Annotated in this window: 41 protein-coding genes; 27 read left to right on the top strand and 14 right to left on the bottom strand. The window is 33.9% G+C overall.

Annotation, left to right across the window (positions count from 1 at the left end; genetic code table 11):
* Window positions 1-24 precede the first annotated feature (24 nt).
* From GTZ96_RS09805 to rsfS, 11 genes are all read right to left on the bottom strand, one after another.
* Complete coding sequence (locus GTZ96_RS09805) at window positions 25-774, bottom strand: shikimate dehydrogenase family protein (RefSeq protein WP_161643598.1); 750 nt, start codon at window positions 772-774, stop codon at window positions 25-27.
* A gap of 2 nt (window positions 775-776) precedes the next feature.
* Entirely contained in the window at window positions 777-2,171 is a 1,395-nt protein-coding gene (locus tag GTZ96_RS09800; RefSeq protein WP_161643596.1) for a tetratricopeptide repeat protein, read from the bottom strand.
* A gap of 126 nt (window positions 2,172-2,297) precedes the next feature.
* Window positions 2,298-3,491, bottom strand: coding sequence for an aspartate aminotransferase family protein (locus GTZ96_RS09795; protein ID WP_161643594.1), 1,194 nt, complete (start codon window positions 3,489-3,491; stop codon window positions 2,298-2,300).
* A 147-nt stretch (window positions 3,492-3,638) separates the two neighbouring features.
* Entirely contained in the window at window positions 3,639-5,267 is a 1,629-nt protein-coding gene (locus tag GTZ96_RS09790; RefSeq protein ID WP_161643592.1) for an OstA-like protein, read from the bottom strand.
* Window positions 5,268-5,444: 177 nt separating this feature from the next.
* On the bottom strand, window positions 5,445-6,221 hold the full coding sequence (locus GTZ96_RS09785; RefSeq protein ID WP_161643590.1) for a superoxide dismutase: 777 nt from the start codon (window positions 6,219-6,221) through the stop codon (window positions 5,445-5,447).
* 17 nt (window positions 6,222-6,238) lie between these two features.
* The gene (locus GTZ96_RS09780) at window positions 6,239-6,499 is read right to left on the bottom strand and encodes an acyl-CoA-binding protein (protein ID WP_161643588.1); all 261 of its coding nucleotides are present in this window, start codon (window positions 6,497-6,499) and stop codon (window positions 6,239-6,241) included.
* Between the two features lie 6 nt (window positions 6,500-6,505).
* The gene (locus tag GTZ96_RS09775) at window positions 6,506-7,156 is read right to left on the bottom strand and encodes a phosphatidylserine decarboxylase family protein (protein ID WP_161643586.1); all 651 of its coding nucleotides are present in this window, start codon (window positions 7,154-7,156) and stop codon (window positions 6,506-6,508) included.
* Entirely contained in the window at window positions 7,146-8,036 is an 891-nt protein-coding gene (locus GTZ96_RS09770; RefSeq protein ID WP_161643584.1) for a phosphatidate cytidylyltransferase, read from the bottom strand. Before GTZ96_RS09770 ends, GTZ96_RS09775 begins: the two co-directional genes overlap by 11 nt.
* Window position 8,037: 1 nt before the next feature.
* Complete coding sequence (locus GTZ96_RS09765) at window positions 8,038-8,640, bottom strand: lactate utilization protein B/C (RefSeq protein ID WP_161643582.1); 603 nt, start codon at window positions 8,638-8,640, stop codon at window positions 8,038-8,040.
* A 110-nt stretch (window positions 8,641-8,750) separates the two neighbouring features.
* Entirely contained in the window at window positions 8,751-10,676 is a 1,926-nt protein-coding gene (gene ftsH, locus GTZ96_RS09760) for an ATP-dependent zinc metalloprotease FtsH (RefSeq protein ID WP_161643580.1), read from the bottom strand.
* A gap of 16 nt (window positions 10,677-10,692) precedes the next feature.
* Window positions 10,693-11,064, bottom strand: coding sequence for a ribosome silencing factor (gene rsfS / locus GTZ96_RS09755; RefSeq protein ID WP_071185350.1), 372 nt, complete (start codon window positions 11,062-11,064; stop codon window positions 10,693-10,695).
* 96 nt (window positions 11,065-11,160) lie between these two features.
* Here rsfS and GTZ96_RS09750 point away from each other — a divergent pair, with 96 nt between their 5' ends.
* From GTZ96_RS09750 to GTZ96_RS09640, 24 genes are all read left to right on the top strand, one after another.
* Window positions 11,161-11,889 carry a biotin--[acetyl-CoA-carboxylase] ligase gene (locus tag GTZ96_RS09750; RefSeq protein WP_161643578.1) on the top strand — a complete coding sequence of 243 codons (729 nt, stop codon included), beginning with the start codon at window positions 11,161-11,163 and terminating at the stop codon, window positions 11,887-11,889.
* Between the two features lie 395 nt (window positions 11,890-12,284).
* Complete coding sequence (locus GTZ96_RS09745; RefSeq protein WP_161643576.1) at window positions 12,285-13,970, top strand: sodium/sugar symporter; 1,686 nt, start codon at window positions 12,285-12,287, stop codon at window positions 13,968-13,970.
* Between the two features lie 192 nt (window positions 13,971-14,162).
* Window positions 14,163-18,224: a hybrid sensor histidine kinase/response regulator transcription factor gene (locus GTZ96_RS09740; protein ID WP_235972943.1), complete on the top strand. Its 4,062-nt coding sequence runs from the start codon at window positions 14,163-14,165 to the stop codon at window positions 18,222-18,224.
* 530 nt (window positions 18,225-18,754) lie between these two features.
* Window positions 18,755-20,152, top strand: a complete 1,398-nt coding sequence (locus GTZ96_RS09735; RefSeq protein WP_161643574.1) for a hypothetical protein — start codon at window positions 18,755-18,757, stop codon at window positions 20,150-20,152.
* Between the two features lie 43 nt (window positions 20,153-20,195).
* A complete protein-coding gene (locus GTZ96_RS09730) occupies window positions 20,196-23,228 on the top strand; it encodes a SusC/RagA family TonB-linked outer membrane protein (protein ID WP_161643572.1) in 3,033 nt (1,010 codons plus the stop codon).
* Between the two features lie 12 nt (window positions 23,229-23,240).
* Window positions 23,241-24,848, top strand: coding sequence for a RagB/SusD family nutrient uptake outer membrane protein (locus GTZ96_RS09725; RefSeq protein ID WP_161643570.1), 1,608 nt, complete (start codon window positions 23,241-23,243; stop codon window positions 24,846-24,848).
* 1 nt (window position 24,849) lies between these two features.
* The gene (locus GTZ96_RS09720) at window positions 24,850-26,493 is read left to right on the top strand and encodes a glycoside hydrolase (protein WP_161643568.1); all 1,644 of its coding nucleotides are present in this window, start codon (window positions 24,850-24,852) and stop codon (window positions 26,491-26,493) included.
* Window positions 26,494-26,663: 170 nt separating this feature from the next.
* The gene (locus tag GTZ96_RS09715) at window positions 26,664-29,099 is read left to right on the top strand and encodes a sugar-binding domain-containing protein (protein ID WP_161643566.1); all 2,436 of its coding nucleotides are present in this window, start codon (window positions 26,664-26,666) and stop codon (window positions 29,097-29,099) included.
* A gap of 148 nt (window positions 29,100-29,247) precedes the next feature.
* Complete coding sequence (locus tag GTZ96_RS09710; protein WP_161643564.1) at window positions 29,248-30,615, top strand: glycoside hydrolase family 27 protein; 1,368 nt, start codon at window positions 29,248-29,250, stop codon at window positions 30,613-30,615.
* Entirely contained in the window at window positions 30,615-32,558 is a 1,944-nt protein-coding gene (locus GTZ96_RS09705; protein ID WP_161643562.1) for a family 43 glycosylhydrolase, read from the top strand. The genes GTZ96_RS09710 and GTZ96_RS09705 overlap by 1 nt, the downstream gene beginning before the upstream one ends.
* 174 nt (window positions 32,559-32,732) lie before the next feature.
* On the top strand, window positions 32,733-34,769 hold the full coding sequence (locus tag GTZ96_RS09700; protein WP_161643560.1) for a DUF2264 domain-containing protein: 2,037 nt from the start codon (window positions 32,733-32,735) through the stop codon (window positions 34,767-34,769).
* Between the two features lie 120 nt (window positions 34,770-34,889).
* Complete coding sequence (locus GTZ96_RS09695; RefSeq protein ID WP_161643557.1) at window positions 34,890-35,921, top strand: winged helix-turn-helix domain-containing protein; 1,032 nt, start codon at window positions 34,890-34,892, stop codon at window positions 35,919-35,921.
* Window positions 35,912-36,319 (top strand): TonB-dependent receptor, encoded by a 408-nt coding sequence (locus GTZ96_RS09690; RefSeq protein ID WP_317168896.1) that lies wholly within the window; start codon window positions 35,912-35,914, stop codon window positions 36,317-36,319. Before GTZ96_RS09695 ends, GTZ96_RS09690 begins: the two co-directional genes overlap by 10 nt.
* Window positions 36,320-36,498: 179 nt before the next feature.
* Entirely contained in the window at window positions 36,499-38,142 is a 1,644-nt protein-coding gene (locus GTZ96_RS09685; RefSeq protein WP_161643553.1) for a carboxylesterase/lipase family protein, read from the top strand.
* Window positions 38,143-38,368: 226 nt separating this feature from the next.
* Window positions 38,369-39,277 (top strand): alpha-L-rhamnosidase N-terminal domain-containing protein, encoded by a 909-nt coding sequence (locus tag GTZ96_RS18240; RefSeq protein WP_207720174.1) that lies wholly within the window; start codon window positions 38,369-38,371, stop codon window positions 39,275-39,277.
* Window positions 39,278-39,286: 9 nt separating this feature from the next.
* On the top strand, window positions 39,287-41,056 hold the full coding sequence (locus GTZ96_RS09680) for a family 78 glycoside hydrolase catalytic domain (RefSeq protein WP_207720173.1): 1,770 nt from the start codon (window positions 39,287-39,289) through the stop codon (window positions 41,054-41,056).
* 212 nt (window positions 41,057-41,268) lie between these two features.
* Window positions 41,269-42,318 carry an L-rhamnose/proton symporter RhaT gene (gene rhaT / locus GTZ96_RS09675; protein WP_161643551.1) on the top strand — a complete coding sequence of 350 codons (1,050 nt, stop codon included), beginning with the start codon at window positions 41,269-41,271 and terminating at the stop codon, window positions 42,316-42,318.
* A 33-nt stretch (window positions 42,319-42,351) separates the two neighbouring features.
* The gene (locus GTZ96_RS09670; protein ID WP_161643549.1) at window positions 42,352-44,487 is read left to right on the top strand and encodes a bifunctional aldolase/short-chain dehydrogenase; all 2,136 of its coding nucleotides are present in this window, start codon (window positions 42,352-42,354) and stop codon (window positions 44,485-44,487) included.
* Window positions 44,488-44,669: 182 nt separating this feature from the next.
* Window positions 44,670-44,984 carry an L-rhamnose mutarotase gene (rhaM, locus tag GTZ96_RS09665; RefSeq protein ID WP_161643547.1) on the top strand — a complete coding sequence of 105 codons (315 nt, stop codon included), beginning with the start codon at window positions 44,670-44,672 and terminating at the stop codon, window positions 44,982-44,984.
* A 15-nt stretch (window positions 44,985-44,999) separates the two neighbouring features.
* Window positions 45,000-46,274 (top strand): TIM barrel protein, encoded by a 1,275-nt coding sequence (locus GTZ96_RS09660; protein WP_161643545.1) that lies wholly within the window; start codon window positions 45,000-45,002, stop codon window positions 46,272-46,274.
* Window positions 46,275-46,287: 13 nt separating this feature from the next.
* Complete coding sequence (locus tag GTZ96_RS09655; RefSeq protein WP_161643543.1) at window positions 46,288-47,640, top strand: FGGY-family carbohydrate kinase; 1,353 nt, start codon at window positions 46,288-46,290, stop codon at window positions 47,638-47,640.
* A gap of 87 nt (window positions 47,641-47,727) precedes the next feature.
* A complete protein-coding gene (locus tag GTZ96_RS09650) occupies window positions 47,728-48,462 on the top strand; it encodes a (Fe-S)-binding protein (protein ID WP_161643540.1) in 735 nt (244 codons plus the stop codon).
* Window positions 48,463-48,553: 91 nt separating this feature from the next.
* Window positions 48,554-49,945, top strand: a complete 1,392-nt coding sequence (locus GTZ96_RS09645; RefSeq protein ID WP_161643538.1) for a lactate utilization protein B — start codon at window positions 48,554-48,556, stop codon at window positions 49,943-49,945.
* Window positions 49,945-50,532 carry a LutC/YkgG family protein gene (locus GTZ96_RS09640; RefSeq protein ID WP_161643536.1) on the top strand — a complete coding sequence of 196 codons (588 nt, stop codon included), beginning with the start codon at window positions 49,945-49,947 and terminating at the stop codon, window positions 50,530-50,532. The genes GTZ96_RS09645 and GTZ96_RS09640 overlap by 1 nt, the downstream gene beginning before the upstream one ends.
* 232 nt (window positions 50,533-50,764) lie before the next feature.
* Here GTZ96_RS09640 and msrB read toward each other — a convergent pair whose 3' ends face one another.
* Together msrB and GTZ96_RS09630 are read right to left on the bottom strand one after the other, a co-directional pair.
* Window positions 50,765-51,211, bottom strand: coding sequence for a peptide-methionine (R)-S-oxide reductase MsrB (gene msrB / locus GTZ96_RS09635; RefSeq protein WP_161643534.1), 447 nt, complete (start codon window positions 51,209-51,211; stop codon window positions 50,765-50,767).
* A 7-nt stretch (window positions 51,212-51,218) separates the two neighbouring features.
* Window positions 51,219-51,668 (bottom strand): META domain-containing protein, encoded by a 450-nt coding sequence (locus GTZ96_RS09630; RefSeq protein ID WP_161643532.1) that lies wholly within the window; start codon window positions 51,666-51,668, stop codon window positions 51,219-51,221.
* Between the two features lie 206 nt (window positions 51,669-51,874).
* On the opposite strand from GTZ96_RS09630, the gene GTZ96_RS09625 reads away from it, so the two are divergent.
* On the top strand, window positions 51,875-52,345 hold the full coding sequence (locus GTZ96_RS09625) for an OsmC family protein (protein WP_161643530.1): 471 nt from the start codon (window positions 51,875-51,877) through the stop codon (window positions 52,343-52,345).
* A 518-nt stretch (window positions 52,346-52,863) separates the two neighbouring features.
* On the opposite strand, the gene GTZ96_RS09620 is transcribed toward GTZ96_RS09625, so the two are convergent.
* Window positions 52,864-54,762, bottom strand: a complete 1,899-nt coding sequence (locus tag GTZ96_RS09620; protein WP_161643528.1) for a hypothetical protein — start codon at window positions 54,760-54,762, stop codon at window positions 52,864-52,866.
* 671 nt (window positions 54,763-55,433) lie between these two features.
* Between GTZ96_RS09620 and GTZ96_RS09615 the strand changes: the two genes are divergently transcribed.
* Window positions 55,434-57,059, top strand: a complete 1,626-nt coding sequence (locus GTZ96_RS09615) for an O-antigen ligase family protein (protein WP_181033169.1) — start codon at window positions 55,434-55,436, stop codon at window positions 57,057-57,059.
* A gap of 229 nt (window positions 57,060-57,288) precedes the next feature.
* Window positions 57,289-57,543 carry a hypothetical protein gene (locus tag GTZ96_RS09610; protein WP_161643524.1) on the top strand — a complete coding sequence of 85 codons (255 nt, stop codon included), beginning with the start codon at window positions 57,289-57,291 and terminating at the stop codon, window positions 57,541-57,543.
* Window positions 57,544-57,671 lie beyond the last annotated feature (128 nt).

Below are 57,671 nucleotides of genomic sequence, written 5' to 3'. Positions count from 1 at the left end.
ATAAATAACTTATGATAGGATTTGTTATTTATTCCAAATTTCCCAAGCCTTTTCTGCTTGAAAAATAAGCATATCCAAACCGTTTTTTGTTTGAGCACCTTGTGCTGCAGCGTTTTTTAAGAATTGCGTTTCGGCAGGGTTGTAAATCAAATCGTAAGCAATGTGTTGCTCTGTAAACAATTCATACGGGATATCGGGACAAGCTTCTATATTGGGACTTGTTCCTATAGGAGTTGAATTGATAATGATTTGGTATTCCTGAAATGTTTCGGCATTGATTTGGCTGTAATCAATGGCTTTTTCAGACGCATTTCTGGAAACAAAAGTATAATCGATACCTAATTCTTCCAGTGCAAATGCAACTCCTTTTGAAGCGCCACCTGTTCCCAGGATTAATGCTTTTTTATGATGTGCTTGCAATAAAGGTCTTAAGGATTTTAAAAATCCAAAATAATCGGTGTTGTAGCCTTTTAGTTTGCCTTTTTTAGTGATTTTAATGGTGTTTACCGCGCCAATTTTTTTTGCTTTCTTGGATAATTTATCTAAAAAAGGAATTACTTCTTGTTTGTATGGAATAGTAACATTTAAACCTTTTAAATGCTCGGTATTTTTAATGATTTCAGGAAATACATTGATTTCTTGAATGTCAAAATTCTCGTAAGTGTAACCTTGGTATTTTTCTTTTTCGAATTTAGTTGTAAAATGTCCTTTGGAAAAGGAATAACTGATATTGCGCCCCAGTAGCCCGAAGCGCTTTTTAGAATTTTGGGTCATTATTATTTTTTATGTTTTTCGATATAATTTTGTACCATTTTTTTTGTCCAAACTACAGGAAATAAGTCTTCGATCAAGATGTAGTTGTCAAAATTCAATCGAAGTGCATTGCTTAAATGAAATTTTGCTTTTCTATTGTCTTGAATCATGAAATAAAGACCAGCTAAACGGTATTCAATTTCGTTTTCTTCAGGGAAATAATCCGCTGCTTGTAATAAGGTGTGAATGGCACTTTCAAATTCGCCTAAAAATTGTAAAATATCAACCCAGAATAACCAAGTATCCAGTTCGGTATCACCAAATTCGACCGCTTTTCTATAACCAAATTCAGCTTCTTCAAAAAAGCTCATTTGTTTATTGATTGAAGCATATCTTTTCCAGTACAAACGATTTTGATTGTCTATTGCTAAAGCTTTGTTTACGTAAAATAAGGCTTTTTGAAAGTTTTGTTCACGCAAATAGAAATCGGTAATGGCAATCCATCCTTTGTCTAAAAGTGGATCTTCGTGTACGGTTTCATTGTAAAATTTGAGTGCTAAAATTTTGTTACCTAATTTTTCATGACATTTACCTATTCGAAGCAAGGCATACGAAGTCGCATCGTCTAATTCGATGGTTCTATTATAGCTTTCAATAGCTTCGTCATATTTGCCTAAACGTTCCAGGGCTTTGGCTTTTTCCATAAAAGCACCTAAAAATTCATCATCTATAAGTGTAGCATAATCAAAAGCGCGAATGGCTTTTTCATAATCTTTTAAACCGTAATGCAATCTTCCTTTTTGGTGCCAGGCAATTTCGCTATATGGATTTTTCTCAATATAGTTGTCTAAGTAGGTGATGGCTTCTTCGTTTTGGTCTAAAAACTCAAAGCAATACACTACATTGTACAAGGCCGATTGGTCTTCGATATCTTCTTCTAAGCATTTGATGAAACTTTCTTTAGCCAGTTCCAGATTATCCATGAATAAGTATTCCATTCCTATTAAATTATACACATCGGCATAATCATCGGTATATTGTAAAGCAATTTTTAGTAATTCAACGGCTTTTTCATGTTGGTCTCTTTTAGAGTAGATGTTTGCCTTTTGAATATAAATTTCTTCATTATTGGGTTCGATGGCATACAGCTCGTTGAGCAATTTCTCAGCTATATCCAATTTATCATCATAAACGAGCATTTCAACTTGAACGAGTTTTAAGCCTGTAGACTTAGGGTGTTGGTCTAATGCTAATTTAAGCGCTTTTTTTGCTAAAGCGGCCTTACCTGTATCGAGATAATGAAGTATAATTTCTTCAAATTCTTCAGAGTCAAAAAAGAGCACTTTGTTGGTTTTCAACATAGACTCAAATTTGGATAGAGATAAGTTATAATCTTCTTCTTCGTTGCTTAGTTGCATACTTTCTATTTTTTAGAATTTGGCCTACCTTAAAGTTAGGCATCCTTGGGTCGTTTTGGAAGAAAAAAATGAATTATTGTGAACAATTTAATTAACAAAGGAACTAAGCTAATTTCAGTTTTGTATTTATTTTTTTTGTGAAGCCAATACTTCATCCATTACTGTTAGCATTATTGTGCAACCTTCACGTATTTCTTCGTTAGAAATGGTTAAAGGCGGTGTGATTCTGATGGCGCATCCTTCAAAGAGTAGCCAAAATAATATGAGTCCTTTGTCTTGACATTTTAAAATAACTTCATTCGTGATGGAGGCATCTGCAGTCATAGCAGCAAGCATCAATCCTTTTCCTCTAACTTCCTGTATCAAAGGGTGTACCAAAAGTGATCTGAATAGCTTTTCTTTTTCTAAAGCTTCCTGCATCAGGTTGGTTTCAGTTATTTCTTTCAAAGTAGCTAAGCAGGCTGCCGCAATGACAGGATGTCCGCCAAAGGTCGTGATATGACCTAGTTTAGGATTTTCAGTCAATAAGTCCATCATAGCCGATGAAGCGGTGAAAGCACCTACAGGCATTCCGCCTCCCATGCCTTTTCCCATCGCAACAATATCGGGAACTACATCATAATTTTGGAAACCAAATAGAGTTCCAGTTCTTCCAAATCCAGGTTGGATTTCGTCGAGAATCATCATCGCGCCAACTTCAGTACAGCGGGCACGTACTTTTTTTAAGTAATCATTTTGCGGTTCTATAAATCCTGCGCCACCTTGTATGGTTTCGAGTAAAATTCCAGCGGTTTTAGTAGTTATTTTTTCTAAATCGGCTTCGTTATTAAAAGTAATGAATTCTACATCAGGAATCAATGGGCGAAAAGCTTGTTTGCGTTCTTCAAACCCCATTACACTCATAGAACCCATGGTATTTCCGTGGTAGGCATTATGGCAAGAAATCAATTGGCTTCTACCAGTAACTCTACGAGCTAGTTTTAGAGAACCTTCAATAGCCTCGGTTCCTGAATTAACTAAATAAGTTTTGTCTAAAGGAGCGGGCAGGAGTGAAGCCATTAGTTTGCAATATTCTACTGCAGGACTTTGCGAATATTCACCATACACCATCACGTGCGAATATTTGTCTAATTGGTCTTTAATAGCCTGATTTACTCTTGGGTGTTGGTGTCCTAAAGTACAAGCCGAAACACCTGCAACAAAATCCAAGTATTTTTTATTATTAATGTCGTAGATATAAGAACCTACGGCATGCGAAACTTCCATTCCTAATGGATAAGGTGAAGTTTGTGCTTGGTATTTTATAAAATCGTTATTCACGTTTTTTTTACCGCAAAGTTCGCGGAGTTTTTTATTTAATTGTTACTATTTTGAAAGCTTTTTCAAGAAGAATCATCTTTTTACCGCAAAGTTCACGGAGTTTTTATATGTATCGATTGAAGCTGAATACTAAAAACTGACCACTGATTACTTTATCTTCTTCTTATCGTAATCCAAAGTCTCTTTCCTGATTTTCATAGGAACATTTTCCTTAGCTTCTTCTTTTTTGCCTTCGTCAATCATCTTGTCATTGAACTCATTATCTTCTTTGCTAAAGATTTCGTCTTTTGATTTTATTCTTTCGTCTCCACGCCATTTGAAACCTTTAAATTTTCGATCGTGTTCGTCCAGTTCTTCTTCGGGGAAAATGGTACCATCCACTTGTTTGAAAAAAGTAATGGTTTCAATAGTATTTTTGTCGAAAAGGATATTGATTTTACTGCTCACATTTTTATTGATACCAATGAGTTCTTTAGCATCATTTCGCATATAATAAATTACTTCGGCATTTTTTATAACGTCAACATCATGGAGTTTTCCATCTTCGAATTTGCCAAAAAGATTCAATCCTTTTATTTGGTTATAGCCCGTTCCTAAGGTGTCTTTGGAGATGATGAAGGTGTTATTGAGGACTTTGAGGGAATCGAGTTTTTTTGTTGCACTATTACCAATGAGGTGCATAATATCGCCTGTAATTTGGCTTTCGCCATTCCATAATATTGGATTTCCTATAAGCTTAGTTAGTGCTGTTTTGGTGCTGGAATGTATCGAATCGCATTTGCCACTCATGTCGGTTTTGTAAAAGCGAACGTTGTTGAAAGCTCTAATAATTCGATCGCCTTCTTTTCCGGTAAGCATTAGTTTTTTTCCATGGATGTAAACCGAATCGTTTTCGACAAAATTCACAGCTACGGCTCTTTTAGTAACATACATCGAATCTTTTTTCTGGAATATTTCGGCATAATGTCCTTTTATGATTCCTCTATTGATGGAGTCGGTAATTTTTACATTTCGAGTAGCCGAGGCAAATTCTTGATTTCGATCGTAATACAAACTGTCTCCTTCTATCAAGCGGTTGTCATATTTAATATATGATTTTCGAAGAAAATGGGATAGGTTTTTCTTGGTATCATAGAAACCTTTTTCGGTATAGATGTAGTTGTTTTTACTGGTAATGGTGGATGGTCCAAAAAGATAGGAATGTCCCGAATTGCTGTAATAATCTAAATGATTGGATTTAATAACATATTTTGGATTAGTAATCGTTACTTCGGTAAGGAACTGGAATTTTTTTTCGGCAACATAATATTTCCCCGATTTACTAACTAAGGTGTTTTCTTTGTTGATGATTGTTCCTTTGTTGTTGTAAAAAACTTCTTGAGTATTTCGGTCAAAACTGATGGTGTCAGTTGATAAAGTTGCATCGGGTGAACTCATCACGGCATCTCCAGTGGCGAATGCTTTCTTTACATTTCCGTTGTATTCAGCGTATTTACTGTTTAAATACAGGGTATCTCCTTGTACCAGTTGGACGTTTCCAAAAGCTTTAATGTAGTTTTCTTTTTGAAAGTAATAGGCTTTATTACAAGATAGCACCACTCCGTCATGATTTACTACCACATTTCCGGTTAGTAAAAAAGCATCGGGCATTTCAGCTTGATTTACATCAGCGAAATCAGAATGTTCAACAATTATTTTTTTAGGTGTTTGTGCGTTTACTTTTATTGAAGTAAGTAAAAACAAACCAAAACAGATGAAAAATAGCGATTTATTCAAGGGTGTATATTTTTGTCAAATTTATGAAAAAGGAAACAATCCCAATAAATATTACTATTTATTTATGATTTTGAAACACTATATTTTTCGGTTGTTGGCTTTTGGTTTTCAAACAAAAAAGCTGACGAATACTATGGAGTAGTACATCAGCTTTTTTAGGTGTTTCAAAAAAGAATGTTAGTATTTCTTTATGAATGTATTTTGGTAATTCTCGTCCACTTTTGCCCAATTGATAACATTAAAGAAAGATTCGATATAGGTTGCGCGACGGTATTGGTGTCCTAAATAATAAGCGTGTTCCCATAAATCTAAAGCTAAAATAGGAGTTCCCGGTACAGCAGCATTTCGCATCAAAGGATTGTCCTGGTTTTGAGAACTGGTAATTTTTAGTTTTCCTGCTCTGTCAACAATTAACCAAACCCAAGCTGAACCAAACTGTTTGTTTGCTTCTTCTTTAAATGCATTTTTAAAATCGCTAAAAGAACCAAAGTCTCTGTCGATTGCTCCTGCAATGCTATCTTTAGGAGCTCCGCCGGCATTAGGCCCCATAGATTTCCAATAAAGAGAATGGTTGTAATAACCTCCTGCATTGTTTCTAAGTTCGGTATCGTTGATATCCAGTTTAGCTAAGATATTTTCGATTGACATATTCTCGTATTCCGTTCCAGCTATCGCTGCGTTTAGATTATTGGTATACGTCAGGTAGTGTTTAGAATAGTGTGCTTCTAGGTTTAGTGCTGAAATAGCAGGTGCCAGAGCGTCATAAGAATAAGGTAATTTCTCTAATAAAAATGAACCTGGTTCAGCCTTTACATCATCAGGGAATCCAAGGGTCACTTTTTCTTCAGCCGTAGGAAGAGGTACTTCGACAACTTCAGTTAGTTTTTTATTGTTACATGAAACTAAAAAACTCAATAAGAATAGACTTGTGATGGTATAAAAAAGTTTTTTCATTGGGATACTATTGTGTTTCAAAGAGAATTGATGATTTCGATATAATTTTCTTTGGCTTCCTCAGCTGTGATATGACTTATTTGCATCCACGCATTGATTTTAAAGGCATCTCTTAAGTGAAATTTAGAGGTTTGTCTTATTTCCATTGTGCCAATTGTAGCCTGTTTGTAATAGGCATAAAGACGCAACTGAACATCTTGAGGTAAAGATGCTTGAGTCATTTTAGAGGCTTTTCTAACCGCTTCTTTAAACCTAGTATCTAAATCTTTTTCAATCATTTATTATTATTTTGTTGCAATAATAGTTTTTCCTCCAATAGCTTTTTGGTTAAGAACCACATTTATTGGAGTTCCTAAAGGTAAAAATAAATCTACTCTAGAACCAAATTTAATAAATCCGGCATCAGTGCCTTGAACCACTTGCATTCCTTCTTCTGCGTAATTTACAATTCGGCGCGCTAATGCTCCGGCAATTTGACGGTATAAGACAGCGCCAAAAGTATTGTTTTCTATTACAACAGTTGTTCTTTCATTTTCTTCACTAGCTTTTGGATGCCAGGCTACTAAAAACTTACCAGGATGGTATTTGCTGAATTTAATAATTCCGCTCATTGCATATCTAGTAACATGTACGTTTATTGGAGACATAAAGATAGAAACCTGTAAACGTTTGTCTTTAAAATATTCTCCTTCATACACTTCTTCGATAACTACAACTTTTCCATCAACGGGAGCTAGAATTTGATTTTCGTTGATAATTACAGTTCTTTTAGGGTTTCTAAAGAATTGTAAGATGATAATCAAAATCAAAAAGGCAAAGATTTGAACCGACATCTTTAGCCAATTGATATCGATAAATTTGTCAGCAAGTAAAAGTACAGCAACTGTAAAAATTATACCTAATGAAATTGATGGGGCTCCTTCTTTATGAAACATAATTTAAAATTTGATAAAATAAAAATATAATTGGTGCTACAAATATAACACTATCTAGTCTATCTAGTACACCTCCGTGTCCAGGCATGATACTTCCGCTGTCTTTTACTCCGGCAATTCGTTTGAATTTGGATTCAATTAAATCACCTATAGTTCCAAATATACCAACAATAGTAGCGATTGAGGTCCATATTAGTATGGATTGTTCGCTAAACTCAGGTTTGGCTTTGATGTAATATTTTGATATTAAATAACCCGCTAAAACGGCAAAAAGTATTCCGCCTACAAAGCCTTCGATGGTTTTTTTAGGTGATATGCGTTCGTAAAGTTTGTTTTTTCCTATTGATTTTCCAACGATATAAGCAAAAGTATCGTTAGTCCAAATTAACAGAAATAACCCAATTATAATTTTAGGGTTGTAGTCTTTTATTCCAAAAGAAATTTTGGTGATAAATATAAAAGGTAATATGATGTAACCAAATAAATAAAGGTATTTTGATGATGTACTTATCTTTTGAATATTATCATAAAATAGAAAAAGAATGCATTTTATGGATACAACCAGGGTTGTTGCCAGTAAAACAATATTCAGTTGTTCAATGTTGATAGTAATTTCAACATTAGTATCAAAAATTTGATTGATAGTTTCGGTAGTAATTTTATTGTAATGACTGATTAATGTTATTGTGCAATACAATAAAGTACCAGCAATTAACGGTAGTGCTTTGCTTACATGGGTTAAATTGCAGAATTCATATATAGCAATGACTAAAAATAAGCCAAAGAGTATAAAAAAACTTTCGGTTGAAAATAAAATAGAAGCTAATAATAATACAATATAAACGGCTCCTGATATTGATCTTTTTAGAGTTTCATTCATTTTAAAGATCTTCTAAAAGCAATAAATAAAGATTTTTAGCAGAACTGCCGTATTGGGTAAAGTCTTCTTCTTTTGCTTTTTCAAAATATTTAATAGCTGTAATATTGGTAGGGTAATCTCTTTCGTATTTCTTTTTTATAGCACTAAGGCCATCACTTTTCATAGCAAGGATTTGGCTTGTAGTTGCTAAAATTACAATGTTAGTAGGTAATTCGTTTGGTTTGTGTTGTTTGATTTGTTTAGATGAAAAAAGAATAGAACCTTCTTCAGCAATCAAATTTTCACAGCTGGACAATAAAAACTTAGGGTTCGCAGGTTTGTTATAAGTAAGTTTGTTTTCGTCTAATAATCCAAACAAATTAGTGTCGTAGCACAATACTTCACTTTCAAACCAGTCGTTTTCTTCTAGGATATTTTCAAATTGGTCTTTTACTTCCTTAGCATTTTCACAGTATAAAAATTTACCTCCATTTTTTTTAAAATTGTAGATAAATCGTTCGTCAACAGATATATTATTATCAGGAAAGAAATTATTGTTTTTATTTTCTTTTTCCTCATCTGATGCCGAAATACTAGATCCGAAAATTTTTCTAAAGAGACTCATATTTTGTAAGGTACTTGATATATTGTTTGTAACCGTCCAAAGATAAAAAAATCTTAATTCAAAACGCTGTTTTGAATTAAGATTTTAAATAATTTATCTCAAGTATCTAATTACGAGACTACTTCTTCCAGATTTTTATCAAAGCTTCTTTTTCCGAAAATTGTTTCTAAATCGTCTTTGAAAATCACTTCTTTTTCGATAAGAATATCAGCAAGCTGATTTAATTTGTCTTTGTTGTCTTCTAAGATTTTGATCGCTCTATCGTATTGGCTTTCGATAAGTGCTGATATTTCGGTATCTATGATTTTTGCAGTTTCATCAGAATAAGGTTTTGAAAAACTGTATTCGCTTTGTCCAGATGAATCATAATAAGTGACATTTCCTATTTTGTCATTCAAACCATAGATCGTAACCATTGCACGAGCTTGCTTAGTTACTTTTTCTAAATCGCTCAAAGCACCCGTTGAAATTCGGTTAAAAGTTACTTTTTCGGCAGCACGACCACCCATAGTAGCGCACATTTCATCCAGCATTTGGTCTGTACGTACAATTTGGCGTTCTTCAGGCAGGTACCAGGCAGCACCTAAACTTTGTCCACGAGGAACTATAGTTACCTTAATTAATGGGGCAGCGTGTTCAAGCATCCAGCTCACTGTAGCATGACCTGCTTCGTGAATTGCGATTGCTTTTTTCTCTTCTGCAGTAATTATTTTGTTTTTCTTTTCTAAACCACCAACGATTCTATCAACAGCATCAAGGAAATCTTGTTTGTCAACAGCAGTTTTGTTATTACGAGCAGCAATTAAGGCAGCTTCATTACATACATTGGCAATATCAGCACCAGAGAAACCTGGAGTTTGTTTAGCTAAAAAGTCTAAATCTAAACCTTCTACTTTTTTCAAAGGAGCAAGGTGTACTTTGAAAATTTCAGCACGTTCGCGAATGTCTGGTAAGTCTACAAATATTTGTCTGTCAAAACGTCCGGCACGCATTAAAGCTTTATCTAAAACATCGGCTCTGTTTGTTGCTGCCAAAACGATTACATTAGTATTTGTTCCAAAACCATCCATTTCGGTTAGTAGTTGGTTCAAAGTATTTTCACGTTCGTCGTTTCCGCCTGACATATTATTTTTTCCTCTAGCTCTACCTACAGCGTCAATTTCGTCAATGAAAATGATTGCTGGAGATTTTTCTTTGGCTTGTTTGAATAAGTCACGTACTCTTGAAGCACCAACTCCAACAAACATTTCAACGAAATCAGAACCTGATAATGAGAAAAATGGAACTTGAGCTTCACCAGCTACTGCTTTTGCTAATAAGGTTTTTCCTGTTCCCGGAGGTCCTACAAGTAAAGCTCCTTTAGGGATTTTACCACCTAAATTGGTGTACTTTTCAGGGTTTTTTAAGAATTCTACAATTTCTTGTATTTCTTCTTTAGCTCCTTCAAGTCCTGCTACATCTTTAAAAGTAGTTTTAACATCGTTTTTTTCGTCAAAAAGTCTCGCTTTTGATTTTCCAATGTTAAAGATTTGTCCGCCACCACCAGCGCCACCACCTGACATTTTACGCATGATAAAAATCCATACTCCAATGATGATGATTACAGGAAGTAAGCTAATAAGGATGTCAGACCAGTTGCTTTTAGCTAAAAAATCAAAATCTTTTAGTTTGCCTTCAGCAACTGCTTTTTCTAATTTGGTTTGAAAAATTTGATCATTACCAATTTCAAAAGTATATTGAGGTCCTTTGTTAGGACGATCAAAAATATCCTTAGCAACTCTTTGGTGCTCTTTTTCTTTTAAAGCTTCTGGTTTTAAAAAAACTTCAGCTTCTGATTTGTTGTAAACAATTACTTTTTCAATTTGTCCTTTTTCTAAATAAATGTTGAATTTAGAAGAAGTTAATTGAGATGGTTCCTGTAAGCTCGAACTGCCAGTTACAAAGCTAATAAATAAGAAAATAAGTAATATGGTAGTATACACTAACCAAGGGCTTATCCTGAATTTATTAGGATTAGGATTGTTATCTTTTGCCATTGTTTTCTATCTTTCTTTAGTATTTGTTTGCAATTGTAGTGATTTTCGCATCACCCCACAAACTTTCGATATTATAATATTCTCTAATTTGTTTTTGGAAAACGTGAACTACAATATTAACATAGTCCATAAGTACCCATTCAGCATTGTCAGTTCCCTCAACATGCCAAGGTTTGTCTTTGATTTCTTTAGAAACAATTTTTTGAATGGAGTTAACAATTGCGTTAACTTGGGTATTTGAATTTCCGTTGCAGATAACAAAATAGTCGCAAACTGCGGTATCAATTTCTCTAAGATCGAGAATATCTATGTCATTTCCTTTTACTTCTTCTATTCCTTTGATAATGTTTGCCAATAGGTCATCATTATTTACAGTCTTTTTTGCCATGAATTATTTTTATAATAAGTGTGTAAAGTTACCATTTTTTGTGATTATTTTTGAACCTTAACATAATATTAAATAATGTTTCAAAAATAATTGCTAATGAAACTAATCAAACTCGATGCCATAGATTCTACAAATGATTTTCTTAAAGGCTTGTCGGCAACTGAGGAGTTAGAAAATTACACTGTTGTTACTGCTGAAAATCAAACTAAAGGGCGCGGTCAGATGGGAGCTGTTTGGAATTCTGAAAAGTCTAAGAATCTAATAATGAGTGTTTTTGTTAGGGATTTGTTAGTAGGTGTAGAGGATATTTACAAATTGAATATTGCAACTGCTTTAGCATTGATTCAGGTATTAAAAACTTTTGATATTCAGAATTTAAGGATTAAATGGCCTAACGACATTATGTCAGACAATTTAAAAATTGCTGGCATTCTTATTGAAAATAGTTTTAAAAGTAATGACACCATTTCTTCTGTCATCGGCATTGGATTGAATGTGAATCAAACAAACTTTGAAAATTTACCTAAAGCTTCCTCGATGGCAGTTATTGCTAATTCCAGTTTTGATAAAGAAGAACTGGTTGTCTTAATTGTGGAACGATTAAAAATTAATTTGGAACTTGTTAATTCGAATCCTCAGTATTTATGGAAGGAATACACTGAAGTCTTGTTTAAGAAAGGTGTTCCAATACCTTTTAAAAAAGAAACCGAAAAAGCTTTTATGGGAATTATCCAAGGAGTTTCGGCAGCAGGAAAGCTGATTGTTCTTTTAGAAGATGATAGTATAATTGAGTATGGCCTTAAAGAAATTCAAATGCTTTATTAAGGCTTGATTTTAGTTTTTTCAAGCAATTTTAAGCTGTTTTTTCTGTTTTTTCAGCTTAATTGTGAAAAAATAAACAACAAACAAAAAGGTTTAATTGGTTGTTTTATAGTTTGTTATGTTGTTTTGTGTTTATAAATGTTAAATTTACATTTAAAAAAATGATGTAAATAAGTATTTTTATTTTACTTTTGGATTTCGTTTTTCGTAAAAAAAGTATTGAAATATAATTGATGTACTATTTTATAATAGGATTTTTAACGAAATTCTGAAGTGATAAATCTTAGTTGTGTATTATTCTCAATAATCAAAGAACAATCGATTACATTGATTTAAAACAAAAAGCTGTATTTAAAAACTAAAAACTATAATTTAATTAACTAAAAACCCATTTTCTTATGAGCTCAAGTCTCGAATTTGCAGATTATGCAGTATTTATCGTCTACTTTTTAGTAGTCTCAATCTACGGATATATTATCTATCGCAAGCGCGAAAAAAACGAACACGACGCCAAAGCGTATTTCTTGGCAGAAGGAACATTAACATGGTGGGCTATTGGAGCTTCGTTAATTGCTTCAAACATTTCAGCTGAGCAGTTTATTGGAATGAGTGGTGAAGGGTTCTTTTTAGGAATTGCTGTTGCTGCTTATGAGTGGGTTGCTGCAATTGCGCTGATTATAGTGGCAGTTTGGTTTATTCCTGTTTATTTGAAAAACAAGATTTACACCATGCCTCAATTCTTAAAAACACGTTACAACGAATCAACGGCATTAATCATGGCTGTTTTCTGGTTGTTTTTGTATGTTTTTGTAAACTTAACTTCTATTTTATACTTAGGAGCGGTTGCTATTAATGGATTAGCAGGAGGAGAATACCTTCATGTTATTATGTTAGGATTGGCAATTTTTGCTTTAATTATCTCTCTTGGAGGTATGAAAGTGGTGGCTTATACTGATGTTATTCAGGTTGCTGTGTTGATTATTGGAGGTTTAGTAACTTCTTATATTGCTTTAACAACAGTGGGACAATATTTTGGTTTTGGACAAGATGCTATTGCTGGTTTCAAAGTAATAATGGAAAGAGCACCAGAGCATTTCAAAATGATTATTCCTAGGCCAACGGCTTCTTCTTCTCAATTAGAGATTGATAAATATCTTACTTTTCCAGGGATTCTTTCTTATTTAGCGGGTATCTGGATTATCAACTTAAACTATTGGGGATGTAACCAATACATCACTCAAAGAGCTTTGGGAGCTGATTTACAAACGGCTCGTACAGGGATTTTGTTTGCAGGTATGTTGAAATTATTAATGCCTGTAATTGTAATGTTACCTGGTATTGCTGCTTATGTTTTATACGAAGGAGGACATTTACCTCAATTAGTTGGTGGAAAAGATGGCGCTTATTCAGCTATGTTGACTTTCTTGCCAACAGGATTAAAAGGATTGTCAGTTGCAGCTTTGACTGCTGCTATTGTGGCTTCGTTAGCAGGTAAAGTAAACAGTATTTCTACAATTTATACTTTAGACGTTCATAAAAAATACATTCAAAAAGAGGCTTCAGACAGACATCAGGTAAATATTGGTAGATATGCCGTTTTTGCAGCTATGGTTCTTGCAGTATTGTTTACTTGGAATGATGTATTAGGAATTGGTGGAGTAGGAGGATTTACTTATATCCAAAAATACACTGGATTTATTAGTCCAGGAGTTTTTGCTATGTTCTTCTTAGGTATGTTCTGGAAAAGAACTACAGGAACAGCTGCTATTGTGGGTGTAATTGCAGGTTTCTTATTGTCGGTTTTATTTAATGAATTTGCACCAGCAATGTTTGGAAACGAAACTTTCTTATACACGGCTTGGCCAAATGGTAAAGGTGGTTTCGAAATTCCGTTCCACATTTGTATGGGATTATCATTCTTATTTACAATGCTACTTATGATTGGAATCAGTTTTGCTGGACCAAAAGTAAATCCTAAAGCATTTGAATTGGATACTGAAATGTTTAAGGTAAAACCACAAACTACAGTATTAATTATTATAACATTATTAATTATTGCTGCTTTGTACGTGAAGTTCTGGTAGTATATTTAATAAATTATATTTATAAAAAAGTGCGAAATAATTTTATTATTTCGCACTTTTTTTATAATCTAAAACCGTTTTTGAATAAAAATTGATGTTTAAAAAAAACGAGGAATTTATGAGATTAACTAATTTTATTATATCTTGTGCTGTTCAATCAAAATCAATCAAGCTAACATTAAATCGATAATTTTGAAGTATTTAGCACTATTACTAACACTGATTTTTTGTCCTTTTCTAGGTTTTTCACAAGAGTACTCGGTGAAATTTCTTGATATTTCAGATGGATTATCAAATAATTCGATTACTACGATTTATCAGGATAAGGATGGCTATATGTGGTTTGGAACTTACGACGGTTTGAATCGTTATGATGGATATACATTTAAGGTTTTTCGAAATGAAATCAATAACGAAAAATCATTATCAAACAATACTGTTTATTCCTTAGAAGGAGATTCAAAAAGACATATTTGGGTAGGAGGAAACAAAGGAGCAAGTGTTTATGATAAGTCAAAAGCTTTATTTTATACTGTTCAGTATAAAGAAAAAGAGAATAGTACTGCTGTAGTTTTAAAAAATGTAGTACATCAAATAAAAGCTGTATCTAATGAATTGGTTTTATTGGCTACGCAAAATTCAGGATTAGTAGCATTTGAAGGAGATTCGTTTGTAGGGAAAACGGTTCCGATAACTAAATTAAAGAAAGCATTTAGCTATGATGCTTTAGCGATTCAAAAGGATAAAAAAGGGAGTTCTTGCTGGGTATATGTTAGGGATTTAGGTATTTGTAATTACAATTATCTTTCGAAGAAAATGAAATTGATTACTCCTTTACTCATGGAAGTAAAGTGCATGGATAGTGATAGCAATGGAAATCTTTGGATAGGTACAGATGAAGGACTTTTTCTATTTAATACTTCCACTTTTGCAATTTCAAAAAATTATTTTTCTAATAAATGTATTGTTACCAATATTCTTAGAGATAAGAAAAATCAACTTTGGTTAGCTACCGATGGTTGTGGTCTTTATACTTTGGATAAGATTACTAAAATGACCGTTCCTTATCGTCAGAATAATGCGCAGCAAATTATAAAAAGTAGTTCGGTTTGGAGTGTTTATGAAGATTATTTTGGAAATATTTGGTTTGGAACGCTTCGTGGCGGAATCAGTATGATTAGTTCTACTCCTAAGTATTTTAAAAATATTAAATACAATGCTAAAGACAACAATTTGGCTCAAAATTTTATTTTATCCAGTTGTGAGGATGAAAAACAAAATTTATGGATTGGAACAGATGGGGCTGGATTGCGTTATTGGAATAGAAAACAAGACACTTATACTGTTTATAATAACAATCCTAACTCGGCAAACTATATTAGCAGTAATTTTATAACTAATGTCATTCGTGACAGTAATAATGAAATATGGCTGTCCACATGGGCTGGAGGAGTCAATCGGATTAATCCTAAAACAAATGCGATAAGTCATTATTCTTGTTATAATCCGTTTACAAAACAAGTAGAGAAAAATATTTGGTTGGTTTTCGAGGATGCTCAAAAAAATATTTGGGCAAGTGCCACTAATGAGGGCTGTTTGTATCTTTTTGATCGCAGTAAAAATTCGTTTTTACTTTATGACAGAAGAATCAATAATTTGCAATGTTTAACTCAAACCAGCGATGGAAAGCTTTGGGGAGGAAATTATACTTCGATTGTATGGATAGATAAAGCGAATAAAAAACTGGGTAAAGTCAATATTGGTTATCCCGTGCGATGCATACATGAAGATAGAAATAAACAACTTTGGGTAGCTACACAAGAAGGCGGATTGTTGCTGTTCAATAGAAAAACCAACACTTTCAAAAGGTTTACTACTGCTGATGGTTTATCTTCCAATACCATTTTAAGAATATTAGAAGATAAAAAGGGGAATTTGTGGATGAGTACCTATAATGGTTTGAGTAGATTAGATATCAAGACTAAAACCTTTAGGATTTTTTCTAAAAATGATGGTTTACAAAGCAATCAGTTTAGTTTCAATGCCGGTTTGAAATTAGCAACGGGTGAGTTTTTATTTGGAGGAATCAATGGTTTTAATTTGTTTTATCCCGAATCAATAAAAGAAGTTGTTTCGAATACTAAAATTCTTCTTTCTGATTTAAGTGTAAATAATGAGCCAATTGCAACTAAACCTGATTTAATTTCGGAGTGGACTGAAGAAAATCAAATTAAAGAAATACGATTGCCTTATGATCAAACTACTTTGTCTATAGAGTTTGTTGCTTTAGATTATTCGGGTGCTGATAAAATTAATTATGCTTATTTCTTAGACGGTTGGGACGATCAATGGAGTAATGTTGGACAAAACAGAAAAGTTAATTATCCCCATCTTTCTGAAGGAACTTATGTTTTTAAAGTAAAAACGTCCAATTTTCAAGATGAATTAAGTAAAGCAGAGACTTTGATTCGAATAATAGTTTTACCACCATGGTATAGAACCTGGTGGGCTTATCTTTTGTATTTGATTATTGGTGGAGCCATTATTTACAATTATGTAAGATACAGTAAATACCAGGAACGTTTAAAGTATAAAGTTAAAATAGCAGAATTAGAAAGAGAAAAAGAGAAAGAAATTGCCGAAAAACAATCGTCGATGTTTACTTATATTTCTCATGAATTCCGTACACCTCTTGCACTCATTATCAATCCTTTGAAAAAAGTAATTAAAAAAGAGGATGTTCAAAATGATCCTTCAAAGGGCGATTTACAAATTGCTTATAGAAATGCAAGACGACTTTTAAGTCTTGTAGACCAATTGTTGCTTTTCCGTAAGGCCGAAAACGACGCAGATGTATTGAGACTGTCAGAAATAAATATGAATCATTTATGTCAGGAGGTGTATCAATGTTTTGTGACACAGGCCAAGGATAAAAAAATAGACTATACTATCGAAATTCCTCAACAATCTGTTTCGATAATTGGTGATTATGAAAAGATTGAAATTTCATTGTTTAACCTAGTTTCAAATGCTTTCAAATATACTGCTGATGGAGGAAATATTGTTGTTAAACTAACAGAAACGGAAAAAGAAGTGTCAGTAGCTATTTCTGATACTGGATCAGGTATTGCCCAGCAAAATATTGAAGCTATTTTTGAAAAATTCAAGCAATTAGATTCGAAGGTTTCTGTGAGTACCGGTTTTGGTATTGGACTTTATATCGTGAAGTATTTTGTAGATAAACACAAAGGAACTGTTGCCTGTGTGAGCGAAATAGGGAAAGGAAGTTGCTTTACATTGACTTTCTTGAAAGGTCAGGAACATTTTGATGATTTGCCTATTAGTTCGAATGTTCCAAAAATGAGTGAATTAGTAGAAGAACTTTTAGTTGATGATTTAGAACAAAATGAAGCTGTAAATGCGAATGAATTTGAGGAAGAACTCAATAAAAAAATACTTACGGATAAAAAATCAGTTTTGATAATTGATGATAATACTGAAATTCGGAATTATTTAATTCAGTTGTTTTCCAAAACTCATTTGGTTTACAGTGCAGTAAACGGTCATGAAGGATTAAAATTAACTAAAAAGCATATGCCGGATATTGTGATTTCTGATATTGCAATGGAAGTGATGGACGGATTGGAGTTGTGCAAAAGAATAAAAGAAAGTGAAGATTTATCTCATATTCCGGTAATATTATTGACGGCTACAAATAATCCGGAAACCCATTTGAAAGGAATAACAGACGGAGCTGATGATTATATCACTAAACCATTTGATGATGACTTACTTATAGCAAGAGTAAATACTTTATTGAAAAACAGAGGGAATTTAAGGAAGTATTTTCTGGATAGTATCACCTTAAAGGAAAATGACCAAAAGGTGCCAGCAGAATATCAAGAATTTTTAAAAAAATGTATTGATATTATAGAAGCAAATATGGGGAATAGAGATTTTGCAATTAAAAATTTCGCTACCGAAATGGGAATGAGTCACCGTACTTTGTACACCAAAATAAAGATAATTTCAGGGGAGACTTTGAATGCTTTTATTCGATCTATTCGCTTAAGAAGAGCAGCCCTATTATTGCTTACTGAAGATATGAATATTACTCAGGCTAGTGCTGAAGTAGGATTTGAGGATCAAAAATATTTTAGACAACAATTTGTAAAATTATTTGGTATCACTCCTTCTATGTATGTTAAGAAATATAAAGATTCATTTAATAAAGATCTGAATATTATCAAATAGTTATTATTTAATCAAAGCAAGGATTTTTATCACGTTTACTTTCGCTTTTTGAATTAAAATATGCTACTAATGTTGTAATCCTAATCGTATTAATAATATGGTTAGGATTTTTTGTTGATTTGAAGAAATATCGCTTTTAATTTTAGCATAAGATAAATAAAGAGCTATTTTTTTGTTAAATAGTTTTTTTTGACGAATATGTCCTTATTGTTTTCCAATTTACCCTGCTTTTTTTTCCATTTCTCCCCCTTTAATCATTAGTATTTAGTTATTTCTTTGCTTTTCTGGTAGCTTTCTATTTAGAATTTAACGATTCTATTAAGTTAAATTATCATAAAAACAAACAAACTAATACACACTAATTATTAACCAAACACACTAAAATTAAGCTTATGAAAAGTATAGGAACACAATGAAAAATTACATTATTAAGACAAAAACAAGAAATACAAATTACAATTAAAAACCAAAACAAGTTGTTTAAAAAATCAGAAGATTAATTAAAAAACAACTTTAAAAACTAAAGCTATATGAATAAACTCTCGTTTTTATTTTTGCTTACATTTTTTACTATCCTTTTTACAGGATGTCAGGAAAATGAAGCCGATTTTCCTTCTTCGGATAATCCTACAGTTGTCGTTTCAACAAATGAAATATATGGAGCTCCAAACAGAAAGTTTGAGATTAAAGCCACTTTGGCAGATGATTTAGGTTTAAAGAATGTAAGAATTCAAATTCCTGAATTAAATTTAGATAAAGTAATCAATTTTGCAACAGATCCTTTATTAACTTCTTATGATTTGAGTTATTTTTTTGAAGTTCCTGCTAATAGAGGTGCTTCTGAGGGGTTTGTTATCAAATTAACTATTACTGATGTTTCAGGTAATGCTATAGATCAGAATATTAACTTACGTTTGGATGGCGAATTTAACGCTCCAGCAATAAGTATGATTACGCCTAAAGAAGGAGCCGTAATCTTATTGTCTTCCAGTAATAAATTGCCAGTAAATTTTGTAGTTAATGACGATTCAGGGATTGATTATATTCAGGTTAAATGTGCAGCCTTAGGTATCAACGAAATGGTTCAATTAACAGGAGCTCCTCAATCGTATACTTTCAACAAGACTTATACTTTACCAGTAACTGCTGCTCAATATGTTTTAACCATTACCGCAAAAGATAAATTTGCAATTCCGAATATGGGAACATTAAATATCAATATTGTTGCAACTAATGAATATCCAGCAATTTATTTATGTGACCAACCAAAGGGAACTAATTTAACAACAGATGCTGTAGGAGTACCTATGTATTTCCATGAAAAAGTGGGACAAGACTTTGAATTTAAATATTATGCTGATACTGATAATAAACAAATTTATTTCTTAGGTCAAGAAGCTGATTTTGCACCACATTGTTTTGGATTGAATGCCTCAGGAAATTTAATTGATGATGTTACATCTTCAGCTATTGTTTTACCTACAAAAGGATATTATAAAATAAAAGTAAATCCAAGTACATTAGTTTATACTGTGACTAAATACACTCCATCTAGTAAAGTTTGGGCTGATGTAGCAAACGGTTTATGGCATGATAATGAAGCGCTGAGAAAACCTTTTGTAAGTATCGCTGGTGGAGGAATTCAAGGAGCTAATTGGGATACTTGGAATGCTTGGATTCAAACAGGATTACATTTAGCCAATAATCCAAACAATCCATATCAATTAGTAGGTGAATATACACTTACAGGTACCATGGAAGGAACTTTTACAGGTCAATGGTGGAGTCCATCTTGGAGATTAATAAAAAATGGTATTGCTACTATGTCACCAGGTGCAAACGGAAATGCTAAATATCCAGCTGCTCCGGGTGTTTATAAAGTGATTCTGGATACAGAATTAGAAAGGGCATTTATCACTAAAAAATAGTTTGTTATAGCTGATATAACATTAATTAATAAATTATCTTGATATGAAATATAAATTTATAGGGTTACTAATTGCTATTTTATGTAGCTCGGCAGCCTTTGCACAAATTACAGTAAAAGGAACTGTTAAAGACAAAACGGCTATACCAATTCCAGGTGTAAATGTTTTTGTAAAAGGAACACAAACTTCAGTCTCAACTGATTTTGATGGAAAATATGCTATTGTAGTTCCTAATAAAGAAGCCCAAATTGAATTTTCTTTTATGGGTTTTGTAACCCAAACAATTAAAGTAGATCAAAAAACAGTAGTTGATGTGAACTTAACGGAAGACAATCAAACATTAGAGGAAGTTGTGGTAGTAGGATATGCTACTGTAAAAAAGAAAGATGTTACCAGTTCGATTGCTTCTGTAAAAGGAAAAGATCTTCAAACCATGACAGTAGGAAACGTTACTGAATCTTTGCAAGGAAAAGTGGCTGGGGTTCAAATTACAGGTGCCGGTGGTCCAGGCGCTCAACCAAGAGTACTTATCCGTGGAATATCTACAATCAATTTGAGTACAGATCCGCTTTATGTAGTAGATGGTATTCCAATGGGAACAAGTATCAATTTTTTGAGTAACAATGAAATTGAATCTATGGATGTTCTTAAGGATGCTTCTGCAAGTGCAATTTATGGTTCTCGTGCTTCGAATGGTGTTATTTTAATTACTACCAAAAAAGGAAAGGTTGGAAAACCAAAATTCACAGTAGATTTAAGCACAGGTTACCAAATCATGGAGAAACCTTATGATATGGCTAATGCTGAAAATTATGCTACTATCTTGAATAATGCCTATACTAATTCAGGTTATTCGGAATATTTACCGAATGCAGAACAATACAGAGGAAAAACTACCGATTGGTGGGGAGCAGGAATTAATAAAGCTTCATCGGTTACTAATACTTCTGTTGGTGTTACAGGTGGTTCTGAGAAAAACACTTATGCTATAAGTTTGAACTATTACAATTCAGATTCGTTTTATGATGTTGGAGGTTGGAAAAGAGTTACAGCCAGAATTGCTAATGATTTTAAATTTACCGATAAGTTTTCGGCAGGAGTAACTTTAAATCCTCGTTATGAAACTTGGGGATCTCCAGGGAACTGGGCTGATTTTGTTAAGATTGATCCAATTACACCAATCTACAAACCAGCAAGCCAATTAAATGGAACTGAAAATGAATACAGTATTTATGCACGATCTCCTTCTTATGTTTGGAATCCTGTAGCTACAGTAAGCAGATATGATGATTATACAGATCAATACAATTTAAATTCAAATGGTTATTTGCAATATGAGCCTATTAAGGGTTTAATAATTCGTACGCAAGGATCGATAGAAGTTGGAAACAGAGTAAATAGTAAGTTTACTCCAGACTTTGTGATTGACGCAGCTCATGAAAAAGCAGAAATCAATACCATTGAAAGAAAAGCATCTACTAATTCTGACTGGACATGGCAAACTACAGCAACATATTCTAAAGCATTTGCTCAGAAACACAATGCCTCTTTCATGATTGGTAGTACAATGGAAGAGTACAATGGTAATGATGTGAAGGGATATGGAGAAGGAGTGCCTAATAATTCTGATTCAATGAGAGAGTTGAATGCAGCAACTAAAAATTATAAGAGTGAGGGTAACAGCTGGTCTAATTCTTTGATGTCTTATATTTCGCGTTTTTCTTACAACTATGACAGTAAATACTATTTAACCACTTCATTTAGACGTGACGGTTCTTCTAAATTTATGTCTAATAACAAATGGGCTAATTTCCCGGCTGCATCCGTTTCTTGGAGAATTTCGAATGAAGATTTCATGATGAGTGAAAATTCGATATTTAACAATTTAACTTTTAGAGCAGGTTGGGGTAAAGTAGGAAATCAAAATTTACCGGCTTCAGTTTATCAATCTAATATAGGACAAGGAAATTATGTTATTGGTGGTGAAGTTGTAGATACTTCTTATCCATCCACTATGGCTAATAGAGACATTAAATGGGAAACTGTTGAGGATATCAGTTTTGGACTTGATTTCGGATTGTGGAAAAATAAACTTTCAGGTTCATTAGAATATTATCAGAAAAAAACAAATGATATGCTGTTCAAAAAACAGTTTCCTACTTACAGTGGTTTTCCAGGATATTCTACAATTTGGACAAATGTAGGTTCAATGCAATCTAGTGGTATTGATTTATTATTGTCTTATAAGGATACTAAAGGCGATTTCTCTTATGGGGTAGATGTAACTTTTACTACTGTTAATGTAGAGATGTTGTCTTTATCGACTGAAGGAGAAAGACTTTATGGAGCAGGTAACAGAACATTGACTGTAAAAGGTGAAGTACCAGGGTATTTTTATGGATATGTAGCGGATGGTTTATTTCAAAATCAAACGGAATTGAATGCTCACACTGACGAACACGGAACTAAATTACAGCCTTATGCTAAAGCTGGAGATATTCGTTTTAAAGATGTTAACGGAGATGGAAAATTAGATGATAAAGACCGTACAAAAATTGGTTCTCCTTGGGCTGATTACAATGTTGGTTTGAATTTGAATTTTGCTTACAAAAATTTCGATTTAGTAGCTAATTTCTATTCAAGTATTGGTAATGATTTAGTAAATCAAAATATTTCAGATTTATACAATGGTATCAGTTTGACAAACAAAGTAAGCGGATTAGATCAAATGGCTTGGCATGGTGAGGGAACTACTAATTATGTTCCTCGTTTGTCTAAAGATGATAATAATGAAAACTACTCTAAATTCTCTTCATTATATGTTGAAGATGGTTCTTTTGTACGCATGAAAAACCTTCAATTAGGTTATTCTTTCTACAATAAATTTGGATTAGATAAATTAAGAATTTCATTATCAGGTCAAAATTTATGGACATGGACAAAATACACAGGTATAGATCCTGAAGTAGGTGGAGGAGATACCAATAAAGATGATGGAGTGAAAGGATCAGGTTTTGGAGGATGGAATTATCCAGTTCTGCCAACAATTCTAATGGGGATTAATGTAGCATTTTAATAATAAAAGAACATGAAAAAAATAATAGTATCAATACTAACTTTTGCTGCAGTTGCAGTTTCTTGTAGCGATTTTATCGAGAAAGATGCAAGAGGAGTTCAAACTTTAGAAAATTACTTTCAAACAGCACAGGAATGTGAAAATTATACCAATGAATTAACGCAGCGATTATTATTAGCTAAAGATTGGTATACATTACTTGCTCCAAGATTAGTTAACGAAACAGCTACAGATGATGCCTGGATGGGTAACACAGGTCAGGACAATAGTGCGTTTAGACCTTGTGCGCAATATGTAGTAACTCCAGACAATATGGGAGCTATGAATAGTATATATACAGCACACTATTATACAATTCAATCAGCCAACATTGGTTTAGAGAGAATGGCTACTTCGCCAATTACTGATGCTCAAAAAAATCAGTATATGGGAGAATCATTATTCGTTCGTGCTTATTGTTATTATGAATTGGTGAATCTTTTTGGAGCAGTTCCTTTGTATACAACATCTCTTGGTACGAGTGATTTGAAATTATCTCGTAGTTCAGCAGCTGAGGTATATGCGCAAATTGAATCTGATCTTAAAGAATCGGCAGCAAAATTGGAAAACGTTACTGCATCAAGAAACGGTAGAATAAATAAATGGGCTGCTTATGCTCTATTAGCTCGTGTGTCTTTGTTCCAGGAAAAATGGGCTGATGCTAAAGTATATTCAACAAAAGTAATTGCTGAAGGACCTTTTCAACTTGAAGAAAATTTCTTAAATATCTGGAATGTAAATAACCATAACGGAGTTGAATCAATTTTAGAGGCACAAACTTCGTCTGTACAAGATAGATCTTTAGGAGCTGCTCTTCCTACTTTTTCAGGAGCTAGAGGGGAAGACAAACAAAACTTTCCAAGTAATGACACTAAGGATGTTATTGATGGATGGGGATGGTGTATGCCTACAAGTGATTTAGAAAACGCTTATATTTCTGAGGGTGATGTAATTCGTCGTAGAAGCACTATCACTAAATGGGGGGAAGCTGCTTATGGAGACGAAGTGTTAAATCCAACTCATAAATTCAGTTTGAATGATAATAAATCAGGACGTATTTGTCGTAAATATTATATTCCTATCGCTACGCGTCGTGCATTAGATAAAAAAGACGGTCACTTGCCATTAAATGTGCCATTGATTCGTTTGGCTGAAATGTATCTTACCAGAGCTGAAGCTAATTATCATTTAAATAATGCTGGTGGAGCTATGGATGATATTAATGTGGTTAGAGATCGTGTAGATTTACCTTTAGTAGAAGGAATGGCTGGTCCTAATCTTTTGAGAAAAATCTATAAGGAACGTCGCTTAGAATTAGCTTTTGAAGGATTGCGCCTGTTTGATATTCGAAGAGAAAAAGATCCAACTACAGGAAAAGCAGTTATTGAATCTTTGATGGGGCCTAATGGAACTTTTGTAAAGTATAATTTGAATTCAAATGACCCTTTTGAAAAAACTAACACAAGAGAATCACAAGATAAAGGAATCAATTTTGACCCTAGTAAACACCTCTTGTGGCCAATACCTCAAATAGAAAGAGATTTAAGTAATAATGTAATTACTCAAAACCCAAATTATTAATATGAATTTGATAAAAAAATATAAAGTAAGCCTACTGTTTGTAGGCTTACTTTCCATGAATTCGGCTTTAATTAGCTGTTCATCTGATAATACTAGTGAAAATTCAGAGCCTGTTGTTGAAACGACAAGAGAACTGAAAATTAATCTTGATGCCAATCTTCAAACTATGGAAAGCTTTGGAGCTTCTGATGCCTGGCAATGTAATAATATCGGAAAAAATTGGCCTACAAATAAAAAAAATGCAATTGCCGATTTGTTATTCAGTAGAGAAGTTGATAGTGAAGGAAATCCAAAAGGAATTGGTTTGTCATTATGGCGTTTTAATCTTGGTGCTGGTAGTACAGAGCAAGGTGATGCAAGTGATATAACTGATGAGTGGAGACGTACGGAGTGTTTTACTACTGATGGGGTAAGTTACAACATGAGTAAGCAGGCTGGACAAGTATGGTTTATGAAAGCAGCTAAACAGCGCGGAGTAGATAAATTATTAGCTTTTACTAATAGCGCGCCTGTTTATTTAACTCAAAATGGAAAAGCACATGCTAGTATCAAAGAATTTTACAATTTGAAAGACGGTAAAATGCCTGAATTAGCTGATTTTTGGGTTAATGCTATTGATAAATTAAAAAAGGAACATGATTTAACAATTGATTATTTAAGTCCGTTTAACGAACCACAATACGAATGGGATGGTTCTGGACAAGAAGGTTCACCGGCTTCTAATGCTAATATTTACAGTTTTGTAAATACATTAGCTCCAAAATTACAGGCAAAAGGATTAAATTCACAAATTGTAGTGGGCGAAGCGGGTGCTTTTGAGCCTTTGTATAAAACAGTTACAGGAAAAGAAAATCGTTCTAACCAGATTGATTATTTCTTTGGTGTAAATTCGACTAAAAATATTGCTGGCTTAACGAATGTAAAGAAAACAATTTCAGGACATAGTTACTGGCAAGCTTGGCCATTGAGCGAATTAATTTCATCTAGACAATCTGTTGCAGCCAGAGCAAATACGGTTCCTGGATTGAGCGTTTGGGCTTCTGAATATTCTATCCTTGAAAGCCCAGGAACAGCAGAACTTCCAGGAGGAGCTGGTCCAGGAAGAGATTTAGGAATGCAAACAGCGCTTTGGGTAGCACGTATTATCAGTACTGATATATCCATTGGAGGTGTTACTTCTTGGCAATGGTGGACGGCAGTAAGCCGTGGAGATTATAAAGATGGATTAGTGCATGTTGACAACGGATTGACAAAAGGAGCTGGCGATGCTAATTATTGTAAAAATGATGGTTTTGTTAGAGATTCTAAAATTCTTTGGGCTTTTGGAAATTTTTCTTTCTTCGTAAAACCAGGAATGCAAAGAGTTCAAATACCTAATTTAGATAATTCAACAGCTACTAAAGATGTGATGCTGACGGCTTACAAAGATGCGGTTGCAAAAAAACTGGTTATTGTAGCAGTTAATTTTAGTACTTCGGCAAGAACGTACAATTTAAATCTTTCGGGAGGCGCATTAGTAAACAATACATTGACTCCTTATACTACTTCTGAAACAATGAGTTTGAAAAAAGGAACTAATGTAGTTGCTACAGGTTTTGAAATTCCAGCAAGAGCAGTAGTTACTTATATGGGAACTTATAAGTAAAATTTTGTATCACAAATCAGAGTAATAATTTAAAAAGTATATTTTATAGTACTTAATTTACGAATTTAACCCTCTTTATAATAGCTATTTAATCATTTCTTTGCTTCTGTAAGCTATCTTTATAGAAAATCAGAATGATATAGCGCACTTATTTTATTAAAAATATAATTATGTTAACAACAAAAAGAACTTTTCTAGCAATTCTCGCTTTTTCTTATGTGTCTGCTTTTAGTCAAATAGGATTTGGGGATTCTCAAAAAATTAATGAACAATGGAAATTTATTCTGCAAGACAATAAAGACTTTCAGAGTGCTGGTTTTGACGATGGTAAGTGGCAAAATATTGCACTTCCTCATGATTGGAGCATTAAAGGACAGTTGAGTCCAACTTTAGCAAGTGCTACAGGATTTTTGCCGGCAGGAATTGCCTGGTATAGAAAATCAATGGATGTGCCATCAGCAAAGAAAGGTCAAAAAGTATACTTATATTTTGAAGGCGTTTACAACAGAAGCGAAGTTTTTGTTAATGGAAAGTCTTTAGGGAAACGCCCTAATGGGTATCTTTCTTTTGCTTATGATGCGACTCCGTATATTAAATATGGTGAAAAAAACACGATTGCTGTTCGTGTGGATCACAGTAAAAGTGCCGATTCTCGTTGGTATACAGGTTCAGGGATTTACCGTAATGTTTGGGTAGTGTATGCTAACCCTGTGCATATTGCACAATGGGGTGTTTATGCTTATCCGGAAGTAAGTAAAAATACAGGAATTTTGAATGTTGAAGTGGATGTCGAAAATGCTTCTACTGGAAATACCAATTTAACTGTTGTTAATGAATTGATTGCTAATGATGGAAAAACAGTTGCAAAGAGTACTAATAATATAGCAATTGCTGCCAATCAATCGGGGAAAATTGCTGCAAAAATAAAAGTAAACAATCCTCAATTATGGGATTTAGCACATCCTAATTTGTACCAATTAAAAACTACTGTGTTAAAAGATGGACAAGTAATTGATCATTCGATAACTCAAACAGGTTTTAGAAATTTTACTTTCGATGCTAATAAAGGCTTTGCTTTAAATGGCAAATGGATGAAAATAAAAGGAGTTTGTTTGCATCATGATGCAGGAGTATTAGGTTCAGCAGTTCCTCGTGAAGTATTAGAGGGAAGATTGAAAACCTTAAAAGAAATTGGTGTAAATGCAATACGTACCAGTCATAATCCTCAGGCACCTGATTTTTATGAATTGTGTGATCAACTTGGTTTGTTAGTTTTAAACGAAGCTTATGACGAATGGGAATTCCCAAAACGCAAATGGTTAGAAGGTTGGAATCAGGGAACACCTGGATTTGAAGGTTCGTTCGATATTTTTGCTGATTGGGCCGAAAAAGATTTAGAAGATTTTGTGCGTCGTGATAGAAATCACCTTTCTGTTTTTGCCTGGAGTATCGGTAACGAAGTAGATTATCCTAATGATCCGTATTCTCACCCGGTATTAGCTGGAGGAGGAGATACAGGATTCTCACAAGCCGCTTACGGAGGTTATAAAAAAGATGCTCCAGATGCAATGCGTTTGGGAGCCATTGCAAAACGCCTAGTTGCTGCAGTTAAAAAATACGACAAATCTCGTCCTACAACTGCTGGTTTAGCCGGAGTAGCGATGTCTAATGAAACAGAATATCCGGGAGCTTTAGATATTACAGGATACAATTACACTGAAAGTAAATACCAATCAGATCATAAAAAATATCCTAAACGAGTGATTTTTGGTAGCGAAAATCGTCATGATTATGAAGCTTGGTTAGCGGTGAAAAATAATGAGCATATTTTTGGACAGTTCTTATGGACAGGAATTGATTATTTAGGAGAATCAGGAAGCTGGCCATCTAGAGGTTTTTATTCAGGATTAGTTGATTTTTCAGGAGCGATTAAGCCAAGAGGTTATTTCCGTCAATCACTTTGGTCTGATACATCAATGATTTATATAGGAACTTATCTTTCGAATAATCCAAACAAAAAAGACCTATCAATGGACGCTTGGCCAATATGGAATTACAAGGAAGAACAAAAAGTTAAAGTGGTTTGTTATACTAATGCGGCTAAAGCACGTCTTGAATTAGATGGAAAAGTGGTGGGTGAAGCAAAAGATTACGATCAGGAAACTGGAATTATTTCATGGGATATTCCGTTTCAATCCGGTAAATTAGAGGCAGTAGGATTGGATAAGAATAATAAAGAAGTGAGTCGTTATGCTATTACTTCTTCAAAACAACCGCAAGCTATTGTTGTGAAAAGTGCTGATGCAGTTATCAATAAAGATAAAGGTGTAGCCGAAATCGTTTTACAAGTAGTTGATGAAAACGGAGTTCCGGTAATGATTTCTGATAACGAAATAACTTGTAAAATTCTAAGTGGTTCAGCAAGTTTATTAGGATTAGAAGCAGGAAATAATTCGGATATGACTGATTATACTGATAACGAGCAACGTGCATATCACGGACATATTTTAGCTTATATTCAGGCAAATGGAGATAAAACACCTATTAAAGTTCAATTTTCCAGCCCTTGGTTAAAATCGGTTGAAGTGACTATTAATGTAAAGTAAGTTGTTTTTCTCGAAAAGAGAAATAATTAAAATAATGCTATTTTATAAATTGACCTGTTTACTTTTTTTTAGTAGGCAGGTTAATTTTTTATAATAAAAAAGTTCATTACATTTGAAGTGTAATATTAACACGTATAAAAACCAAAAAATGAGAATAAAGAATAAAATTGCTCTGGTACTAGGAGTTGTTTTGGTATCGGTTTCTTCCAATGCTCAAAAAACAGTTTTCAAAAATGCAGAATTTAAACAATGGGCTCAAACCCCTCCAATGGGATGGAACAGTTGGGATTGTTATGGCTCGACAGTGGAGGAGCATGAAGTAAAAGCCAATGCTGATTATATGGTTAAAAACTTAAAAAAATCAGGTTGGGAATATATTGTAGTAGACATCAGATGGTTTGTAGAAAATGATAAAGCAGGAGGTTACAACCAGAAAGATCCACGTTATGTAATGGATCAATACGGAAGATATTTTCCTGCATTGAATAGATTTCCTTCGGCAAAAGACGGACAAGGTTTTAAACCATTGGCCGATTATATTCATAAAAAAGGATTGAAATTTGGAATCCATATCATGCGTGGAATTCCTAAAAAAGCAGTGGAAGAAAAGTTGCCAATTAAAGGCGCAAACGGAATTACTGCCGACAAAATATACACTACAGCCTTACAATGCGAATGGTTGAAAGACAATTATACTATTCTTGCTGACAAACCGGGAGCTCAGGAATATTATGATTCTTTATTCGAATTATATGCACAATGGGGAGTAGATTTTATCAAAATTGATGATTTGTCAAGACCGTATCACGAAGGAGAAATCAATTTGATTAGAAAAGCAATTGACAAATGTGGTCGCAAAATAGTTTTAAGTACTTCGCCTGGAGAAACGCCAATTTCGGTAGCTGCTCACGTAAGTTCACACGCTAACATGTGGCGTATGGTGGATGATGTTTGGGATACCTGGCCACACATTACTCATTTAATGGATGTTGCTCAAAAATGGTATCCACACATTGCAGCAGGAACTTGGCCTGATTGCGATATGATTCCGTTAGGGAGAATTTCGTTAAGAGGAGAACGTGGAGAAGACAGAATGTCTCGTTTAACAAAAGACGAACAATACACCTTGATTACTTTTTTCAACATCTTTAAATCACCGTTGTTTTTTGGTGGAGATTTACCAAGTAATGATGCGTTTACTTTATCATTATTAACGAATAAAGAAGTACTAAAAATGCACCGTGAAAGTACTGATGTAAAACAACTTTTTCAAAAAGATGGAAAAGTAGCAGTGACTTCAAAAAACCCAAAAGATGGAAGTATTTATTTAGCATTATTTAATATTTCAGACAGAGATCTTAAAGAAGTATCAGTTCGTTTAGCTGATTTAGGAATCAATAATGCTGAAATTACTAATATGTGGACTGGAAAAAAAGTAGGTGCTGTTAAAGGCGAAGTTACTGTTTCATTAAAAGAACATGCTTCAGTTTTGTATAAATTAAAAGCGAAAAAATAATGCGTAAAATACAATTCAGTTTAGTTTTATTTTTAACACTCATTAGTTTTTCAAAGGCTCAAAATAAAACTGGCGTTCCGCCTGTTATTGCCGAAAAGGATTTAACATCTTACTTGTTTGTTTATTTCACAGGAAATGCTGTAGAAGAGGAAGCAGTACGCTATGCTATTAGTGCCGATGGTTATCATTTTTACCATCTAAATAATAATAAACCAGTAATAGATAGTAAAATTATCAGTTCTACAGGCGGTGTTCGTGATCCACATATTTTAAGAGGTGACGATGGTAAAACTTTTTATATGGTTTTGACTGATATGACTTCTTTTAAAGGTTGGGATAGCAATCGTGCGATGGTATTATTAAAAAGTACCGATTTGGTAAACTGGAAAAGCAGTATTGTCAATATTCAAACGACTTTTCCCGGAAACGAAAACTTAAAAAGAGTTTGGGCGCCACAAACGATCTATGATGCAAAAGCAGGTAAATACATGATTTATTTCAGTATGCAACATGCGGGTGGTCCGGATAAGATTTATTATGCTTACGCCAATAAAGATTTTACGGCTTTAGAAAGTGAGCCAAAATTATTGTTTGTTCCAAAAGCAGGAAATGCTTGTATTGATGGCGATATTATCGAAAAAGACGGCGTTTATCATCTTTTTTATAAAACCGAAACCAATACGCCGGGAATTAAAGTGGCTATAACATCTGATTTAACATCTGGAAATTGGACAGAAAACGATAATTATTTGCAACAAACTAAAGAAGGTGTTGAAGGTTCAAGTGTATTCAAGTTAAATCATTCTGACGAATATATTCTGATGTATGATATGTACATGAAAGGAAAATATCAATTTACAAAAACAAAAGATTTAGAACATTTTACGGTAATTGATAACGAAATTTCAATGGATTTTCATCCGCGTCACGGGACGATTTTACCTATTACACGTTCTGAATTGAAAGGACTGATTGCCAAATGGGGAAAGCCAGCAGCCTATCCTCAAATTAATAATAATCCTGCTCTTGAAGGTTATCATGCCGATCCGGAGGTTTTGTATGCTGAGAAAACAGGTAAATATTATATCTACCCAACCAGTGATGGATTTGATCGTTGGTCAGGGAATTATTTTAAAACTTTTTCGTCAGATAATCTAGTAGATTGGAAACCAGAAGGAATTATTTTAGATCTTAGGAAAGATGTAAGTTGGGCAAACAGAAATGCCTGGGCTCCTTGTATTGTCGAGAAAAAGATAAAAGGGAAATACCAATATTTCTATTATTACACAGGAGCACAAAAAGTAGGAGTAGCAGTTTCAGACAATCCTACAGGTCCTTTCAAGGATAGCGGAAAAGCATTGGTAAGTAGCAGGCCTGAAGGTATAAAAGATGGTCAGGAAATTGACCCGGATGTTTTTACTGATCCAGTAAGCGGAAAAAGCTATTTGTATTGGGGAAATATGTATATGGGTGTTGCCGAGCTAAATCCTGATATGGTTTCAATTAAACCAGGAAGCACTAAAGTCATTAAAGTGGATAACACTTTTAGAGAAGGAACTTATGTGATTTATCGAAATGGTAAATATTACTTTATGTGGAGTGAAGACGACACTAGAAGTTCAAATTATAAAGTGAGATATGGTATTTCAAAATCACCTTTGGGGCCAATTGAAATTCCAAAAGATAATATTGTTATCCAAGGAAATAAAGAAGAAGGAATCTATGCAACAGGACACAATTCGGTAGTGAAAGTTCCTAAAAAAGACGAATGGTATATTGTTTATCACCGTTTTTCATACCCTACCGGGATTAGTATGGGTGGTGCAGCTGGTTTTCATCGTGAAGTGGCCATCGATAAACTCGAATTCAATGCCGATGGAAGCATCAAACAAGTTGTTCCTACTCATGCAGGAATTAATCCTGTGAAGAAGATTAAAGAATAAAAATTTTTTGCCTCTAAAAAAGAAAAGTACTAAAAGGGAAAGCACTATTTAAAGTAGCTTTCCTTTTTTTATACAATCAACAAACTGGTAGGGTGTAGTTCTGTTTATTTGATTGACTTTTTATCTTTGGAAACAACTATCACCAAAATTCCTTTTAAAATTTTTATAACCATTATGAAGAACCATCAATTCCTAGTTTTATTATTACTGTTGGGTTTGCCAATATGGGCGCAACAATCAGAAAGTCAAAAAAATCTTGAGAAATCGGCTAATACTGTTTTCGAAATTAAAAATCCCAATTTTCAATTAAGTCCTCAAACAGGAATGACCAAACAACATTGGAAAGATGCCGCTTTGTATCTTTTGCAAGGTGCTTTTGGCTACATTCATTTGTTAGAGGATCCAATGAAATTTCCAAAACAAGAAGGAAAAAGTTATCCGCAAGATGAGGCCAAAGTACCTACCGAAAAACTGGAAGGTTTGTGCAGAACTTTGTTTGTGGCAGCTCCGCTTTTAAAAGAAAATCCGTCGTTAACTATCAATAATATAAAAGTTGCCGATTATTACCGCTACCAAATAACAAAATTAACCGATCCTCAAAGTGCTTCTTATATTGTTCCCCGTTCTAAAAATGGCGGACCAAGCCAAAATTTAGTTGAATTTGGAGCTTTATCTATTTCTTTATTAGTCAATTCTGAGGTGTTGTGGGATCCTTTGACTCAGCAACAAAAAGACGCTTTGGCTAAAACCATGTTAAGTTATGGCGATGGACCAACGGTGAATTCGAACTGGAAATTCTTTAACATTTTTGTATTGAGTTTCTTTAAAGAAAAAGGATATGCAGTAAACGAAAAATTATTAGTCGAATATTTAGACAAATCCTTATTGGATTATAGAGGTAATGGCTGGTACAATGACAGCCCTGCTTATGATTATTACAGCATGTGGGCTTTCCAGATGTACGGTATGATTTGGTCAGAATATTTTGGGAAAGCAAACTATCCGGAATACGCAAGCAAGTTTAAAAACAACTTCGCAGATTTAAAAAACAATTATCCTTATTTGTTTAGCCAAAATGGCGAAATGATTATGTGGGGTAGAAGTATCAGTTATAGAACGGGAGCTGTTGTTCCGTTTCCATTAATGGGATTTGAAGGGGATGCTACAACTAATTATGGTTGGATGCGAAGAATCGCTTCGGGAGTGATTAAGCAATTTTTTACGCATCCTGATTTTATGAAAGACAATGTTCCAACACTTGGATTTTATGGTGCTTTTGAACCTTCGGTGCAAGTGTACAGCTGTCGTGGAAGTGTGTATTGGATGGGGAAAATATTTTTAGGATTACTGGTTCCTGATGATAATCCGTTTTGGACAGCGAAAGAAAACGAAGGAGCCTGGAAAACGGAATTCAAGAAAAATAAAGTGTATAATAAATTCCAAGGCGTTTCTGAAATTCTGATTACTGATTATCCTAACATTGGAGCTTCTGAAGTAAGAGCCTGGTGTAATGCAAAAGTAAAAGATGATTGGCAAAAATTCAGATCGACAGAAAACTACAATCGATTATCTTATAGTAGTGCTTTTCCTTGGCAAGCCGATGGTGAAAATGGGGAAGTGGCGATGAATTATGTCATCAAAAACAAAATGAATCAATGGGAAGCCTTTCGATTGTATACTTTCAAAAAATTTGAAGACGGAATTTATTACAGAGACGTAGTTTTAGAAACGGATGCCAATGTAAAATTTAATTTGGCTGAAATTCCTTTGGCAAACGGAATTTTAAGAGTAGACAAGAATAATAGTTCAACATCATTTGCAATGCGTTTAGGACATTATGCTTTGCCAAAATTGGGAAGCGAAATTAAAACGACTGTTCGGAAAATAAAAAACTACGAGGTAACCATTATTGATAATGGGAAATACCAATTGGCAATGATTCCGCTTTTAGGTTGGGATAAATCCCTAGTGGTTCAGGCTAAAGGCTTGCACCCTGAAGCCAATGAAAGTTCGGTTATTAATCTTTCGAATAATTTTATTCCTCAAAAAGATCAATCTACTGTTTATGCTACATTAATGTTATGGAAAAAATCAGGCGAAAAATGGAGTAACAAAGAATTGCTAGCAGTGAAAAAGATTAATTTTTCTTCGAAAGAAAACACAGTCAATGTTTCTTTAGCAAATGGAGAAAAGAAGTTGATCAAGTATTAATAAATCTATAATTATCTAAGATCTAAAGAGGCTGTTTCAAGAATTTTGAGATAGCCTCTTTACTTTTTTTTTAAATCACTATATTTGAGTCTATTTTTTAATTTCAGTATTTATAAATTAATGAAAAAACCATCGAAAATTGATTATCTCAGCATTGATGAATTTTCAGTTACTCCAAAGTACCAACAGCTAGTTAATGCCGTTCTCAATGCGGTAAAACAAGGTCAGCTTAAAAAAGGGGATGCCATGCCTTCAATCAATGAATTGAGTTTTCAGTATGAAATTTCCAGAGTTACCATTGAAAAAGGCTATAATAAACTCCGTAAAATGGGGATATTAGAAGCTTTTCACGGCAAAGGATATTTTATTGCCAATACCGATGTTTCTCAGGATTTAAAAATATTCCTGATGTTCAATAAACTCAGTGCCCATAAGAAAATTATTTACGATGCTTTTGTCGATGCACTGGGTGAAAAGGCGGCGATTGATTTTTATATTTATGACAATGATTATGGCTTGTTCAAAAAATTATTAGGCCAACAAAAAGGGGATTATTCCCATTATGTGATTATTCCCCATTTTATTGAAAAATCAGAAGGCTATCAAATGCTGATTGATGAAATTCCAAAAGAAAAACTGATTTTGGTTGGGAAAAAAATTGAAGGAATCACAGGGAATTATGGAGCGGTTTATGAAAACTTTGAAGACGATATCTATAATGCTTTGAGCAAAGCAATTGAGCCTTTGAGTAAGTACCACACCTTGAAATTATTGTTTCCTGAAAACAGTTACTTCCCTAATGAAATCGCCAAAGGATTCGAGAATTTTTGCTACAATTTTGCTTTTAATTATAAGATTGTACATGACTTAGATCAGGAACAAGTCAATGAAGGTGAGGTTTATATCAATTTAATGGAAGCTGATTTGGTTAAAATATTAGACAAAATTATATCATTGGATTTAATAATTGGCAAGCAAGTGGGCGTAATATCTTATAATGAAACTCCACTCAAAAAATTTATTATGAACGGCTTGACAACTATCTCTACCGATTTTGCCAAAATGGGAAAAACAGCAGCCGAATTGGTTCTGAATAGTTCAAAAGAACATATCGAAAATCCGTTTGAACTGGTTCTTAGAGGATCTTTATAATTGCTGATTATTCCGGAAACGAAACCGATAATAATGTGAAAGTAATTTTCAGAGTTTCACCTACGTATACTTCTGGTAAGTTTTATTCTTCATTGGATTTCTCTTATATGGGAAAACGTGCGGCTAACGTTCCGAATGCTTTTGAATTACCGGCTTACAAGCAAACCAACTTGAATTTAGGATATAATTTGACTTCAAAGTTACAATTACAGGCTAATATCAATAACCTTTTTAATCAATTAGGAGTGATGGGATGGTCAGCGCCAGAAGGATTCCCTGCTGCCTTAGACCGACAAGGTTTTACAAAAGAACAATTGAATGCCAATCCTAATGTAGTGTATTCTACATTGAGTTTACCGGCAAGAGCTTATTTCATTACTGCTACCTATAAGTTTTAATGTTTTTATGTGAACATTAACCAGATAAGAACTTTTGTCTTATCTGTTTTTTTTTTAGCTAACTTTCCATTTAAGAATGGAATGTTTGGAAAATAGTTTAGTTTTAAATAAAGTTTCTTTTTGGAATTATTTAGCCTTTATTAAAATAAATGAAATTGTATAATAAAACATATAAATTTATGAATCTAAAAATAAAATGCATTGGGTTTATGCTACTGGCCATTCCTTTCTTTTCCAAAGCGCAACATGCCGAAAATCAAAATGCTTTCCCTGTTCAGATAACCATTGCAAATGGAATTATAGAGGGTGAATTTGATGTAAAAACAAATATTCAAAGTTTCAAAGGAATTCCCTTTGCACAATCACCGGTTGGTAATCTACGATGGAAAGCTCCCCAAGCTTTAACGAATTGGACTGGTGTAAAACAAACTAAAAAATTTGGACCAAGAGCAGTCCAATCCTACATATTTGGAGATATGGGTTTTAGAAGTGACGGGACGAGCGAAGATTGCTTATATCTTAATGTTTGGTCACCAGCTAAATCTGCCAATGAAAAACTTCCCGTTTTAGTTTATTTCTACGGAGGTGGTTTTGCCGCTGGCGATGGTTCCGAAAATCGTTATGATGGAGAAAATATGGCCAAAAAAGGAATAGTAACCTTAACCGTAAACTATAGATTAGGAATTTGGGGATTTTTCTCCCACCCGGAATTAACCAAAGAATCCCCTAATCATGCATCAGGAAACTATGGGTTATTGGATCAAAATGCTGCCTTAAAATGGGTACAGGCCAATATTTCAAAATTTGGAGGTGATCCAAAACGCGTAACTATAGCAGGAGAATCGGCTGGTTCTATATCCGTTAGTGCTCAAATGGCCTCGCCATTATCAAAAGAACTTATTGCTGGAGCAATAGGAGAAAGTGGTGGTTCGATCTTCCCTACATTATCTCCAGTCCCTTTAGCTGAAGCTGAAAAAACAGGTCTTGAATTTGCCAAAAAAATAGGAGCATCATCCTTAAAAGATCTTCGAGATATGTCCACTTTTGAATTGTATCAAAAATCAATCGGAACAAGTTTGGGTGTTTTCAAAACAACAATTGACGGCTATTTTTTACCAAAATCTTTACCCGAAATTTTTGAAGCCAAACAACAAGCTATGGTTCCTTTATTATTGGGATGGAATTCAGAGGAAATGAACTACCGTGCTTTAATGACGGGGAAAGATTTGAACAATGAAAATTATACTCAAAAAATCAAGGAGTTATATGGCAACAAAGCGGATGAAGTATTGAAATTATATCCAGCAGGCACTTCTGAAATAACGGAGCAATCAGCCACAGATTTAGCAGGAGACCGTTTTATTGCATACAGCACTTGGAAATGGTTTGATTTGCATCGAAAAAACAGCACACAGCCTGTATATCGTTATTATTACACACATCCAAGACCCGAAATACGCGACAATGAACTTGAAGCAGCTCTTGCAGGCGGCGTCATTAAAAAAGACAAAAATACTCCAAAAGCACCTATACCAAAAGGAGCTGTTCACTCTGCAGAAATAGAATACGCCATGGGAAATTTAGCAACCAATAAAAATTATGCTTGGACAGCCGATGATTATAAAGTTTCGGATACAATGATGAACTTTTTTGCCAATTTCATTAAAACTGGAAATCCAAACGGTGATAAACTTCCTGTTTGGCCTGTCGCAAAAAACGAAGAAAATCCAGAAATTATGGTTATTGATGTAAATTCAAAATCAAAAAAAGCAGAAAATGATGCCCGTTATTTGTTTTTAGAAAATGAATATTCGAAAAAATAATTTTTCTGCTTTCGCAAAAAAAAAGATATTATTAAAAACGGCATCCTTCTTTGTTCATAGTCCTTCGTGTCTTGATTGTTTACCTGTTTTTTCGCCTTGATTGGCACGAAGTTTTTGGTTTTTTTAAAGATCTATTTTTGTCTTTTGATGTTGAAACTCAACTATTTCGACTTTTTTATAATTACCTTTTTTTAATGTATATCGTTAATTAATTTAAATTAAAAAAATGAAAAAAAATATTCTGATTTTGATTTTAGTCAGTTTTAGTTCGATAGCTTTCGGGCAGCTAACACTTCGCAACCTTACAGTTGAAAATGTTTCCAATCCTATTGGTATTGGAGTAAAAACACCGCGATTTAGTTGGCAATTAGTTTCTGATAAAAGAAATGTAAAGCAATCGGCTTACGAAATTCAGGTTATAGATGGTAAAAATACTGTTTGGGCATCTGGGAAAGTTGCTTCAGAAACATCTATCTTTAATAAATATGCAGGTACTCCATTAGAATCGGATTCTCAATATACTTGGCAGCTAAGGGTTTGGGATAATCAGGGACATGTTTCTAATTGGGCAACGGCTTCGTTTGGAACGGCCTTATTGGATTCAAAGGATTGGAAGGCCTCATGGATTTCATCAGGATTAAAAACGGATAAAGTTAATGGAATTGTACCAATACTTAGAAAATCATTTTTGGCTTCTAAAAAAATTACTTCTGCTAAAGTTTATGTTACTTCGAGAGGATTGTACGACGCGCAAATCAATGGAAAGCGTATGGGAGACGCTTATTTATCTCCGGGTTGGACCAGTTATAACAAGCATTTGCAATACCAGACTTATGATGTGGCTGATTTGTTGATGCAAGGAAACAATGCCATTGGGGTTTTATTAGGAAGTGGTTGGTACCGAACGCGTTTAACTTGGGCCAATAAAAAAAATATTTACGGAAAAGAAACGGCTTTGCTTTTTCAAATGGTAGTCAAATATGCTGATGGAACTACAGAAACAGTAGTTTCTGATGGAAGCTGGAAAGCGGCTAAGAGTCATATTCTATATTCTGAAATCTATAATGGTGAAATTCAGGATATGAATTTTGAACAAAAAAAATACAGCGTTGCTGATTTTGATGACAGCAAATAGACAAGTGTGGTGACTAAAGATTTTCCGAAGGATTATATTACGGCTGCTATCAATGAACCTATTCGAAAACATGAAAATTTTAAACCGATTCAGGTGTTGACTTCCCCGAAAGGAGAAACCATATTGGATTTTGGTCAGAATTTAGTAGGTTGGGTAAAAGTCGCCATTCAAGGAAAAGCCGGTGAGCAAATCAAACTTTCTCATGTGGAAATGTTAGACAAAAAAGGTGTGCCTTATTTTGAAAATTTGCGTTCTGCCAAAGCACAAGCTACTTATACATTAAGTGGAAATGGAATTGAAATATTGGAACCTCATTTTACCTTCTTCGGTTTTCGTTATGTGAAAGTGGAAGGGCTTTCAGGAAAAATCAATCCAAATGATTTTACCGCCATTGCGTTGTATTCGGATATGAAGCAAACCGGGACTTTTGAATGTTCAAATCCATTGGTGAATCAGTTGCAAAGTAATATTCAATGGGGACAGAAAGGGAATTTTTTAGATGTGCCTACCGATTGTCCGCAACGTGATGAACGTTTGGGCTGGACAGGTGACGCTGAAGTGTTTTCGCGAACAGCGGCTTATAATTTTAATGTCAATCAGTTTTTTTCCAAATGGTTGATAGATGTGACTGCTGATCAAAATAAAAATGGTTCGGTACCTTTTGTTATTCCGAATACTCTAAAGGGAACTAGTTTTGATATGCCTGTGGGGGCTGCAGGATGGTCAGATGCCAGTATTATTATTCCTTATAATATGTATGTGAGTTATGGAGACAGGGAAATTGTAGAACGACAATATCCAAGTATGAAAGCCTATTTGAATTATGTGCGCGGTGCTGCTAAAAAGGATTTGTGGAATACCGGTTTTCAATTTGCTGATTGGTTGAGCTATAGAGCAGATGATTCACAAGGAATGATTGGAATGAAATCGGCTATTACGGATAATTATTTGGTAGCCCAATGTTTTTATGCCTACAATACTGAAATAATGATAAAAGCAGCTGCTTTATTGGGTAAAACGGATGAAGTACAAGAATATCAAGCACTTTTGGAACGCATTAAAAAAGCATTTCAGGCCGAATATATGACGGCATCAGGAAAGTTAATTTCAGAAACACAGACCGCTTATATTTTAGCTTTACAATTTGATATGTTTCCAGAGGATTTAAGATTGCAAGCTGTGGAGCGTTTGGTGAAAAATATTGAAAGTTATGAATATCATTTGACAACCGGATTCTTAGGGACTCCATTTTTAAATCCGGTGTTAAGCCGTTTTGGTAGAAATGATGTGGCATACAAACTCTTGCTTCAGGATACCTATCCGTCTTGGTTGTATCCAATAAAAGCGCATGGGGCTACGACCATCTGGGAACGTTGGGACTCTATGAAGCCAGACGGAACGTTTCAGGATCCTGGTATGACTTCGTTCAATCACTATGCGTATGGAGCAGTAAGAGATTGGATTTACAGAACCGTTGCTGGTATTGATACTAAAGAAGCGGAAGGAGCCGGTTATAAAGAGATTATCATTAAACCGGAACTGGGAGGGAATTTAACGTATGCTAAAGGAAGTTTGGAAACCAATTATGGTTTGGTCTCTTCTTCTTGGAAAATAGAAAACAGCAAATTGATTTTGGATGTGGAGATTCCTGCTAACACCAATGCAACGATTGTATTTCCAACAAATAAGGTGGAGACGATAAAAGAAAATGACCTTATTGTAAATGAAAAGAGCAAAATAGTAGGCTCAGGAAAGTATCATTTTGAAATGCAGATGTAATTTATTTAAAAAAATCAATATAATCTGTTATAATTATAAGTGGTTGCGCTTTAAATGACAATGAATCAGTTAAATAATATGTAAAAAAACATATTTATTCTGGAATAATTGCATAAAAGCCAATAATGTCATGACTGTGCAGGACAGTTATGTTTCAGATATTCTATTATTTTACAAATCGAAAAATTATAAACATTAAACCAAATTATTAAATGGAATCAATTCTCGGTCTTCTTTTTCACTCAATTGGAGGTTTCTCTTCAGGTAGTTTTTATATGCCTTTTAAAAAGGTTAAAGGTTGGGCTTGGGAAAGCTATTGGATCGTAGGAGGATTTTTCTCTTGGTTGATTGTTCCACCTGTTGCTGCTTATTTAACAATTCCTGGTTTTGCTGAGATTATTAGTACTGCTGCGCCAACTATTAAGGCAGTTACTTATTCTATGGGATTGATTTGGGGTATCGGTGGATTGACTTATGGTTTAGGAGTACGTTATTTAGGAATGTCATTAGGGAACTCAATTACATTAGGTTTTTGTTCTGCTTTTGGAGCATTAGTTCCTTCTATCTATTATAATTTTTATCCAACAGAAGGTAAAGTTTCTTTTACTGATATGTTGTCTAACACTGGAGGACAATTAGTATTGTTAGGGGTTTTGGTTTGTCTTATTGGGATTGCATTTTCTGGTAAAGCAGGAATGCTTAAAGAAAAAGATTTTGCGGTAGGTCACGAAGATAAAGACAAAGAATTTAGCTTGGTAAAAGGACTTATCATCGCAATTATTTCAGGGATTTTAAGTTCATTTTTCAATTTTGGAATTGAAGCTGGAAAACCAATGGCTGAAGAAGCAGTGAGATTAGGGTTTAACCCTTTGTTTCAAAACAATGTTACTTATGTAGTATTGCTTTGGGGAGGTCTTACTACTAATTTCCTTTGGTGTATGTACCTTAATTTTAGAAATAAAACATTTAAAGATTACACTAATAGCAGTACGCCTATTACCAGAAATATAATGTTTTCAGCTCTTGCAGGTACTATGTGGTTTTTACAATTTTTCTTTTACGGAATGGGAGAAAGTAAATTAGGAAATGGAGCAAGTTCATGGATTTTACACATGGCGACCATTATTTTGACTGCTAATTTTTGGGGATTTTATTTGAAAGAATGGACGGGAGTGTCTAAAAAGACTTTTAGAACATTCTTATTAGGTATCGGATTGATTCTAGCTTCTATTGTGTTAGTAGGAATCGGAAATTCACTATAATAAACAGATTAACAATTTTAAATTTTATATATAATGTCAAATACAAATACAATGACTTTTAAGCACGTAAGTTACCTTTGGGATGATGCAAAAGCTGCTGAATTAGCAGGAGATGAAGTGGCACTTTTTATCTATCGCTCTAATTTATTAGGCGCAGATTTAAGATTAACGAACTATGGAGGTGGAAATACTTCTGTGAAAATTACTGATAAAGATCCATTAACTGGAGCTGCAACTGAGGTAATGTGGATTAAAGGTTCTGGTGGTGATATTGGAACATTAACAAAATCAGGTTGTGCTGCTCTTTACTTAGAAAGACTTCGCAACTTAGAAAACGTGTATAGAGGAATTGAGCATGAAGACGAAATGGTGGAATTATTCAACCACTGTATTTTTGATTTAGCTTCAAAAGCGCCTTCAATTGATACACCTTTACACGGTTTCTTACCATTTGCTCACATCGATCACTTGCACCCAGATGCTGCTATTGCTATTGCTGCTGCAAAAGATGGTGCAAAAATCACTGAAGAATTATTCAACGGAGAGATTGGATGGGTTGGATGGCAACGTCCAGGTTTTGACCTTGGTTTGCAAATGCGTGCTTGTTTAGAAGAAGCTGCTGCTAAAGGGAAAAAACTAAAAGGAGTAATGTTAGGATCTCACGGTTTGTTTACTTGGGGAGATACTTCATACGAAAGTTATATCAATACTCTTGAAGTAATTGAAAAATGTGCTGAGTATTTAGAGTCTAACTACGGAAAAACACGTCCAGTTTTTGGAGGTCAAAAAATCGAAAGTTTAGCTGTTGAAGCTCGTCAGGTTCAAGCTGCTAAATTAGCTCCAATCTTAAGAGGTTTCTGTTCTTCAGAACGTAAAATGATTGGTCACTATACTGATGATGCCAGAGTTTTAGAGTTCATCAATTCTAATGATTTAGAAACATTAGCTCCTCTTGGAACTTCTTGTCCTGATCACTTCTTGAGAACTAAAATCAGTCCTTTAGTAATTGAATTAGCTCCAAACGAAGATTTATCTGATGTTGATGCTATCAAAGCTAAGTTAGCTCCAGCTTTTGAAGCGTATCGTCAAATGTACTCTGAGTACTATAACACTTGTAAAAAATCAAACTCACCAGCAATGCGTGATCCAAACCCGGTTGTAATTTTATATCCAGGTGTTGGTATGTTTACTTTTGCAAAAGACAAAACAATGGCTCGTTTGGCATCTGAATATTATATCAATGCAGTAAGCGTAATGAAAGGTGCTGAAGCAGTTTCAGAATATACTTCATTGCCACGTCAAGAAGCTTTTGATATCGAATATTGGTTGTTAGAAGAAGCTAAATTACAACGTATGCCAAAACCAAAAGCATTATCTGGAAGAATCGCTTTGATTACAGGTTCTGCAGGTGGAATTGGTAAGGCTATCGCTAAGAAATTTGCTGAAGAAGGTGCTTGTGTTGTAATCAACGATATCAACGAAGAGCGTTTAGAAGGTGCAACTGCTGATTTTATCAAAACTTTTGGTAAAGATGCTGTTTCTAGTACTTTATTAAACGTAACTGATGCTGATAGTACAGCTAAAGCTTTAGATGCTGCTTGTTTAGCATTTGGTGGTGCTGATATTATTGTAAATAATGCAGGAATTAGTATTTCTAAATCTATTGCTGAGCATTCATTAGAAGAGTGGGATAGATTATATGATATCTTAGTTAAAGGACAATTTATTGTTTCTAAAGCTGGAATCGAAGTAATGCGTAAACAAGGTTTTGGTGGAGATATCGTTAATATCGTATCTAAAAATGCAGTTGTTGCAGGACCAAACAACGCTGGATACGGATCTGCTAAAGCGGCTCAAGCTCACTTAACACGTTTGATGGCTGCTGAAGTAGGAGCTGATAAAATCCGTGTGAACACAGTTAATCCTGATGCTGTTATCTCTGATTCAAATATTTGGTCAGGTGGATGGGCTGAAGGACGTGCAAAAGCGTATGGTATTACAGTAGCTGAATTGCCAGCTTACTACGCTAAACGTACTTTATTAAACGAAATTATATTGCCAGATGATATTGCTAATGCATGTTTTGCTTTTGTTGGTGGTTTGTTAGGCAAATCAACAGGAAATGCTTTGAATGTTGACGGTGGTGTATCTATGGGCTTTTATAGATAATTTTAGATGTTAGTTTTTAGATTGATTTATCTAACGTCCGATTCTTTCGGGCGTTAGATTTTTCTTAATCTACTAACGACATCTTTATTTTTTTATCTTCTTTTAAAAAAGCAATTATTCTTTATAGCAACTTAGGTGGTTAGCATTGTTTTTAAATCTACCGCTTATAATCACCATAAATTATGAAAAAAGTAGCATTTAAAATGCAGTTGCATCAAGGTCAGGTTCAAGAGTACCAAAAAAGACATGATGAATTGTGGCCAGAATTAGCCGATTTGTTAAAAAGTGTAGGAGTAGAGGATTACTCTATTTTTTTTGATGAAGATACACATGCCCTTTTTGGTGTTTTAAAAATTGAAGATCCTAGTCGATTAGACGAACTTCCTCAGCACGCTATTATGCAAAAATGGTGGAAATATATGGGTGATATTATGGATGCAAATCCAGACAATTCGCCAGTGAGTGTTTCACTCAAAGAAGTTTTTTATTTACCTTAAAAATTTATAATTATCATGATATTAGATTCTAACAAAATTGCTGCTCACAATGATGGGCTTTATACTTCTCATAAAAATAAATTAGTTTTTTCTGCTTCTGAAATTGCTGAAACAGAAAATATTATTAAAAAATTAATCGATTTCCAAATCGCAATTCCTTCTTGGGCATTGGGAACTGGAGGAACTCGTTTTGGACGTTTTCCAGGTGGTGGAGAGCCTCGTTCATTAGAAGAAAAAATCGAAGATGTAGGTTTGCTACACGCTTTGAATAATGCTTCTGGAGCTATTTCATTACACATTCCATGGGATACAGCAACTGATTATAATGCTATTAAATTTTTGGCAGCACAACACAATTTGAAATTTGATGCAGTTAACTCTAATACATTTCAAGACCAAGCGAATAGTGAGTACTCTTATAAATTTGGTTCATTACAAAATGTAAACAAAGCAATCCGTAAACAAGCGGTTCAACACAATATCGACGTAATTCAACAAGGTGTTGAGTTAGGTTCTGAGTCATTGACTGTTTGGTTAGCTGATGGATCTTGCTTTCCAGGACAATTGAATTTCCGTAAAGCTTACGAAAATACATTAGAAAGTTTACAAGAAATTTATGCTGCATTGCCTGCTGACTGGAAATTATTCTTAGAATACAAATGTGCTGAGCCTAATTTCTACTCTACTACAGTTGCTGATTGGGGACAATCTTATTCTTATGTGAAAAAATTAGGAGATAAAGCAAAAACTTTAGTTGATTTAGGTCACCACCTTCCAAATGCTAATATTGAGCAAATTGTTTCTTTATTATTAATGGAAGATAAATTAGGAGGTTTCCACTTCAATGATTCTAAATACGGAGATGACGATTTAACTGCTGGTGCATTAAAACCTTACCAATTATTCTTAATCTTCAACGAATTAGTAGAAGGAATGGATGCCAGAGGAATGAACCATGCAACTGACTTAGGTTGGATGATTGATGCTTCTCATAACGTAAAAGATCCAATGGAAGATTTATTACAATCTGTTGAAGCTATTATGATTGCTTATGCTCAGGCACTTTCTGTTGACAGAAAAGCGTTAGAAATTGCTCAAAATGAAAATGATGTTGTTAAAGCTCAGGAAATTTTACAAAATGCTTTCCGTACTGATGTTCGTGCATTAGTAGCTGAAGCTCGTTTGCGTTCAGGTGCTGCGTTGAATCCAGTTGGATTATATCGCCAGTTAGCTGTACGTGATGCTTTAATTGGAGAAAGAGGATTGAAAACTGTAGCAACAGGATTATAAAAAACAACATTAAATGAATGCAGTAGCCATTTTCGATATTGGAAAAACAAATAAAAAAGCCTTTCTATTTAATGAAAGCTATCAAATTGTTTGGGAAAACTCAGTAAATCTTCCTGAAACAGTTGATGAAGATGGATTTCCTTGCGAAGATATTGTAGCACTAAAAGACTGGTTTTTGGGATGTTGGGAAGAGATGAAATCTCAAACACAATACAATTTAAAAGCAGTGAATTTTAGTACTTATGGTGCCAGTTTTGTGTACGTAGACGAAGAAGGAAATCCTTTAACGCCTTTGTACAATTATCTAAGACCCTATCCTGAAAAGCTTAAAAATAAATTTTATTCTAAATACCAAGGAGAAGAAGTTTTCGCAGTGAAAACTGCTTCTCCGGTTTTAGGAAGTTTGAATTCCGGAATGCAAATTTACCGATTGAAAAAAGAAAACCCTGAGGTTTTTGATAAGGTAAAATACTGTTTGCATTTGCCACAATACATGAGTTTTCTTTTAACTAAACAAGGTTTTACAGATATCACAAGTATTGGTTGTCACACTAATCTTTGGAATTTCAATAAAATGAAATACCACAAATGGATTAGAAAGCAAAATATAGATGAAAAACTGCCACCAATTCATGATTCTGAAGATGCTATAACCATCGAGAATGATATTGCAGTTGGAATTGGGTTGCATGATAGTTCTTCGGCTTTGATTCCTTATATTATCAATTTTGAAGATCCATTTGTATTGTTGTCAACTGGAACTTGGGTTATTACTATGAATCCGTTTAATGATAAAAAGCTTACCTTTGAGGAATTGCAAAATGATTGCTTGTGCTTTTTACATTATAAAGGAAAACCGGTAAAAGCTTCTCGTTTGTTTGCAGGAAATGAGCATGAAATTCAGTCAGTAAAATTGGCAACACATTTTAATGCTCCTTTAGATTCTTACAAACACGTGCTTTACGATAAAGATATTATTACTAAGTTAAGAGCTAAATTCAAACAATATACTAAGGAAGATAGTACGATTCTAAAAGATTGTCCTTTCAACCAAAGAGATTTATCTGATTTTGAAAATTATGATGAAGGGTACCATCAGTTAATGTTGGATTTAATTGCTCAACAAATTGTTTCGACTAAATTAGTAATTTATAATAGTCCGGTAAAGAAAGTTTTTGTTGATGGAGGTTTCAGTAAAAATTCGATTTATATGAACTTGTTAGCGGAAGCTTTCCCTGAAATGGAAGTATATGCTGCATCCATGGCGCAAGCCAGTTCACTAGGAGCTGCCTTAGCCATTCATAAAAATTGGAATACAAAACCAATTCAAAATGATTTAATTGATTTAAAATTTTACAAACATTAATATCTAAATTTGCCTATCATAATTCAATCTTAAAACGAATATTGATAGGCAATTTTAATTAAAGTGTTAAACAATAAACAACAGCATATGAAAGTTGGACTTTTTATACCTTGTTATGTGGATCAATTTTATCCACAAATAGGTATTGCAAGCTTAGAGTTATTACAGAAATTTGGATGTGAAGTAAGTTTTCCAATGGATCAAACTTGCTGTGGACAACCAATGGCTAATAGCGGTTATTCTCATTTAACCGGAGGATGTGATACTAATTTTGTGAATAATTTTTCTGAATTTGATTATGTCGTTTGTCCTTCTGGAAGTTGTACAATGCATGTGAAGGAACACCTTCATTCTAAGGAGAATGAAGCTGCTGCTACACATATTAGAAAGCATGTGTATGAACTAACAGAATTTCTAACCGATATATTAAAAGTAGAATCTATCGAAGGGAATTTTCCTTATAAAGTAGGAATGCACCAAAGTTGTCACGGTCAACGCGGATTACATCTTTCACAAATGAGTGAATTAAATGCGGCTCCTTTTTCTAAACCTGAACAGTTATTGAGTAAGATAAAAGGTTTGGATTTAGTATCCTTAAGCAGAAAAGATGAGTGTTGTGGTTTTGGAGGTACTTTTTGTGTTACCGAAGAAGCCGTTTCTGTGAAAATGGGACTAGACCGTATAGAAGATCACGCAGCACACCAAGTAGATTATATTACCGGTGGAGATATGTCATGCTTAATGCATTTAGAAGGAATTCTAAGAAGACAAAAAAGCAATATTAAAGTAATTCACATTGCAGAAATTTTAAACTCAATATGAAATCGCCACTATTAACAAATTTGTTGAAAACAAATACCGATGAATTAAAGGCGATAACATATATGACAATAAAAAATAAACTTTCACATATATGAAAGAAAATACAATAGATCATAGTCACGCAGCGGCTATTTTTAATAAAGATGTAGAACGTGTAAACTGGCATGATGAAACGCTTTGGTTTGTTCGTTCAAAAAGAGATAAATCAGCTCATGCTATCCCGGAATGGGAAGCACTTCGTGAGACGGCTTCAAATATTAAAAACAATGTACTTTCAAATATTCACGATTATTTAGTCGAATTTGAAGCTAAAGCCAAAGAAAACGGAATTATTATCCATTGGGCTGCTGATGGAGACGAACACAATAAAATAGTACATTCTATCATTGCTAAGCATGGTGTTACCCAAATGGTAAAATCAAAATCAATGCTTACCGAAGAATGTCATTTGAATGAATATTTAGCAGAGAATGGAGTTGAAGTAATTGATTCCGATTTAGGGGAATTTATTGTTCAATTAAGAAAAGAACCACCAAGTCATATCGTATTGCCTGCTATTCACTTAAAAAAGGAAGATGTAAGTGATACTTTTCACGAACACCTTGGAACAGAAAAAGGGAATAACGATCCTCAATATTTAACCGAAGCGGCTCGAAAAGAATTAAGAGATACTTTCTTAACTAGAAAAGTAGCACTTACAGGAGTGAATTTTGCAGTTGCTGAAACGGGTGAATTTGTGGTGTGTACCAATGAAGGAAATGCCGACATGGGGGCGCATCTTGCTGACGTTCACATTGCTTGTATGGGATTTGAGAAATTAATTCCGCAACGCAAACATTTGAGTGTTTTTCTTCGTTTATTGGCTCGAAGTGCTACAGGACAACCTATTACTACTTTCTCAAGTCATTTTAAAAAGCCAAGAGATGGTCAGGAAATGCACATTGTGATTGTTGATAATGGCAGAAGTACGCAATTAGGACGTGAAGAGTTTAGAAACTCTCTAAAATGTATTCGTTGTGGGGCTTGTATGAACACTTGTCCGGTTTACAGAAGAAGTGGTGGACACAGTTATCATAATGCGGTTGCAGGTCCTATTGGTTCTATTTTGGCACCAAACTTAGACATGAAAAAGAATGCCGATTTGCCTTTTGCAAGTACGCTATGTGGTTCTTGTACTAATGTATGTCCGGTAAAGATTGATATTCACGACCAGTTGTATAAATGGCGTCAGGTTTTAGTTAAGGAAGGTTATACGCCAAGTTCTAAAACAATGGCCATGAAAGGAATGTCGGCTGTCTTAGCTAATCCAACCGTTTTTAAAATTGCAGGAAAAGCAGGTCGATTTGTAATGAAGAATTTGCCTTTTATGGTAAACAACAATCTTAATGCTTGGTACAAGCAAAGAGAAATGCCAGCACCGCCAGAAGAATCATTTAGAGAATGGTATGCTAAAAAAGCAAAAGAATCTAAAGACAAGAAATAATGAGCAGTAGAGATAGTATTTTAAGTAAAATCAAAAACAATCAGCCTACATCAGTGAGCGAATTGCCTAGTCTTAGTTTTTTAGGATTAGACAAAATTGATGTAATTCAAACCTATAAAACAGTACTAAAAGGTATTGGTGGATTTTGTGAAGAAGTGAGTAGTTTAGACGAAGTCAAAGCCTACATTGCTACGCATTATCCAGCAGATAAAAGAAAGATTACTACCATTCCGGAATTAGCTGATATTGCTGAAACCGAATGGACAAATGATGACCCACATAGTTTACAAAATGTAGAATTAGCTATTATAAAAGCACATTTTGGTGTTGCTGAAAACTCAGGACTTTGGGTAACCGATGCTATTTTAGGACAAAGAGTTTCTCCTTTTATTCCGCAGTATTTAACTATCATTGTCAATAAAAAAGATATTTTAGCTACAATGCATCAGGCTTATGAGCGCATTGGTGATTTAGATTATGGTTTTGGTACTTTTATAGCAGGACCTTCTAAAACTGCCGATATTGAGCAATCATTAGTTCTTGGAGCTCATGGAGCAAGAGGATTGACCGTTTTTTTGATGGAATAGTTTATTCTTAGATTGTCTAGTCCTAAAAAAATCGCTTCGTGTTTTATCGAAGCGATTTTTTTGTTTTAGTTGTAACGCAAAGATTCTCAAAGTAAACCGCAAAGGAACTCAAAGAAATATTTACAAAAGAGAGAGAAAAGAGAATCTTTTAAATCTTTAAAAAAAAAGCTCTGTGAAACTTTGTGTTTTCTTAGCGAAACTTTGTGTAATCATTATTGCGTAATAATTTTTACTATTCTTTTATTTTTTCTAAAGAAACAGCATTAATGCAAAACCGCAAACCACTAGGTTCTGGTCCATCAGGAAAAACATGACCCAAATGCGCATCGCAAATATTACAAACACATTCGATGCGAATCATTCCATAACTTACATCTTTATTGTAAGCCACATTTTCAATAACTATAGGCTGCGTAAAGGATGGCCAACCCGTTCCACTTTGAAATTTAGTTGTAGAATCAAAAAGGGGAGTTTTACAACATTTGCAGGCATATTTTCCGGCTTCAAAAAGATTGCAGAGTTCTGAACTATGCGCTCTTTCTGTTCCTTTTTGACGAGTTACATAAAATTCTTCATCGCTCAATTCTAATTTCCATTCCTGTTCTGTTTTTTCTACTCTTTTTGGTGGAGTAGGATTCCCATGTGTGGCAAATTTTATAAGATCGTTCCAGTTTAGCATAGTTTTTTTATTTAAGATATACAGCTACAAATTTGGACATCGGAGCCATTCGGGCTTTGTTTAATTGTAAGGTATCGTTTTTTACTGTGTAATTATCTACAGTTTCTAATACGTTTAAAAATTCGTTTTCAACGGTAGGTTTCATGCAAGCCATTTTGGTAGAACCTATTTTTGAAAATGAAATTCGGTTAACATTGGCCTGAAGTTCATACGTTCCAAAAAAAGAATTGCAGCCGCCATTTCCAGTCACTCTATTATCAGCTGATTTCAAAATTAGATGCGGTTCTTTAGAAGCAAAATTTTCAGCAGTTACTTTTTGACCTCTGATTTCAATTAATTTCCAATATTTTTCTACAATATCAGAAGGTTTATCGGCAATTGTTTTTTTGCTACTGCTGCATGAAAAGGATTGTAAAACAACGAAGAATAGACTAATTTTAGTAAAATAGTTTTTCATTTTCAATTTTTAAGTGGAGATTCTATTTTGGAATAAATTTTCAGTAATACAAGCCGAAAATATAATTTCCAGTCTTTACCGCTTTTACAAATATAAAAAAGCATTTACTCAATCATTGTTTATAATTTCCTAATTTTTCAATAGCGTTTCAAATTTAAACGGCTAGGATTATTTGGCTATATTTGGTTCTTCATAAATAAGTAAATATGAGATTGAAGCATTTATTTAAAGCAAAATTAAATTGGACTTCAGTTCCAAAAGAAACGATTCCTAATTCAAAAAAATACAGTAAAACACACCAAATTGCCATTGATGGAAAAGCATTATTAGATGTTTCGGCTGCCAAAGCGTTCAAAGGAGATCCCGGTTTATACAATCCCGAGGATTTGTTGTTGAGTAGCGTGGTTTCTTGTCACATGATGTCGTATTTGTATGCGTGTTCACAAAATGGTATAACGGTGGTTACATATCAGGATGACGCTGAGGCAACGCTAGAAGTTTCAGAAAATGGCTCTGGACGTTTTATAGAAGTTCGATTATTTCCTAAAGTAATTATCCAAGAAAAAGAAAAAATCTCCCAAGCTTTAAGCCTGCACACAAAAGCAAACGAACTTTGTTTTATTGCGAATTCCTGTAATTTTCCAATTTTGCATTTTCCTAGTTGTGAAGGAGAATAGCTGAAATAAGTTAATTATGTAAAGAGAGTAGTGGTATTTTATAAAAGTATAAGAGGCTGCCTTTTCGGACAGCCTCTTATACTTTTATAATTATATATCTATCTAATTATCTGGTAGTGTTTCACTAACTGTGTAAGTTGAAAAGTTCCTCGTAATTCTCATTAAATTCAATTTTACCATTTTTCTGGTTTTCTAGCATAATTAATGATTTTAAATTTTTAGATATTTAAGAGCTATTTCATAACTAACCCAATGTACATGGGTTCAACTATATATTAAGTTTTTAAAACAAAGTATTTAACAAACTTAATGCCTATTTAAAGAGGGGAGACTTCTTTTTAGATAGTTCTATTTTATAACTCATTCAAAAAATCTTTAGCTGAAGTAGTTTTTAACTCTCCTTTTTTAAACAGTTGGATTTCTTCCAGCCCAGTTTTAATATTTTCCAAACACTATTATTAGTGTTCAATAAATTTAATTCATTTTATTAAAACTTTAAAATATAAAATAAAACCAATTTAATAATTATCAAATCCTAACCATCGTTGTTTTTTGTTTTTATCAATTGTAAACACATGTTCTTCTTTACCATTTGTATTATCTTTTAACCACAATAGAGAATTAGCTGGTGTACTATAATAAAGAACTGTATCCTTGGCAACTTGACTGCCTAAAGTTTTCCATTGCCTGTCCCAATAAAACAACTCATATTCATCTCCTATATTTATATGGTTACTATCATTTCTTGCCTGAAAACCAACAGAATGAATAAGCGTAGGCTTCTTAAATTTTAGTCCTAGTGTAAAATCTCTACCTCCAGAGTACGAACCAGGGTCGTCATCAAAAGCACCATCTTCCCATTTCAAAATTGCATTATTTTCTTTTACAACTTCTCCTTTCAATTCTTTTCCATTAGCACCATAAAAAGCCAACTTAACCAAAAAAGATTCTTTTTTATTGGAATAATAACGAACATACCTGAATTTTTCCTGCTGCTTTACTAGTATCTTTTTTAAATGGGTGCTGTTAAAATTTGATATGCGATATAACGTTTTTGCATTACGGAAATTTTGATTATCAGCTCCCTGAATTAGATTATCATTCAGACTTGTCATCCAATCCAATTTTGTTTTAGTTCTCGCGGTAGTTAATCCATATTTTCGAACTAATGGAGCTGAATCCAAAATAGATTTGGAAGGTCTGAAAAATTGAATTTTTTTAGTGCTATCTATAAAAAATGGATAATTAATCGGCATAATCGTGTTTTCTTCTTGAATGCCCGCCAAGTATAGCACATTAACCCCTACGTTATTAAATGTATTGTTTTCATCTTTGTTTTTACCATAGGAAACAGCTGCCCATTGACTATTTCTATCAAAAACATATAATACAGGTTGAGAATGAGGTGCATTTAGAATATTATTAATAGTAATATTTACCGTTGGAACATATTCTGCTGTCACATCTTTTGCAAATGGTGAAAACGTATAGTCTTTTTGAAAACCATAAGTTACCCTATTTACTTTTGGAATACTTTCTCCCAAATATTCCTCTCTTACATCACCTTTTCTGGATACATCCGTAGAATACTCTTCTTCTCCATATTTAACATAGATCCAGGAGTGTCCCATGGAATAATGATTCCCCCAATGAGATATCATGTCCTTGGCACTAATTATTCCCAAAGATCTAAATACATTCACTAAATAATTTACTCCATCATCGCATATCCCCATTCTGGATTTTTCAATTTGGCTAATGCTTAATGGAATGGGATAATGTTCTCTCATTTGCCCTACAACTGTAAACCTAAATTCGGATTTGATGGAATCCACGGCCGAACGTAAAGAAGCCCCATTTTTGAGGTATTTATAAACCCATGCATACTTTTTGGCCAATTTTTCACGGACATCTACCTCAATAGGTTCATCGCTATCCTTATAAGGTAAAATATAGTTGCAAAAATCATCAAAGGAAGATTTCTTGTTCTTTGGAATTTTATTCCAGGCCTCAAATGATAATTCAATGTTTTTGATTAAATATTTAGAGGTAACACCCTTGACATCCGGAATTAATTCGGATTTTCTCAAACTGATCTTTTTTGATACCGAATCTAACATTTTTTCAAAAATGCCACGACGCAATCCATCCATGGGATAGTTGCTTATGCTGTCAAAAGCATCCTCAAATCCTGTAACGGACTTATGTGAATAATGATTGGACATATTTTCAACAAGGAATAATGCGGCTTTATACTTAAGACTGTCAGCGGGATTGGTCTCGTAAAAATTGAAGACTTTTTCCAACTCTTGTTTATTCTCTCCCGCTTCATCCAATGCTCTAATCGTGCCATTTGAATATTTATTACAGGAAACCAAAACTAGTGCGACAATACACAAATAAGCTGCTTTTTTCATATTATTAAATTTTAATCAGTGTTGTCCGATTATTTAAACTCGGAATTAAGTGCGCCAAAGTACAAAATTAGAGTTATTGTAAGTAATTTTTTTCTGATATTTTTAAAAATTCTTTTTTTTCTATTGAGAAAACTAAATTCCTTTAATAAACAGCTGTGAACTTACTGAGTTTTAAAAAATTAGTATTAAAATAATTTTAGTTAATTAATTAAAAATCAATTGATTAAAAAAATATTTGTAAAAAAATACATTATTTCAGTACAGTTCAGAACAGTTGCTTCGTAATTAATTCATAGGTTTGGAATATTATAAAATTCTTACAATACAAAGGATAATTTAATACTAATCAGTAAGTTCAAACAATGCTAAAAACGGCTATTCTATTGTCAAATATATCAAGGGTTTTTCTTGTACTTATACTGTTTTCACTTTTTTTGATGCTGCCCCAGATTAATATCCAAGAATATGTGTTATCCACTATTACAAGTAAGTTTATTTACTTTATTTACGCCTGCATCGCCCTGCTTGGCTTTTATATTCTTCATGTTGTTAGTGACCAAAAAAAACAGTACTCCTTTTCTAAATTAGACCTCGCTCTTTTTGCGCTGTTAAGTTATATCACTATAAATCGATATTTCATTCCATCTCATTATAGCTTTTCTATTCGTTATATGGAATTATTGGGACTAAGCTTCCTGTATGTTGTTTTGCGAAATATTGCTGCCAAAAATTATTATTGGTTACTATTATCTGTGATTATTTCTGGAATCATGCAAGCGGTGTATGGGAACTTACAGTTATTGGGTTATTATCCCTCCAACCATTCCGGATTTAAAATGACGGGCAGTTTTTTTAACCCGGGACCTTATGCCGGTTTTTTGATCAGTGTTTGGGCTGTTGCTTTGGGGATGTATTTGTTTAAAGATAGCATAACAACTCAAGTGCAATCACAAACAAAAAACAATACTCCGTTTTTTAACGAATTCATAAAATACACTTTTGAGTACATTCCGTTGCTGGGACTCATTAGTATAGCCATAGTACTTCCCGCGTTACAATCCAGGGCTTCTTGGATTGCTGTCCTAGTGAGCAGCGTAGTTGTAGTGGAATTAAGATACCATTTTTTAGGTAGGTTGTTTGAAAAAGTAACTGCCAAACTCCAAAAAACAGCTCTAATACTACTCGCTATCGGGATTATAAGCACTGGGCTTATTAGTATCTATCACTATAAAAAGGCATCCTCGGATGGGCGTGCCTTTATTTGGAAAGTAACCACCGAAATGATTGCAGACGCTCCTGTTTTTGGCGTGGGGTTTGACCTTTTCAAGACACATTATATGGAGTATCAAGCCCAATACTTCCAAAAAAACGGTGAAACGTCAGAAGCAATAGTAGCTGACAACACCTATTATGCTTTCAATGAAGGATTACAGTTTGTGGCAGAAAACGGCTTGTTGGGATTATTGTTTCTAATGATTGTAGTGTATGTTATATCTAAAACAAAAGTAAAAGAGGGGCATCAACTCAATTCTTTTAAAGCCAAAACGGGACTTTTGACTATTGGGGTTTTTGCCTGCTTTTCCTATCCTATGCAAATCCTCCCTATAAAATTAGTTCTAGTGGTTTTACTTGCTATGCTGTCAAATAGTACTGCCGATACCTTTCAGCTTAAAATCCTCACCCCTAGCCCATCTCTAAGGGAGAGGGGAACTAGTAGAACAATTGTCAATAGTGTTTTGTATAAATTAACAATTGTTCTACTGGCTTGCGCTGGTATATACCAAATCTTTACTTACACAAAAGATTTAAGTCAAGGATTTATTACTTGGAACAATGCTTTAATCAGCTATCAATACGGAGATTATAAAGGGGCAGTTCTTGATTTTGAATTGGCGTATCCTATTTTCAAAAAGGATGGGGATTTCTTGATGAATTATGGCAAAACACTGGCTATGGCAGGAGAACCTCATAAAGCCATTGTAGTATTAGAACAAGCCAAACATTATCAAAACAATACCGTTATAGCAACCGCCTTGGGTGATAGTTATAAAGTTACGAAACAATATGACAAAGCGGAAGCCAACTACCAACAGGCAATAAACATGACACCCGGCAAGTTTTACGCCAACTACTTATTGGCAAAACTATACGATGATTCCGGCCAAGAATATAAAGCAGTGGCCATGGCCAAGAAACTAATGAATAAAGAAATAAAAATTCCCTCTACGGCCATTAAAGAAATACAGGGAGAAATGAAAAACATCCTCGCAAAATATAAAAACCCTCCGGGGTTTTAAAAACTAAAAAACTCTCACATTAATTAATTATAAAAAAGTAGCCTATGATATAGACCACAACCCCAGAGGAAGAATTTATAAACAAAGTAACTTTATAATTTCGTACAACTGCTTTCGTGTAAGCAATTGTAATGTTCAGCAAAAGTAGCATTCCTATACCACTTTGCAAAAAAACAATAAGTTTATAAAGGGTTAATAGCCCTTAATAACAATTTAAATTATAAAAATTATGAAAAAAATAATAGGCGTTTTAGGTGTTGCAGTAATTGCTGTAGCAATGTTTTTTAGTGCAAATGCTGTGAATAGTTCTGTTGCAGATTTAAATTTAAACAGTTTAATAAATTTGAATGTAGCACATGCTGAAGGGGAAACTACTCCAACTTGCGATACATGGTGTCATCCAAGTCCCGGGTATTGGTGCAGATTGACAAACAAAGTTACTGGCCAAGTAATTCAGTGTGATGATTATTTTGTAAATCCCTAATTAAATTTATTGAGTTAGTCATTTAGTTTCTGTATTTTTATGTCTTTAAAAACAGTCGTTATGGAAGTATTTGAAGGACAAAGCATACTAAACTTTATAAAAGAATTGCCAAATGATGAAGCTTGCAA

This window comes from Flavobacterium undicola (assembly GCF_009909155.2).
Classification (GTDB): Bacteria; Bacteroidota; Bacteroidia; order Flavobacteriales; family Flavobacteriaceae; genus Flavobacterium; species Flavobacterium undicola.
This window is presented reverse-complemented; position numbering and strand designations above follow the sequence as displayed.

Excerpts from the sequence above, each read along its gene's own strand:
- GTZ96_RS09700 (WP_161643560.1), top strand. The coding sequence starts at position 32,733 with ATGAAGAACCATCAATTCCTAGTTTTATTATTACTGTTGGGTTTGCCA.
- GTZ96_RS09615 (WP_181033169.1), top strand. The coding sequence starts at position 55,434 with ATGGAATTATTGGGACTAAGCTTCCTGTATGTTGTTTTGCGAAATATT.
- GTZ96_RS09660 (WP_161643545.1), top strand. The coding sequence starts at position 45,000 with ATGATATTAGATTCTAACAAAATTGCTGCTCACAATGATGGGCTTTAT.
- GTZ96_RS09620 (WP_161643528.1), bottom strand. The coding sequence starts at position 54,762 with ATGAAAAAAGCAGCTTATTTGTGTATTGTCGCACTAGTTTTGGTTTCC.
- GTZ96_RS09715 (WP_161643566.1), top strand. The coding sequence starts at position 26,664 with ATGTTAACAACAAAAAGAACTTTTCTAGCAATTCTCGCTTTTTCTTAT.
- GTZ96_RS09640 (WP_161643536.1), top strand. The coding sequence starts at position 49,945 with ATGAGCAGTAGAGATAGTATTTTAAGTAAAATCAAAAACAATCAGCCT.
- GTZ96_RS09655 (WP_161643543.1), top strand. The coding sequence starts at position 46,288 with ATGAATGCAGTAGCCATTTTCGATATTGGAAAAACAAATAAAAAAGCC.
- GTZ96_RS09685 (WP_161643553.1), top strand. The coding sequence starts at position 36,499 with ATGAATCTAAAAATAAAATGCATTGGGTTTATGCTACTGGCCATTCCT.
- msrB (WP_161643534.1), bottom strand. The coding sequence starts at position 51,211 with ATGCTAAACTGGAACGATCTTATAAAATTTGCCACACATGGGAATCCT.
- GTZ96_RS09745 (WP_161643576.1), top strand. The coding sequence starts at position 12,285 with ATGAGCTCAAGTCTCGAATTTGCAGATTATGCAGTATTTATCGTCTAC.
- GTZ96_RS09770 (WP_161643584.1), bottom strand. The coding sequence starts at position 8,036 with ATGAATGAAACTCTAAAAAGATCAATATCAGGAGCCGTTTATATTGTA.
- rsfS (WP_071185350.1), bottom strand. The coding sequence starts at position 11,064 with ATGGCAAAAAAGACTGTAAATAATGATGACCTATTGGCAAACATTATC.
- GTZ96_RS09730 (WP_161643572.1), top strand. The coding sequence starts at position 20,196 with ATGAAATATAAATTTATAGGGTTACTAATTGCTATTTTATGTAGCTCG.
- ftsH (WP_161643580.1), bottom strand. The coding sequence starts at position 10,676 with ATGGCAAAAGATAACAATCCTAATCCTAATAAATTCAGGATAAGCCCT.
- GTZ96_RS09720 (WP_161643568.1), top strand. The coding sequence starts at position 24,850 with ATGAATTTGATAAAAAAATATAAAGTAAGCCTACTGTTTGTAGGCTTA.
- GTZ96_RS09705 (WP_161643562.1), top strand. The coding sequence starts at position 30,615 with ATGCGTAAAATACAATTCAGTTTAGTTTTATTTTTAACACTCATTAGT.
- rhaT (WP_161643551.1), top strand. The coding sequence starts at position 41,269 with ATGGAATCAATTCTCGGTCTTCTTTTTCACTCAATTGGAGGTTTCTCT.
- rhaM (WP_161643547.1), top strand. The coding sequence starts at position 44,670 with ATGAAAAAAGTAGCATTTAAAATGCAGTTGCATCAAGGTCAGGTTCAA.
- GTZ96_RS09750 (WP_161643578.1), top strand. The coding sequence starts at position 11,161 with ATGAAACTAATCAAACTCGATGCCATAGATTCTACAAATGATTTTCTT.
- GTZ96_RS09650 (WP_161643540.1), top strand. The coding sequence starts at position 47,728 with ATGAAAGTTGGACTTTTTATACCTTGTTATGTGGATCAATTTTATCCA.
- GTZ96_RS09775 (WP_161643586.1), bottom strand. The coding sequence starts at position 7,156 with ATGTTTCATAAAGAAGGAGCCCCATCAATTTCATTAGGTATAATTTTT.
- GTZ96_RS09785 (WP_161643590.1), bottom strand. The coding sequence starts at position 6,221 with ATGAAAAAACTTTTTTATACCATCACAAGTCTATTCTTATTGAGTTTT.
- GTZ96_RS09765 (WP_161643582.1), bottom strand. The coding sequence starts at position 8,640 with ATGAGTCTCTTTAGAAAAATTTTCGGATCTAGTATTTCGGCATCAGAT.
- GTZ96_RS09695 (WP_161643557.1), top strand. The coding sequence starts at position 34,890 with ATGAAAAAACCATCGAAAATTGATTATCTCAGCATTGATGAATTTTCA.
- GTZ96_RS09725 (WP_161643570.1), top strand. The coding sequence starts at position 23,241 with ATGAAAAAAATAATAGTATCAATACTAACTTTTGCTGCAGTTGCAGTT.
- GTZ96_RS09805 (WP_161643598.1), bottom strand. The coding sequence starts at position 774 with ATGACCCAAAATTCTAAAAAGCGCTTCGGGCTACTGGGGCGCAATATC.
- GTZ96_RS18240 (WP_207720174.1), top strand. The coding sequence starts at position 38,369 with ATGAAAAAAAATATTCTGATTTTGATTTTAGTCAGTTTTAGTTCGATA.
- GTZ96_RS09710 (WP_161643564.1), top strand. The coding sequence starts at position 29,248 with ATGAGAATAAAGAATAAAATTGCTCTGGTACTAGGAGTTGTTTTGGTA.
- GTZ96_RS09625 (WP_161643530.1), top strand. The coding sequence starts at position 51,875 with ATGAGATTGAAGCATTTATTTAAAGCAAAATTAAATTGGACTTCAGTT.
- GTZ96_RS09735 (WP_161643574.1), top strand. The coding sequence starts at position 18,755 with ATGAATAAACTCTCGTTTTTATTTTTGCTTACATTTTTTACTATCCTT.
- GTZ96_RS09800 (WP_161643596.1), bottom strand. The coding sequence starts at position 2,171 with ATGCAACTAAGCAACGAAGAAGAAGATTATAACTTATCTCTATCCAAA.
- GTZ96_RS09645 (WP_161643538.1), top strand. The coding sequence starts at position 48,554 with ATGAAAGAAAATACAATAGATCATAGTCACGCAGCGGCTATTTTTAAT.
- GTZ96_RS09670 (WP_161643549.1), top strand. The coding sequence starts at position 42,352 with ATGTCAAATACAAATACAATGACTTTTAAGCACGTAAGTTACCTTTGG.
- GTZ96_RS09630 (WP_161643532.1), bottom strand. The coding sequence starts at position 51,668 with ATGAAAAACTATTTTACTAAAATTAGTCTATTCTTCGTTGTTTTACAA.
- GTZ96_RS09780 (WP_161643588.1), bottom strand. The coding sequence starts at position 6,499 with ATGATTGAAAAAGATTTAGATACTAGGTTTAAAGAAGCGGTTAGAAAA.
- GTZ96_RS09610 (WP_161643524.1), top strand. The coding sequence starts at position 57,289 with ATGAAAAAAATAATAGGCGTTTTAGGTGTTGCAGTAATTGCTGTAGCA.